The 57,671-nt window shown below is 38.0% G+C and carries 51 protein-coding genes and 1 CRISPR repeat array (2 of these 52 only partly in view); of the genes, 37 read left to right on the top strand and 14 right to left on the bottom strand.

What is annotated here, in order from left to right; translation table 11 throughout:
* Together BBI00_RS07925 and BBI00_RS07920 are read left to right on the top strand one after the other, a co-directional pair.
* Positions 1-694, top strand: partial view of an SDR family oxidoreductase gene (locus BBI00_RS07925; protein WP_065398256.1) — the end only. 740 nt of this gene lie to the left of the window's left edge; 694 of the gene's 1,434 nt are visible here — the last part of the coding sequence; its start codon lies off the left edge, out of view; it ends in the stop codon at positions 692-694.
* Between the two features lie 176 nt (positions 695-870).
* On the top strand, positions 871-1,170 hold the full coding sequence (locus BBI00_RS07920) for a hypothetical protein (protein ID WP_083988453.1): 300 nt from the start codon (positions 871-873) through the stop codon (positions 1,168-1,170).
* Between the two features lie 132 nt (positions 1,171-1,302).
* On the opposite strand, the gene BBI00_RS07915 is transcribed toward BBI00_RS07920, so the two are convergent.
* A complete protein-coding gene (locus BBI00_RS07915; RefSeq protein WP_228394735.1) occupies positions 1,303-1,920 on the bottom strand; it encodes a Crp/Fnr family transcriptional regulator in 618 nt (205 codons plus the stop codon).
* A gap of 202 nt (positions 1,921-2,122) precedes the next feature.
* Between BBI00_RS07915 and BBI00_RS07910 the strand changes: the two genes are divergently transcribed.
* Genes BBI00_RS07910 through BBI00_RS07885 form a run of 6 tightly spaced genes read left to right on the top strand, consistent with a single transcriptional unit; the run spans position 2,123 to position 9,400 of the window.
* Complete coding sequence (locus BBI00_RS07910; protein ID WP_065398255.1) at positions 2,123-3,595, top strand: hybrid sensor histidine kinase/response regulator; 1,473 nt, start codon at positions 2,123-2,125, stop codon at positions 3,593-3,595.
* A gap of 5 nt (positions 3,596-3,600) precedes the next feature.
* Complete coding sequence (locus BBI00_RS07905; RefSeq protein WP_065398254.1) at positions 3,601-7,203, top strand: response regulator; 3,603 nt, start codon at positions 3,601-3,603, stop codon at positions 7,201-7,203.
* A gap of 15 nt (positions 7,204-7,218) precedes the next feature.
* Positions 7,219-7,584 carry a response regulator gene (locus BBI00_RS07900; RefSeq protein ID WP_065398253.1) on the top strand — a complete coding sequence of 122 codons (366 nt, stop codon included), beginning with the start codon at positions 7,219-7,221 and terminating at the stop codon, positions 7,582-7,584.
* Positions 7,585-8,415, top strand: coding sequence for a CheR family methyltransferase (locus BBI00_RS07895; protein ID WP_065398252.1), 831 nt, complete (start codon positions 7,585-7,587; stop codon positions 8,413-8,415).
* A gap of 15 nt (positions 8,416-8,430) precedes the next feature.
* A complete protein-coding gene (locus tag BBI00_RS07890; protein ID WP_123902237.1) occupies positions 8,431-9,000 on the top strand; it encodes a chemotaxis protein CheB in 570 nt (189 codons plus the stop codon).
* A gap of 28 nt (positions 9,001-9,028) precedes the next feature.
* Positions 9,029-9,400 (top strand): response regulator, encoded by a 372-nt coding sequence (locus BBI00_RS07885; protein ID WP_065398251.1) that lies wholly within the window; start codon positions 9,029-9,031, stop codon positions 9,398-9,400.
* Positions 9,401-9,456: 56 nt separating this feature from the next.
* On the opposite strand, the gene BBI00_RS07880 is transcribed toward BBI00_RS07885, so the two are convergent.
* Complete coding sequence (locus BBI00_RS07880) at positions 9,457-9,741, bottom strand: hypothetical protein (protein WP_065398250.1); 285 nt, start codon at positions 9,739-9,741, stop codon at positions 9,457-9,459.
* A 121-nt stretch (positions 9,742-9,862) separates the two neighbouring features.
* Here BBI00_RS07880 and BBI00_RS07875 point away from each other — a divergent pair, with 121 nt between their 5' ends.
* The 7 genes from BBI00_RS07875 (at position 9,863) to BBI00_RS07845 (ending at position 16,204) form a co-directional block, all read left to right on the top strand.
* Positions 9,863-11,146, top strand: coding sequence for a cryptochrome/photolyase family protein (locus BBI00_RS07875; protein ID WP_065398249.1), 1,284 nt, complete (start codon positions 9,863-9,865; stop codon positions 11,144-11,146).
* A gap of 36 nt (positions 11,147-11,182) precedes the next feature.
* A complete protein-coding gene (hemH, locus tag BBI00_RS07870) occupies positions 11,183-12,211 on the top strand; it encodes a ferrochelatase (protein WP_065398248.1) in 1,029 nt (342 codons plus the stop codon).
* 60 nt (positions 12,212-12,271) lie between these two features.
* A complete protein-coding gene (locus BBI00_RS07865) occupies positions 12,272-12,940 on the top strand; it encodes a MarR family winged helix-turn-helix transcriptional regulator (RefSeq protein WP_065398247.1) in 669 nt (222 codons plus the stop codon).
* Positions 12,941-13,051: 111 nt separating this feature from the next.
* Positions 13,052-13,657, top strand: a complete 606-nt coding sequence (locus tag BBI00_RS07860) for an alpha-ketoglutarate-dependent dioxygenase AlkB family protein (RefSeq protein WP_065398246.1) — start codon at positions 13,052-13,054, stop codon at positions 13,655-13,657.
* 148 nt (positions 13,658-13,805) lie between these two features.
* Positions 13,806-14,414, top strand: a complete 609-nt coding sequence (locus BBI00_RS07855) for a DUF4142 domain-containing protein (protein WP_065398245.1) — start codon at positions 13,806-13,808, stop codon at positions 14,412-14,414.
* Between the two features lie 376 nt (positions 14,415-14,790).
* On the top strand, positions 14,791-15,324 hold the full coding sequence (locus BBI00_RS07850; protein ID WP_165602502.1) for a hypothetical protein: 534 nt from the start codon (positions 14,791-14,793) through the stop codon (positions 15,322-15,324).
* Positions 15,325-15,340: 16 nt separating this feature from the next.
* Entirely contained in the window at positions 15,341-16,204 is an 864-nt protein-coding gene (locus BBI00_RS07845; protein ID WP_065398243.1) for a heparin lyase I family protein, read from the top strand.
* A 90-nt stretch (positions 16,205-16,294) separates the two neighbouring features.
* On the opposite strand, the gene BBI00_RS07840 is transcribed toward BBI00_RS07845, so the two are convergent.
* Positions 16,295-17,923, bottom strand: a complete 1,629-nt coding sequence (locus BBI00_RS07840) for a T9SS type A sorting domain-containing protein (protein ID WP_065398242.1) — start codon at positions 17,921-17,923, stop codon at positions 16,295-16,297.
* A gap of 384 nt (positions 17,924-18,307) precedes the next feature.
* Entirely contained in the window at positions 18,308-18,667 is a 360-nt protein-coding gene (locus BBI00_RS07835) for a prevent-host-death protein (protein WP_065398241.1), read from the bottom strand.
* A gap of 881 nt (positions 18,668-19,548) precedes the next feature.
* On the opposite strand from BBI00_RS07835, the gene BBI00_RS07830 reads away from it, so the two are divergent.
* The 4 genes from BBI00_RS07830 (at position 19,549) to BBI00_RS07815 (ending at position 22,827) form a co-directional block, all read left to right on the top strand.
* A complete protein-coding gene (locus tag BBI00_RS07830) occupies positions 19,549-20,187 on the top strand; it encodes a TetR/AcrR family transcriptional regulator (RefSeq protein ID WP_065398240.1) in 639 nt (212 codons plus the stop codon).
* 298 nt (positions 20,188-20,485) lie between these two features.
* Positions 20,486-21,124 (top strand): TetR/AcrR family transcriptional regulator, encoded by a 639-nt coding sequence (locus BBI00_RS07825; RefSeq protein WP_065398239.1) that lies wholly within the window; start codon positions 20,486-20,488, stop codon positions 21,122-21,124.
* 289 nt (positions 21,125-21,413) lie between these two features.
* Positions 21,414-22,049, top strand: coding sequence for a TetR/AcrR family transcriptional regulator (locus BBI00_RS07820; protein ID WP_065398238.1), 636 nt, complete (start codon positions 21,414-21,416; stop codon positions 22,047-22,049).
* Between the two features lie 181 nt (positions 22,050-22,230).
* Positions 22,231-22,827 carry a Crp/Fnr family transcriptional regulator gene (locus tag BBI00_RS07815; RefSeq protein WP_065398237.1) on the top strand — a complete coding sequence of 199 codons (597 nt, stop codon included), beginning with the start codon at positions 22,231-22,233 and terminating at the stop codon, positions 22,825-22,827.
* Positions 22,828-22,843: 16 nt separating this feature from the next.
* Here the strand turns inward: BBI00_RS07815 and BBI00_RS07810 are convergent, their stop codons facing one another.
* Positions 22,844-23,692, bottom strand: a complete 849-nt coding sequence (locus BBI00_RS07810) for a universal stress protein (protein WP_123902236.1) — start codon at positions 23,690-23,692, stop codon at positions 22,844-22,846.
* A gap of 24 nt (positions 23,693-23,716) precedes the next feature.
* Positions 23,717-24,166: a MarR family winged helix-turn-helix transcriptional regulator gene (locus BBI00_RS07805; protein ID WP_065399662.1), complete on the bottom strand. Its 450-nt coding sequence runs from the start codon at positions 24,164-24,166 to the stop codon at positions 23,717-23,719.
* Between the two features lie 265 nt (positions 24,167-24,431).
* Here BBI00_RS07805 and BBI00_RS23650 point away from each other — a divergent pair, with 265 nt between their 5' ends.
* The 3 genes from BBI00_RS23650 (at position 24,432) to BBI00_RS07795 (ending at position 25,933) form a co-directional block, all read left to right on the top strand.
* On the top strand, positions 24,432-25,004 hold the full coding sequence (locus BBI00_RS23650; protein WP_262487242.1) for a lactonase family protein: 573 nt from the start codon (positions 24,432-24,434) through the stop codon (positions 25,002-25,004).
* Positions 24,931-25,554 carry a lactonase family protein gene (locus tag BBI00_RS23645; RefSeq protein WP_262487241.1) on the top strand — a complete coding sequence of 208 codons (624 nt, stop codon included), beginning with the start codon at positions 24,931-24,933 and terminating at the stop codon, positions 25,552-25,554. The genes BBI00_RS23650 and BBI00_RS23645 overlap by 74 nt, the downstream gene beginning before the upstream one ends.
* Before the next feature lie 139 nt (positions 25,555-25,693).
* Positions 25,694-25,933 carry a hypothetical protein gene (locus BBI00_RS07795; RefSeq protein WP_065398235.1) on the top strand — a complete coding sequence of 80 codons (240 nt, stop codon included), beginning with the start codon at positions 25,694-25,696 and terminating at the stop codon, positions 25,931-25,933.
* 37 nt (positions 25,934-25,970) lie between these two features.
* Here the strand turns inward: BBI00_RS07795 and BBI00_RS07790 are convergent, their stop codons facing one another.
* The 3 genes from BBI00_RS07790 to BBI00_RS07780 form a co-directional block, all read right to left on the bottom strand.
* Entirely contained in the window at positions 25,971-27,176 is a 1,206-nt protein-coding gene (locus BBI00_RS07790) for an MFS transporter (RefSeq protein ID WP_065398234.1), read from the bottom strand.
* An 89-nt stretch (positions 27,177-27,265) separates the two neighbouring features.
* Positions 27,266-28,177, bottom strand: coding sequence for a helix-turn-helix domain-containing protein (locus tag BBI00_RS07785; RefSeq protein ID WP_065398233.1), 912 nt, complete (start codon positions 28,175-28,177; stop codon positions 27,266-27,268).
* A 96-nt stretch (positions 28,178-28,273) separates the two neighbouring features.
* A complete protein-coding gene (locus BBI00_RS07780; RefSeq protein WP_065398232.1) occupies positions 28,274-28,786 on the bottom strand; it encodes a hypothetical protein in 513 nt (170 codons plus the stop codon).
* Positions 28,787-28,993: 207 nt separating this feature from the next.
* Between BBI00_RS07780 and BBI00_RS07775 the strand changes: the two genes are divergently transcribed.
* Positions 28,994-30,406, top strand: a complete 1,413-nt coding sequence (locus tag BBI00_RS07775; RefSeq protein ID WP_065398231.1) for an aminotransferase-like domain-containing protein — start codon at positions 28,994-28,996, stop codon at positions 30,404-30,406.
* Positions 30,407-30,425: 19 nt separating this feature from the next.
* Here the strand turns inward: BBI00_RS07775 and BBI00_RS07770 are convergent, their stop codons facing one another.
* Positions 30,426-31,919 carry a M1 family aminopeptidase gene (locus BBI00_RS07770; RefSeq protein ID WP_065398230.1) on the bottom strand — a complete coding sequence of 498 codons (1,494 nt, stop codon included), beginning with the start codon at positions 31,917-31,919 and terminating at the stop codon, positions 30,426-30,428.
* Positions 31,920-32,199: 280 nt separating this feature from the next.
* Between BBI00_RS07770 and BBI00_RS07765 the strand changes: the two genes are divergently transcribed.
* From BBI00_RS07765 to BBI00_RS07735, 7 genes are all read left to right on the top strand, one after another.
* Positions 32,200-32,376, top strand: a complete 177-nt coding sequence (locus BBI00_RS07765) for a histone H1 (protein WP_002978882.1) — start codon at positions 32,200-32,202, stop codon at positions 32,374-32,376.
* A gap of 205 nt (positions 32,377-32,581) precedes the next feature.
* Complete coding sequence (locus tag BBI00_RS07760) at positions 32,582-33,730, top strand: carboxypeptidase-like regulatory domain-containing protein (RefSeq protein ID WP_065398229.1); 1,149 nt, start codon at positions 32,582-32,584, stop codon at positions 33,728-33,730.
* 480 nt (positions 33,731-34,210) lie between these two features.
* Complete coding sequence (locus tag BBI00_RS07755) at positions 34,211-35,782, top strand: M20/M25/M40 family metallo-hydrolase (RefSeq protein WP_065398228.1); 1,572 nt, start codon at positions 34,211-34,213, stop codon at positions 35,780-35,782.
* Positions 35,783-36,394: 612 nt separating this feature from the next.
* The gene (locus BBI00_RS07750) at positions 36,395-37,531 is read left to right on the top strand and encodes a hypothetical protein (protein WP_065398227.1); all 1,137 of its coding nucleotides are present in this window, start codon (positions 36,395-36,397) and stop codon (positions 37,529-37,531) included.
* A 28-nt stretch (positions 37,532-37,559) separates the two neighbouring features.
* Positions 37,560-38,063 (top strand): DUF4280 domain-containing protein, encoded by a 504-nt coding sequence (locus tag BBI00_RS07745; RefSeq protein ID WP_065398226.1) that lies wholly within the window; start codon positions 37,560-37,562, stop codon positions 38,061-38,063.
* Positions 38,064-38,081: 18 nt separating this feature from the next.
* The gene (locus BBI00_RS07740) at positions 38,082-40,475 is read left to right on the top strand and encodes a glycoside hydrolase family 24 protein (RefSeq protein ID WP_065398225.1); all 2,394 of its coding nucleotides are present in this window, start codon (positions 38,082-38,084) and stop codon (positions 40,473-40,475) included.
* Positions 40,475-41,485, top strand: a complete 1,011-nt coding sequence (locus tag BBI00_RS07735; protein ID WP_065398224.1) for an ankyrin repeat domain-containing protein — start codon at positions 40,475-40,477, stop codon at positions 41,483-41,485. The genes BBI00_RS07740 and BBI00_RS07735 overlap by 1 nt, the downstream gene beginning before the upstream one ends.
* A gap of 109 nt (positions 41,486-41,594) precedes the next feature.
* On the opposite strand, the gene BBI00_RS07730 is transcribed toward BBI00_RS07735, so the two are convergent.
* Both BBI00_RS07730 and BBI00_RS07725 read right to left on the bottom strand, forming a co-directional pair.
* Positions 41,595-42,230 carry an HAD family hydrolase gene (locus BBI00_RS07730; RefSeq protein WP_065398223.1) on the bottom strand — a complete coding sequence of 212 codons (636 nt, stop codon included), beginning with the start codon at positions 42,228-42,230 and terminating at the stop codon, positions 41,595-41,597.
* A 206-nt stretch (positions 42,231-42,436) separates the two neighbouring features.
* Entirely contained in the window at positions 42,437-44,560 is a 2,124-nt protein-coding gene (locus BBI00_RS07725; RefSeq protein ID WP_065398222.1) for a Tex family protein, read from the bottom strand.
* A gap of 215 nt (positions 44,561-44,775) precedes the next feature.
* Between BBI00_RS07725 and cas9 the strand changes: the two genes are divergently transcribed.
* Genes cas9 through cas2 form a run of 3 tightly spaced genes read left to right on the top strand, consistent with a single transcriptional unit; the run spans position 44,776 to position 50,367 of the window.
* The gene (gene cas9, locus BBI00_RS07720; RefSeq protein WP_228394734.1) at positions 44,776-49,098 is read left to right on the top strand and encodes a type II CRISPR RNA-guided endonuclease Cas9; all 4,323 of its coding nucleotides are present in this window, start codon (positions 44,776-44,778) and stop codon (positions 49,096-49,098) included.
* 40 nt (positions 49,099-49,138) lie between these two features.
* The gene (cas1, locus tag BBI00_RS07715) at positions 49,139-50,032 is read left to right on the top strand and encodes a type II CRISPR-associated endonuclease Cas1 (RefSeq protein WP_065398221.1); all 894 of its coding nucleotides are present in this window, start codon (positions 49,139-49,141) and stop codon (positions 50,030-50,032) included.
* Positions 50,029-50,367 (top strand): CRISPR-associated endonuclease Cas2, encoded by a 339-nt coding sequence (cas2, locus tag BBI00_RS07710; RefSeq protein WP_065398220.1) that lies wholly within the window; start codon positions 50,029-50,031, stop codon positions 50,365-50,367. The genes cas1 and cas2 overlap by 4 nt, the downstream gene beginning before the upstream one ends.
* A 57-nt stretch (positions 50,368-50,424) precedes the next feature.
* Positions 50,425-51,857: direct repeats of the CRISPR family, unit length 47 nt; unit sequence GCTGTGACTAATCACGAAGATAATAATTTTTGAAAGCAATTCACAAC.
* A 76-nt stretch (positions 51,858-51,933) separates the two neighbouring features.
* Here cas2 and BBI00_RS07705 read toward each other — a convergent pair.
* Together BBI00_RS07705 and BBI00_RS23760 are read right to left on the bottom strand one after the other, a co-directional pair.
* Entirely contained in the window at positions 51,934-52,713 is a 780-nt protein-coding gene (locus BBI00_RS07705; protein ID WP_065398219.1) for a nucleoside phosphorylase, read from the bottom strand.
* Positions 52,714-53,186: 473 nt separating this feature from the next.
* Complete coding sequence (locus BBI00_RS23760) at positions 53,187-53,330, bottom strand: DUF1737 domain-containing protein (protein ID WP_083988451.1); 144 nt, start codon at positions 53,328-53,330, stop codon at positions 53,187-53,189.
* A 646-nt stretch (positions 53,331-53,976) separates the two neighbouring features.
* On the opposite strand from BBI00_RS23760, the gene BBI00_RS07700 reads away from it, so the two are divergent.
* The 4 genes from BBI00_RS07700 to BBI00_RS23715 all read left to right on the top strand — a co-directional run.
* Positions 53,977-54,237 carry a hypothetical protein gene (locus BBI00_RS07700; RefSeq protein ID WP_065398218.1) on the top strand — a complete coding sequence of 87 codons (261 nt, stop codon included), beginning with the start codon at positions 53,977-53,979 and terminating at the stop codon, positions 54,235-54,237.
* A 107-nt stretch (positions 54,238-54,344) separates the two neighbouring features.
* Complete coding sequence (locus BBI00_RS07695; protein WP_065399660.1) at positions 54,345-55,022, top strand: YceI family protein; 678 nt, start codon at positions 54,345-54,347, stop codon at positions 55,020-55,022.
* A 423-nt stretch (positions 55,023-55,445) separates the two neighbouring features.
* On the top strand, positions 55,446-55,712 hold the full coding sequence (locus tag BBI00_RS07690; RefSeq protein ID WP_228394733.1) for a helix-turn-helix domain-containing protein: 267 nt from the start codon (positions 55,446-55,448) through the stop codon (positions 55,710-55,712).
* A gap of 587 nt (positions 55,713-56,299) precedes the next feature.
* Positions 56,300-57,671, top strand: the 5' portion of a protein-coding gene (locus BBI00_RS23715; protein ID WP_065398216.1) for a DUF6266 family protein. 665 nt of this gene lie beyond the right edge of the window; 1,372 of the gene's 2,037 nt are visible here — the first part of the coding sequence; it begins with the start codon at positions 56,300-56,302; its stop codon lies off the right edge, out of view.

Here is a 57,671-nt window from a genome sequence, read left to right as displayed (position 1 = left end):
GCTGTATTTTATTACGTCCACCTCTTATCATCTGGCAAAGGCTCTGGTGGGCAGCATGAAAGTAGAAGTTGTCTGCAGGCCTGAAAGTCTGGCTCAGATCAAATCAATTACGCAGATACAGCCGTTCTCTTATGAAACAGCCGTTAAAAGGACCTTAGCGAAAATTCAGGCCAATGAAATTGTTTCAAGCTGGAAAGACAGTTTTATCAGCAGCCGGAATGATTCAACTTTAAAAATATACCAGGATGTACCTAAATACGGCTGTTTTACAGATCTCAGAAGTGAAGAGTATGATAACAGGGAAGCCTGTGTGAACAGAATCTTTCAGCTGGGAGGTAAGAATGGATGGTATGGTCAGGAGCTTTGGAAAATAAGAGGATTTATGGATAAGGTTTTCGGCGGCCCCGGACTCAGAAGAGGCAGAAGGCATCCTTCAGATCTTAAAGAAGGAGATGCTCTGGACTTCTGGAGGGTACTGTATGCCGACCGTAAAGAAGGCAGACTTATCTTACTGGCCGAAATGAAACTTCCCGGTGAAGCATGGCTTATGTTTAAAGTATATAAAAATAAGATATGGCAGAAAGCAGTATTCCGGCCAAAAGGGTTGTGGGGAAGAATATACTGGTTGATGGTCCTTCCGTTTCATGGGATTATTTTTAAAGGAATGATTAGAAAACTTGGCGGAAATAAATAATGTATTTTTCATTTTGCATTAAGAAATCGCTATAGTTTTGAATATGAGCAGGGTAGCTGGAAATACATTACAGGCCTTCAGTTCCGATTTGAGACTTTAAGAAATTTTAACATTGCAATTCCTCTTTTAGGCACAAACATTGTTTATTTATATACCAATTACTAAAATATTATATTATGAATAATTCAGATTACAACAAAGCGGAAAATGCAGTAGACCAAACAGAAAACTCTTTAAAAAATGCAGCTGATAATGCAAAATGGAAGATCAGTGAACTGGCAGATAAAGCGAAAGATTATATCAACGAAAAAAGAGATAATGATCAGGAAGCTACCCAGGAAGACTGGCTGGAAAGAGTAAAGTCAAACGTTTCCGATGCGTGGGAGGACATTAAGGATAAAGCAGATGAAGCATGGGAGAAAACCAAAGATGCTGCCGAAGATGTGAAAGCGGAATGGAGAAAGAAGACCAATTAAGTTAGTTAAAAAAATGACCGGAGCCGTAAAGGTTCCGGTCATTTTTTTTTGTTTTTATAGTGTATTTATGTTCTAATTTTTTGAAATTTATACCCTCTCTTATATACAATACAGAAAAAAGAAATCGAAATTTTAGTATAAAATTCTGCGGCCTTCCAGTTTTATGATTTCATTACTGACCATCTTTTTTATGGTTCTGATCACAGTTTCAACCCTCAGTCCGGTAAGATCAGCAATTTGCTGGCGGGTAAGTTCTATAGGGAAACACTGCTGGCAGTCACCGTCATGGTAACTCTTCAGATAATCCAACAACCCTTTAAGACGCTGGATAGGATCTGCTGATGCCATATTACGAACCATTAAACTGTTATAATATAACCTCTGCGATAAACACATATTCATTTCCAGGGAAAGATCCGGATGGCTTTTAAGCATTTCTATAAAATTATTTTTAGGCATTCTGATCACTTCTGTAGCCTGTAAACTTACGGCATTGGTAGGATAAAGCTTTTCGATAAACAGCAGCGGATCTCCAAAACTCTGGTTTTTACCCAGGATATTATGAATAAATTCTTTCCCGTTTTCAGTAAATGTGTTCAGCTTTACTTTGCCGCTGATAATCTGGAAATAATATTGAGAATGTTCACCTTCTTTGAAAATGAACTCCTTAGGCTTATACACCACAGTTTCACCTCCGAATGAATAAAGAATTTGTACATCAATATTCATACAGCTTATTGTTTTTTTCATAGTTTGTTTATATTTAGCTGAAAATTAGAGAGTTTTTTCTAAAATATGATAAACAATTCCAATCCTTATGCCATTGTTGTTTTCCTGCTGAAATGTGGTATCAAATCCTCAGATATAATCGTATAAAAATTGCTGTTTTCTCAGATATTGTCAGTATTTTTGAAGCTAAAGTATCTGTAACCAATTATTGATTTTTACTTCTATGATTTTAATTGTTGATGACAACCAGAATAATCTTTATTCACTTCAAAAATTACTTGAATCTAAAGATTTCCAGGTTGAAACGGCCAGCTCCGGTGAAGAGGCTCTGGGTAAAGCATTGAAAAATGACTATGCCTTAATTATTTTAGATGTTCAGATGCCTGATATGGATGGCTTTGAAGTTGCAGAAACACTTGCAGATTACAGCAAAACCAAAGATGTACCCATTATATTTTTATCCGCTGTTAATACAGATAAAAAATTCATCACCCAAGGCTATGCTTCCGGTGCGAAAGATTATGTAACCAAGCCTGTAGATCCTGAAATCCTGTTGCTCAAAGTGAAAACCTTCTATAACCTCCAGGAGCAGAATATTGCAATGAAAAAAACACAGCAGAATCTGGAACTGGAAGTGAAAGGAAGACGGGAATCCCAGGTAACGATGAAGTCGCAGATTGACCATTTCCACCTCATGCTGGAGTCTCTGCCTCAGATTGCATTTACCCTGAATGAAGACGGGATCGTTGATTTTGTGAACGGTAAATGGTATCAGTATTCTGATGCAGAACAGAATTTCCCTGAAACCCATCCTGATGATTACAATATAAGGGAAGAACTGGAGAGGTGCAGGAGAAAAGGAAAAGCCCTGGAATTAGAAATCAGAATCAAAAATATGATCTCAGGCAATTACCGTTATCATTTACTGAGAATAACACCTGTATATGATGAAGACCGCATCAAAAACTGGGTAGGAACATTTACGGATATTGACGATCAGAAAAAAGTGGAAAAAGAAAAAGACGAGTTTTTAAGCATTGCCAGCCATGAGTTAAAGACCCCTCTTACCAGTATTAAAGCATATGTTCAGCTATTGGAAAGAAAGCTGAAATTAGATAAAGAAAGTCCCGAAGCAGGATTTGTTACAAAAGTGCAGGGCCAGATTGAAAAGCTGAATACCCTTATCACAGACCTGCTCGATGTTTCGAAAATAGAAAATGGAAAACTGAAAATAAATAAAAAACCAGTAAATCTGGAAAATGTAATCAGCAATGCCATTGAAACCATTTTGCAGACCCATGAGCAGCAGGTGAAAATTGAACGCCACGGAACAAAACCTGATATTTTAATCCCTCTGGATGAGATCCGTATTGAACAGGTACTGATCAATTTTCTTACGAATGCCATTAAATATTCTCCCAACAACAACCAGGTGATTGTGACTACTTTTGTAGACCATGAAGCTCAGGAAGTAAGAGTGAATGTGACTGATTTTGGTATCGGAATTCCTGATTTCAAACAGGATGCGGTATTCAAAAAATTCTACCGTGTAGAAGAATCTTCATTGCAGTTCCAGGGAATGGGAATCGGGCTGTTCATATGTGCAGAGATCATCAAACAGCATCATGGAAGCGTTGGCGTTTCCAGTATCGTAGATGAAGGCTCTACCTTTTATTTTACCCTACCTTTAAATTAACTTTCATGCCGAAAAAAATTATACGAAATCTTCAGGTTGGGATAGGTCTTTCCCTTCTGATTTTAATAACGAGTTCAGTGGCTTCATACTGGAGTATCCAGAATCAGATGAACCACCGTGAAAGCCTTTCCCAAAGCAGACGCTCTGTAACGGCCGTCAAAGATATTCTGGTGGCCCTCCTGGATGCAGAAACAGGAAACAGAGGTTACCAGCTTACCGGAAGGGAAGACTTCCTGGAACCTTACAAACGGGGCGTAAGAGAATATTCTAAAGCTTTGGTGACGGCAGAAGCATTGGGAGTGCATGATAAAAACCAGCAGGAAAGACTGGCCGGATTAAAAACTGCGGTCAGCCAGGTCATGAATCATCTGAAAAACCTGGTGGAAAACAGACGGAGAGGAATGGTGATGACCCAGCAGGAGATTATTACCGGCAAAGCTTATATGGATGAGTGCCGTAAAATTGTAAAAGATTTTGTACAATATGAAGAGAGCCAGGTTGAAATTAAAAACAAAGACTTAACACGTTCTTCACAAACAACCGTCCTCTTCATTGTATTTTCAGCATTGGCCGCAGTAGTAGTGACGGCATTTTTCTATTTTAAAATGCGGGCAGACCTCATCAGAAGAGATGAGCTGGAGAAAATGCTGAGGGATAAGGATCAGGAAATGACACGCCGTGTAAGTGCCATTCAGAAAATTGCCAACAGAGTAGCCAACGGTGATTACACTGAGAAAGCAGTGGACAATGCGGAGGATGATCTCGGGGACCTTGTAGAATCCCTGAATCATATGACTGAATCATTAAAAATATCTTTCGATAAAATTAATAAAAGCGACTGGCGCCAGAAAGGACTTGCTTTACTGAATGAATCCCTGGTAGGGAATAAATCGGTACAGGAAGTTTCCGATAAAGCTTTGCACCAGCTGATTGAATATGGAAAATGCATCAACGGTTCATTATATCTTTTTGACGAAGGCATTCTGAAGCTCAGTAAAGCATTTGGGCTTGAAGCCAATATGAAAAAATCTTTCGAACCGGGCGAAGGAATGGTAGGACAGGCATTTATGAATGCTAAAACACAGGTATACAATAATCTTCATGAAGATGATTTTGTGGTCACTTTTGCCAGCAGTACGATAAAAATCTATGGCATCATGCTGATTCCTGTTTTTGCAGACGGGCATGTCATAGGAGTGATAGAGTTAGGTTCCACCTCCAATTTTGAGGAAGACAGAATCAGCTATTTTGAAGAATGCAGCGTGAATATAGGAATAGCACTGAATGCAGCCAAAGGAAGAGAAAAAGAACAGCAGTTGCTCGAAGAAACCCAGGCACAGTCTGAAGAATTACAGGTGCAGCACTCTGAGCTTGAAAACCTCAATACAGAGCTGGAAGCACAGACCCAGAAGCTCCAGGCTTCAGAAGAAGAATTAAAAGTACAGCAGGAAGAGCTGATGCAGGCTAACGCAGAGCTGGAAGAACGTTCCCGATTGCTGGAAGAAAAAAATCATTTAATAGCAGAACGCAACAATGAAATTCAGAAAAAAGTAGAGGAACTGGCACTCAGCACCAAATATAAATCTGAATTTTTAGCCAATATGTCCCATGAATTGCGTACGCCACTCAATTCGATCCTTCTTTTATCCAGGTTAATGGCAGAAAATCCGGATGAGAACCTTAATGAAGACCAGGTAGAATCGGCTAAAGTTATTCAAAGCTCAGGAACAAGTTTATTAACATTAATAGATGAAATTCTTGACCTGGCAAAAATAGAATCAGGCAAAATGACCCTGGAGTATCAGGAGGTAGTCATTGAAGACATTATAAAAGATCTGAAAAGTCTTTTCAGTCCTGTATTCCAGGAGAAGGCCCTTCCATTCAATATCCAGGTGGATGCAGGCGTGCAGAAAGTTATTGAAAGTGACCGTCTCAGAATTGACCAGGTACTGAGAAACCTGCTGTCTAATGCTTTAAAATTTACAACAAAAGGAAGCATTGATTTACATATCAGAAAACATTCTGAAAAGCCTGACTTTATTATATTTTCAGTAAAAGATACCGGGATCGGAATTGCGGAAGATAAGCAGAAAATTATCTTTGAAGCATTTCAGCAGGCTGATGGCTCTACCAAAAGAAAATTTGGAGGCACAGGTCTTGGGCTTTCAATAAGCCGTGAAATTGCAAGACTTCTGGGAGGCGAGCTTGCCCTGAAAAGTGAAGTGAATAAAGGAAGCGAATTCAGTTTCATTATTCCTGTACACCCGGTCACTGAAGTTGCTCATTCCGAAACCGATCAGGACCTGGTGGAAATCATCCGTGAAGATGTTGAAGAAATCCAGAATATCCTGGATGAAGGAGATAAAGTTCAGGTAAACACTTTGAAAATACCTGAAGATGTGGAGGATGACAGAGAAAATATTCAGGAAGGAGATAAGGTGATACTGATTATTGAAGATGATACTAATTTTGCAAAAGCTTTATTGAAATATGCCCATCTGCAGAATTATAAAGGCATAGTGGTTGTAAGGGGAGATTATGCGCTTACGGCAGCTCAGCAATATCATCCGCATGCGATTTTACTGGATGTTCAGCTTCCTGTAAAAGATGGATGGGAAGTTATGGATGAATTGAAGTCGGATCCTTATGTGAAGCATATTCCGGTACATATGATGTCTTCCCTGCACGTGAAAAAAGAAAGTCTTATGAAAGGCGCCGTTGATTTTATCAATAAGCCCGTAGCTCTGGATAAAATGACCGATGTCTTCAGAAAAATTGAAGAAGCATTGCAGAAAGGAACCCAGAAAGTTCTGATCGTTGAAGAAAATGCCAAACATGCCAATGCATTGTCTTATTTCCTCAGCAATTTTAATATTTCATTATCGGTGGAACATAATGTTGAAGATAGTGTGAAGGCACTTACTTCAGACCTTGTGGACTGTGTTATCCTGGATGTCGGAAGCACAAAAGGAAATGACTACCATGTCATAGAGTCTATTAAAAGCTATGAAGGACTGGAAAACCTTCCGATCATTATTTTTACGGAGCACCATCTGTCTAAAGAAGAAGAGCTCAAAATAAAACAATACGCAGATTCTATTGTGGTAAAAACAGCCCATTCCTATCAGAGGGTTTTAGATGAAGTAGGCTTATTTTTGCATTTGGTGGAAGAAAAGAACGGTTCCCCTGAAAATAACAGAGGGAGAATGCTGGGCTCTTTGACCGAAGTGCTGAGTGGTAAAAAAATACTCATTACAGATGATGATGTACGCAACATTTTTTCTTTAACCAAAGCGCTGGAAAAATATAAGGTTGAAGTCATTGTGGCCATGGATGGTAAACATGCCCTTGAACAAATTGACCAGAATCCTGATGTGGATGTCATCCTGATGGATATGATGATGCCCGAAATGGATGGCTATGAAACCATTAAGCAGATAAGGAAAATGCCGGCGTTTAAAAAACTTCCGGTTATAGCCATTACCGCCAAATCTATGATTGGAGAACGTGAAAAATGTATTACCGCAGGAGCTTCAGACTATATCTCGAAACCGGTAGATATAGATCAGTTGTTATCACTCCTCCGGGTTTGGTTATATGAAAGTTAAACAGATAAAATTCTGATGAATAAGAAAATCTTAATTGTGGATGATGATCCACGCAATATATTTGCATTGAAATTAACTCTTAAAGCACGTGGATATGCAGTTGAATCCTGCACAATGGCCCAGGATGCTTTAGAAATGCTGAAGACCCGCCCTGAGTTTTCTGTTGTTCTGATGGATATGATGATGCCGGGAATAGACGGCTATGAAGCGGTAAGAATGATAAGAAGCACTCAGGAAATCAAACATACCCCTATAATAGCTGTCACTGCACAGGCCATGCCGGAAGACCGCCAGAAATGCATGGAAGCAGGAGCAGATGATTATGTGTCAAAACCAATTGATGTAGACCTTTTAATAATGGCAATAGAAAAAATTTCATAGATGCTGGAACCAAGTATCGTAAAAGATGAAGAAATAGAATATCTCATCAGAGATGTTTATGATTTGTATGGCTATGACTTTTCCGGTTATAGCAGGGCTTCATTTAAAAGAAGAGTAAACCGTATATGCCTTTTGGACAGGTTTACCAGTTTTGCAGAACTGAGGTATACCATTATCAATGATGCAGAATATCTGAAACGCTTTGTAGAAGAAGTTACGGTGAATGTTACGGAAATGTTCAGAGATCCTTCTTTTTTTAAAGCACTGCGGGAGAAAATATTACCCCAGCTCGGTACTTACCCTTTGATCAGGATCTGGATTGCAGGCTGCTCAACAGGGGAAGAAGCTTATTCTGTAGCTATTCTTCTGAAAGAAGCCGGTCTCTATAATAAATCCCTGATTTATGGTACAGACTTAAACCCTGCCGTACTGGAAACAGCCAGAGCAGGGATCTTTCCTCTGCAGCAGATGAAACTGTATTCTGAAAACTATATGCTTTCCGGTGGAGTAAAAGATTTCTCTGATTATTATACCGCCAATTATGACAGCGTACGGTTTGATAAAAGCTTACAGGAAAAACTGATTTTATCCACTCACAACCTGGTTTCAGACAGCTCCTTTAACAGTTTTCAGCTGATTGTATGCAGGAATGTGCTGATTTATTTTGACAGGGAACTCCAGGAAAGAGTATTCAGGCTTTTTGATAACAGCCTGGAGAATCTGGGCTTTCTCGCATTGGGAGCAAAAGAGACCCTTCGCTTTTCTGCTATTGATAAAAATTATCATCAGGTTGAAGATCAGAAGATCTGGAAAAAAATTGATCATCATTAATTAATAGTTGCTGCAATGAAGTTACCAACCAATATGGAATTAATTGTTATCGGAGGATCTGCAGGAAGCCTGCAGGTCATCATTGAAATGATTAAAAATCTGGACAGTAAAATCCATATTCCCATTTTACTTGTGATCCATCGTAAAGCGCAATCCGGAGATGTCCTGAAAACTTTACTGCAGCAGTTTACAAAAATACCCGTTGTAGAGGTGGAGGACAAAACGGATATCGAAAAGAACGCAATATATATCGTTCCGGCTGATTATCATTTATTGTTTGAGAATAATGCCATGATGTCTTTAGACAGTTCTGAGAAAATGAATTATTCCCGTCCTTCCATAGATGTTACATTCAGATCTGCAGCAGAGGTGTATGGTGAAAACGTAACCGGTATTCTTTTATCGGGAGCTAATGCTGACGGAGTGGAGGGACTGAGCTATATAAAAAAATATAACGGGAAAATCTGGATTCAGGATCCGGAAACAGCGGAAGTGGATTATATGCCCAGACATGCCATAGAAGAAATTGATTATGATTTAATTATCACCCCTCACAACTTAGCCCATTATATAAAACAATTATAAAATTTCAGGAAAAAAATAGAGAAACAATATGAGTAAAAAGAGAATTTTAATTTTTGATGATGATACGGCCATTTTAGAAGTCATTACCATCATATTTGAAGAAAACGGATATGAGGTCAGAATCTCAGAAACGTCACATGATATCCTTGAGAAAGTGGCAGACTATCAGCCGGATATTATTTTAATGGATAACTGGATTCCGAAAATCGGTGGTGTGGAAGCAACGAAACTTCTTAAAAGTACGGAAGCATTCAGACATATTCCGGTTATTTACGTTACTGCTAATAATGATATTGTAGCTTTGGCATCAGAGGCTCAGGCGGATGACTATGTTTCAAAGCCTTTTAATCTGGATGATCTGGAAATGATGGTTGATAAATATATAAAAGCACAGGCATAAAACGTCTGGAATATACATGCATAAAAAAACTCTCAGTTTCAGTTTACTGGGAGTTTTTATTTTTTAAGAAGATAGTGGATCCGGCTTTTGGTTAATGATCCGGTATTAATATCCTGAATCAGGGAAGATAATAATAAATAAAGGTCAGGATTTTCCAGAATAATATCCGAAAAAGTCTTGACAAGAATTAATTTTTGTGAAACAATATTATGGGCGGCAACATATTCATTGCTGACATTTATGTCGATATTCAAATCCTTCTTTATAACCCAGCTGAGGTATTCATCAATGAGTTTCTGATCTTTCAGCAGATCTAATCGTTCGGTTTCTAAATAGTCCATAACAATTATTTTATCCTGTTTTAAATTTTGCAAACTTTATGCCGTATTATATAAATAGTATATTAATACACTTTTTAAAATATTTATTAGTATATTTGTGTTTTAATATCGAAGACAGATCATGGATAAAGTGAATATTTTTTGGTTCCGGAGAGATCTCAGGCTGGAAGACAATACAGGGCTTCATCATGCCCTTAATACAGGGCTGAAGGTTGTTCCTGTCTTTATTTTTGATGCTGATATTCTGGACCGGCTTCAGAATAAGAAGGACAGGAGGGTAGACTATATTCATCAGGCTTTACAGCGTATTCATAAAGAGCTTAAAAAACATCATAGCGGACTTTATGTTTATTACGGCACTCCAATGGAAGCCTTTAAAAAAATAATCAGGGATTTTACTATAGACAGTGTTTTCTGTAACACCGATTACGAACCGCAGGCTATACAACGGGACCGGCAGGTCGCCGATTTTCTTCTGAAACATCATATCCAGCTGAAAGATTTTAAAGATCAGGTGATATTTGAAAAAAATGATATCCTGAAAAATGATCTTTCTCCCTACACTGTCTTTACCCCATATTCAAAAAAATGGAAGGAAAATCTGAAAAAGGTAGAATCCTTTACTGCAGACTTTAGCCATTTCGCCGGTTATAACGGATCTTCAGAGATCATTTCACTGAAAGAAATCGGATTTGAGAAAACAGATCTTGACTTCATAGAACCGGAGCTTGATAAAAAAATAATAGACACCTACGGAAGTTACCGGGATTTCCCCGCAATGGATCGTACTACCCATCTTGGGATTGCCCTTCGCTTTGGGACCCTCTCCATCAGAAAATGTGTACAGTATGCTGCCCAGCACAATGAAACCTGGCTTAATGAACTGATCTGGAGAGAATTTTTTATGCAGATTCTCTATCATTTTCCGGATGTTGTTCATCATTGTTTTAAAAAGAAATATGAAAATATTGCCTGGCGAAATAACGAGAAAGAATTTAAGGCCTGGTGCGAAGGGAAAACTGGATATCCCATTGTAGATGCAGGAATGAGACAGCTGAATGAAACCGGATTCATGCACAACAGGGTAAGAATGATCACGGCAAGTTTCCTTACCAAGCACCTGCTCATCGACTGGCGGTGGGGAGAAGCTTATTTTGCTGAAAAACTGTTGGATTATGATCTGGCAGCCAATAACGGAAACTGGCAGTGGGCGGCAGGCTGCGGTTGTGATGCAGCTCCGTATTTCAGGATCTTCAATCCTTATGAACAGACAAAAAAGTTTGATAAAGATCATCAGTATATCAGAAAATGGCTTCCTGAAGATTATCATGAAGAACCCATCGTAGAACATACAAAAGCCAGAGAAAGAGCTTTGATGGCTTACAAAGAAGCATTGGCAGAATAACGCATGTATAACCATTCACTAATAAAATAAACAACATTGGCTAAAAAAGGAATCTTATTGATCAATCTTGGCTCTCCGAGATCTACTGCAGTAGAAGATGTAAAAGAATATCTGGATGAATTCCTGATGGATGAAAAAGTAATTGATTACCGCTGGATCTTCCGGGCACTTCTTGTTCAGGGAATTATTCTTAAAACAAGACCTGCAAAATCAGCAGAAGCTTATAAAACGGTATGGACAGACGAAGGTTCTCCGCTTATTGTCATAACCAAAAAGATACAGAAAAAACTGCAGAACAAAGTAGATATCCCTGTTGAGATCGGGATGAGGTATGCTGAGCCAAGTATTGAAACCGGGATCAGGAACCTGGTAGAAAAAGGAGTTACAGAAATTGTACTGTTTCCTCTTTACCCGCAATATGCAATGAGCACCACTGAAACCGTAATTGAAAAAGCGGAAGAAGTCAGAAAGAAAAAATTCCCGGGTGTTAGGATCAACTACGTACAGCCTTTTTACAACCGGGACCTTTATACAGATTGCCTGGCAGAAAGTATCCGGGAGAAGCTTCCTGAAAATTTTGATGCCTTATTATTTTCTTACCATGGTGTTCCGGAACGGCATATTTACAAAACAGACCCTACAAAGACATGTAATATGAATGATTGCTGTTCTAAAGATTCTCATCCAAGCCATGCCTTTTGCTACCGTCACCAGTGTTTTAATACCACCGATCGGGTGATCAGAAAACTCGGACTGCCCAAAAGTAAGGTCATCGTTTCTTTTCAGTCCAGATTGGGAAAAGATAAATGGATAGAACCATATACAGATCATACATTGGAAACCATTCCCGAAAAAGGAATTAAAAATCTTGCGGTAGTTTGTCCGGCATTTGTTTCGGATTGTCTTGAAACCCTGGAAGAAATTTCCGTTGAAGGGAAAGAACAGTTTATGGAAGCAGGAGGTGAAAACTTCACGTATATCCCTTGCCTGAATGATGAAGACCGTTGGATTGAAGTCATAAAGACCTTGTGTGAAGAACAACTTAAACAGTTCTATTTGATATAGTTTTTGTGATAATATGATATACTTTTAAAATGAGGTATATTTGTAAACTAGTTAAAAGATATGAATTATACGCTGATCAAAGATTGTGTAGATCTTCTGGAAGAATTTGAAGCTGAAATCAATGCTTCTCCTGATCTGTACCCGGGAACCATTCAGGGTTTTAAAGCATGGATTTCTGATAAAGAGTCTGCTGAAGAGAGCCATCCTGAAGAACCGTACTGGGAAGGTAAGGAAAATGGAAGGACTCCGGAAAGTGCCATAAGTACATTACTCGTTCATCTCAACAGATATGCAAAAACTTACTCCAAATCTGCCATCTCGGATTCTGAATTTTCTACCCAGGAAGATTTTATTTATTTAATCAATCTGAAAGCTTTCGGGGAAATGACCAAGATGGCGCTTATCAAAAAGAATATTCATGATAAGCCCGTAGGTATGCTTATTATTGCAAGACTTCTGCGTCTGGGACTTATTGAACAGACAGACTCTGACCTGGATAAACGCAGCAAATTGATCCGCATTACTGAAAGAGGACTGATGATCCTGGAAAAACAAATGGAAAAAATCCGGCAGGCCACGAATATCGTTGCCGGAAATCTTACTCATAACGAAAAGATGGAGCTTATCCGGATCCTTAATAAACTGGATCGTTTCCATTATCCTATTTTTTCACGGAACATCCATTCTGATCAGCTGATCAGTACCATATATGATGAGTATACATTTTAAGAGTTAGATCCTTAAGTTTTGTGAAAATCTTTGGTTTTCATCTTGTTTGAGCTTTCTAAAGACTTTGGTGATTTTGTAGCTTGCACATCTTTTAAAACGGTTTAAGAAAACATGGGACAGCTAAGTTTATTTGATTCAGAAGATTTATATGAATTTCCGAAAGACCTTTTGGAGTATAAAGAACATTTCCTGACCCGGAAAGAGGCTGATCAGCTTAAGGACATTCTTCTTGAAACGGCTCCATGGAAGCAGCGTACTCAGAAAATGTATGATAAAACGGTCCTTACACCCCGTTTAACAGCATGGTATGGTGATCCGGGAAAAACTTATCCTTTAAGGGAGGACGAATTGGATGTTACCTCCTGGACACCGGAGCTCCTTGCATTAAAACAAAAAATAGAAAAGGAATTCGGATATCAGTTCAATTCTGTCTTACTTAATCTGTACCGGAACCAAAATGATTCCGTTGCCTGGCACAGCGACAGGGAGAGCAGATACGGAAAACGCCCGGTCATTGCATCTGTAAGTCTGGGAGAAACCCGGAATTTTGATTTCCGGAAAAAAGATCATCATCAGAGTAAATACAGCCTGCCATTGCCTCATGGTTCGTTACTCATCATGAAAGGTGATCTTCAGGAGCACTGGGAACACCGCATTGCAAAATCTGTAACCCCGATGAAAGAGCGCATTAATCTTACGTTCAGATGGGTTCATTAAGCGTGTTTTAGACTTATTCAATATTTACTGATCATATTGTATCATTTGAAGTGGTATTGCTGTCATATGTCTTTGGCAGATAAATTGTTGCCTTATATACAGAAGTCACATTGACTTTTATTGATAACACCACTTTAAATTTATTATTATGAAAAATTTTGTTGTAACAATTTTTGCACTGGCTGCTTTGACTGCCTGCAAAAAAAATGAAACACCGTCTGATAAGACTGCGGAAAACACCACAATGTCTCCTCCGGCTGAATCAGGAATGACGGTAAGCGATTCTGCAAAAATGTCCAATACCACAGACACGGCCAATGCCCTTAGCGATCAGGATAAAAAGTTTGCAGATGCTGCAGCTAAAGGAGGACTTATGGAAGTGATGATGGGAAAACTGGCTGAAACCAATGCTGCAAACTCAACGGTAAAATCTTTAGGTGCTATGATGGTTACAGACCACACCAAAGCAAACGATGAACTGAAGAAGTGGGCTTCGGCAGCAGCTTATACCTTACCCACAGGCCTTGATGTAGAAAAACAGAAAATGTATGACGAGCTGAAAGCTAAAAAAGGGGCTGACTTTGATAAAAAATATACAGATCTGATGGTAAGCGACCATAAGGAAGATATAGAAGAATTTAAGAAAGAAGCTGCCGAAGGAAAGGATGCCGCTTTAAAATCTTTTGCAGGAAAAACGCTCCCAACGCTGGAACATCACCTGAAAGAATCGGAAAAAGCTAAAAGTGCCGTAAAATAATCTGGATCTGTTTTCTATGACTGTCATCATAAGACAGGAAAAACAGATTTGATAATTTTGAAATGATTAAACGTCATTTTTACTCGATTTTGTTAAGCTTCCCTTTGAAGGGGAGCTTTTTTACTGGCCAATCCGCTGCTGGTTTTGCAATTTTATTCTGACTGGATTTATTCTGCCTGGAAGCTTTTATGAAAAATTTTTAATTTTCATCTTATGTGAACTTTTCTCCGGCATCAGTCTCAATGTACTGAATTGAACAAAAGGCCTTTATAATTTTTGTGGCTATCATAAAGTTTTATTTGTTAATTTCACATTGCCTATTGCTTACTTTTAAACTCAATAAATTATCCTGATGAATCCATATTATAATTTTTCAATGGAAGACTTCCTAAAGTATTTAAAATCTTTGGATATCAATAAACAAAAAAGGATGCTGTTTATGGTGGAGGCAGATTTTTATCTTTACGAAAGCATAGAATACAATACCGATTTTGGGACCTACCCGGACTATCAGAATAGAGGTTTTGATAAGCATATCCGGACGCCGTTTTATGTACATTACACCCGGTTTATTTTTTCAATACCGGAAGATGTGTTCAATAAACCTGATGATAAAGCTAAAGATCATTGGGAAGAACTGAAAAAAATGCTCCTTGAGGAATTAAATTTAAAGCAGGATATTTTTGATTATGAGTATCAGTCTTTTATTATTGGTTTAAAACTGAAAGAAATGCGCCTGTGTTCAAAAAAAGAATTTGTTGTCAGATCCGGTTTAAGCTTGCGTAAAATAAATCAAATTGAGGACTATTGTTTTCTGGCTAAGATACATGATATTCTGACCTATGCAGAAAAAGGATTAGGAAGAAAAATGAGTTTGAATTTTATTCGGGAAAATACTGATAAGAAATAATAAAATTGAAATATAAATGACTGGCAAAAACAGATTGAATCTTTTATTTATAGTAAATAAAAAAGATGTGGTCATCCTCTTCATGGTGCTTTTATCCGGGAAACTATTGGCACAATCGCCTGGAGAGGTATTGCTGAATGTAAATTATGAAAATAATACCCTGAATTCCGGTATTACAGGAGTGAATCTTACTAATGCCACTGCTTCGGATGCCGTTTATATGGTGCAGCCCGGCGCTACAGGAAGTCATGCTGTTGCCCATAAAGTAGTGTATGGGGATCAGGGATATTATTCCAATGATAACTGGAGAAGCGAGAGTGATGCGGACCGGTTCAAGGCTGCCCGTTTTTTACCGGGTGATGAACGCCGGTATGAATTTAGTGTCTTACTGAAAGACTGGACACCCTGGAAAGCAGGAGACCCAACTAATGAGACCAATATTTTCCAGTTGAAAATTTCCGGCGGGGCAGGAGTTCCGCTTCAGGTCAGAACCCAGCGAAATGCAATGCGGCTGAGATTTGCTGTAGAAAATAATGTTCCTGTTACCGATATTATTCCTGATATCAGACCATACATCAATCAATGGATTCATTTCAGGATAGATGTAAAATGGACAGATACGGCAACTGGATATATGAAAACATATATGAAGCTCCCTGCTCAGAATGATTATATTTTAGTGGACCATAAAGAGAATTACAGGACCTATTCCGGTACCGGACTTGGCGGTCAGCATGGATATATTAAATGGGGAATATATGTTACTCCACCAGATATTACCCGCGTGGCTTATCATGATGATATAAAGGTCATCTATCTGGGTGGCCCGGCTCCTGGGAATCTGTTGGGGGAAGTAATATATGCACATCGCCATCCATAATATTCAGATGGTATTTGGGTACAGCATTATAAAATAAATCTCCGGCTCGAAGAGCCGGAGATTTATTTTAATTGATAAAGAAGAGATCAGTTATTCCTTGATAATCTTCTTTGTAATCATATTTCCATTTTTCTGCACTCCTTTCAGGATATAAACGGAAGCAGGAAGGCCCTGCATATCTATATATTGACCGCCTGATTGAGTTAATACAATACTTCCTTCCAATGTTGAAACCTGAATATCATTAAGATTTTCAGAGAAAAAAGCCTTATCTCTTATCGGATTGGGATAGACTGAGATAGCCGTTGCGGCTTTGCTGTCTTGTGTGTTTAAAGTTCCGGCACCTAGTTTTACCAGCCAGAAATCTGTAGCGTCAACATTTTGGTGAAGGCCCACCACATCACCATCTCTTGAAGAAGTGGAACCTGCTACTACATATCCTCCGTCAGGCGTCAGATCTAAAGAAAAAGCAGTATCTCCATAGGTGCCTCCTAAAGATTTACTCCACATCAGATCTCCGGATGTATTTAATCTTACCACCCAATAATCATGACCTGTATCAGTTCCGTGATGATCTGTAACATTCCCGTCCGCAGAAAATGAATAGCCTGTAGCAACATAGCCTCCGTCAGGAGTCTGCTTGATAGAATAGGCCTTATCAGATTTGCTTCCTCCCAGGCTTTTTTGCCATACCAATGAGCCGTTTGCATTTATTTTCGTAATCCAGAAATCATGCTTTCCATGATTACCGGTAACATCGCCGTTAACAGAATCGGAAAATCCTGCCAGAATGTATCCGCCGTCTGTTGTCTGCTGAATTGAGCTGGCCACATCTTCTCCGCTTCCCCCCAGGCTCTTTTGCCATTGTATAGCCCCAGTTGAATTTAATTTGACTACCCAGGCATCTCGTGAGGGTTTATATGCCCAGTCATTAGCATCCCAGTAAGAATGATTTCCTGTAACATCACCATTGTTATTAGTTTGCGAAAAACCACCCACAATATAGCCACCGTCTGAGGTTTGCTGTATAGAGTAGGCTACTTCATTACCATCTCCTCCCAAACATTTTTGCCATTCGATATTTCCGGTTGAATTGGTTTTCACGATCCACATGTCATAGCTTGACCATATGCCATGATGGCCTGATACATCATAATTATTTCCACTGGTAGTACCTGCAATAATGAAACCTCCATCAGAGGTCTGTTGAACAGAATAGGCCATTTCAGTTCCGGTAGATCCCATGTTGTTAGTCCACATCTTATTTCCTGTGGCGTCTAATTTTGCGATCCAGACGTCTGTAGCGCCAAAATAATTAAGTACATCACCGTTGTCTATGGTAGAACTGCCGGCCAAAAGGTAACCTCCGTCACTGGTAAGTGTAATAGCTGCTGCTTCATCAAAGCCGCTTCCTCCCAATGCTTTCTGCCATTGGAAATTTCCGTTCTGATCCGTTTTCACGACCCACATATCCGGGTTGTTCCCATGCACACCGGTTACATATCCGCTGTTAGCATCTGTACTTCCTGCCACTACATATCCGCCATCGGGGGTACGCAGGACCTGTAAACCAAATTCGCCGGCATTATTGAAGTTGGTGGCTGCAGATTCAAATCCTATTCCTCCCAGGCAAACTGCCCATTCAATAGAAGGAGCCTGCTGTGCATTCAATACCTTGCCTGCTAAAATAAGTGATGAAATAAGAAAAATTCTTTTCATGAATAAGTTTTAGGTTATTGTTTTTTCATGACGAAAGTAATCAAAATTATAACAAGATAATCTAAAACATTTGGTGTGTAATCGGTAATGGATTTATGGAGTGAAGAATGATCACATTTTATACCAGCTAAAGGTATTGGATAAAGCTATGATCTAAATCTCTGTTCTTTATCTCACAGATAGAAAATCAGAGATAGTGCTGCTGTCATAAAGCGAACTTATTTCTTAGATAGATTATAGAGGTCTATCTAAGAAATAAGGTTTAATTTCAGTAAAGAATTGTTAAGTCTTTGAAGTATAATTTATTTCCAGCTGAATCTGTTTGTAGCGTCATCAGCTTGAAAACAATGCAGTAATACAACGGAATGAAATGATAATTCCGGATTAATTAAGATCATAATTAGAAATAACCAGGCTCAGAATAAAGTGTACATAATCCTGGTCAACTTCTTTTCTGTTGATCAGTTTATTCTTATACTCATAAGAACCCAGCTTTCTTGACAGTTCCTGATACGTATCAAACTGATCTCCTTTTATTTTTACTCTCATATTACCATCCCTTCTGGTAATAAGTTCATTGTCTAAAGTTCTTACTTTGAATAAAACCTCACATAATACCGGACGTGCTTTCATAGAGCCGATGTACCTTTCAATTATATTGATTTTAAATGAGTCAAATAGAATATTGTGAAAAACAATTTTAGAATTAGGCTCCTGAGTATTGAGCTCAAGCTTATAGTTCATTTAATTTTAAATTTTGGTAAATATAAGTTTAATTATATCAAATCACAGCTCATTTTTAATAGATTATTCCCATAATTTAATTATGTGGTATCATTCAATTATTATAATGCAGAATCATAAAGAATCTGTAAACATTGAAACAGATAGATAATCAATTCAATAGGTAATACGATTTTATATAATGTACTCGGATTTTATATATCAGTTTCAAATATACGGGATTAATTTATTTTTTTTAATAAAAAATGTGTGATAAAAAAATCTCAAATAGGGCAGTGCTCCTACAAATGAAATGAAATAAAAAACAGTACCATTAGAAAATCTAATGATACTGCTACATTTAGTGTTTTTACCTTAGTGATCGGTTTTCAAAATTGTTTTATTGCAGTTTTTTTACCGCTGCAATTACCTCATCATCAATAGTGTCAAATAATCACTTTGTTTTGCTTCATGATATTGCTGTCTGAAGCATTTTTAAACTGAGGGAAACCATCTTACGGAAGAACCATCCGGTCTTCACAGCTTTCAGGCTGTAAAGGCTTTCCGACTTCAACCCGAAATCTGGGATCCTGATTGGTGCATGTTTAGGCTCAGCATTCATCCTTCGGAATTGGAAAAGGGTCTATCTTTTTACAGAAACGGCCATTTTCCGGCGAACTAACTTTTATTCTTGAACAAGAATCTGATTTCCTTGTGTCCGAACGCTGTTTTTTATCCTTAATTACATACTAAACTATCAGAACCGGGCTTCATTTTTTCAACTTAAAGAGTGTTTTTAATATATAAAATGGTTTAGTTTGTGCAAATATACAAATTAAGACACTATGCAGTGTCTAAAATAATTAAAAATTTCTTAAACTTGTATCTTTGAATGTTTAATCATGGAAAGAAAATCAGCAGCAGGCAGTATCCGGAATAAGGAACGTAGTAAAAAGAAATTTCTGGATGCAGTTGGAAAAATTCTGAAAACAAAAGGTTATGCAGGATTAAAAGTAAATGATATTGCAGCTACGGCAGGTGTGGATAAAAAAATGATCTATACCTATTTTGGAGGTATGGATGGCCTGATAGACGAGTATATCCGTTCACAGGATTATTGGATCAAGGTTACCACCGACAAAATAGATAAAATTATTCCGGGTATCAATGATGGGGGCGTTGCATTCATCAAAGAAATGTTACTATCACAGTTTGATTATGTATACAATAGCAAAGAAGCACAGAAGCTGTTGCTCTGGAGTATATCCGAACCCCGCAAATCATTGAGGAAACTGATAGATACGCAGGAAGAAAACGGAGAGTATATTTTTGACAATATTTTCGATCCCCATTTTAAAGAACGTTCGGAAGATTTCCGGGCAGTCATGGCGATCATGGTTTCCGGGCTCTATTACCTGAATATTTTTTCATCGGTCAACGGAAGCATGTTTTGTGGTTTAGATATGAATTCCCCTGAAGGCCGGGAAAGAATCAAAAAAGCCATCTCTTTTTTAGTAGAGCAGACCTATGAGAATCTCTAGAATTTTACAGAATGCGTAATAATTTCAGGCAGCAACTTTACTGAGAGTATATTTTTCAGCCGTTGCCATTTTCATCATCAGAAAGTTGTTCATTAAAATATAAAACAGCATCATTGGATTTCCCGATGGTGCTGTTTGCTTTTTAGTGTTTTTACCTCAGTGTCCGGAATTTTTTCCCACCCTGGATAGTGTGATATGGAGAATGGTTTTTAGTTTGATGCAAATATATAAAAATAAGACACTAATTAGTGTCTAGTTTGAAAAAAAATTACAAACTTTGCAGTATCGAATTTGGATTATGGAAAGAAAGTCATCAGCAGGCCGTATCCGGAATAAGGAACGCAGTAAAAAGAGATTCTTGGATGCGGTGGGAAAAATTCTGAAAACGAAAGGATATGCAGGATTAAAAGTAAATGATATTGCAAAAGCGGCAGGTGTAGATAAGAAAATGATTTATACCTATTTTGGCGGTATGGATGGCCTCATAGACGAGTATATCCGCTCACAGGATTATTGGATCAAAGTGACAACAGAAAAGGTAGATAAGATCATTCCGGAGACCAGTGACGGAGGAGAACTATTTATCAAAGAAATGCTATTGTCACAGTTTGATTATGTATACAGTAATAAAGAAGCACAAAAGCTACTGCTCTGGAGTATTTCCGAACCCCGTAAATCATTGAGGAAACTTATTGACGCGCAGGAAGAGAACGGGGAATATATTTTTGACAATATTTTCAATCCGCACTTCAAAGAACGTTCCGCTGATTTTCGGGCAGTCATGGCGATCATGGTTTCAGGACTGTATTACCTGAACATCTTTTCTTCTGTAAACGGAAGTATTTTCTGCGGATTGGATGTGAACTCTGCTGATGGCCGGGAAAAAATCAAAAAAGCGATATCCTTTTTAGTAGGACAGACCTATAAAAATCTGTAACCTGCAGCAGGATCAGTAAAAGACAGGCTTTATCACCGGATTTTCTTCTCTTAAATTATTGATTCTGATAAAATCAGCAGTGTTTATCAATAAAACAGCATCATTAGAAAATCTGATGATGCTGTTGCTTTTAGTGTTTTTACCTTAGTGTTTTCGAAAAAATTTTCCCACCCTAGATAGTGTTTATATATAGAATGGTTTTTAGTTTGTGCAAATATATGAAATAAGACACTAATCAGTGTCTAGTATTAAGAAAAAATTCATAAACTTGTAATATTGAACGTTTATCATGGAAAGAAAATCATCAGCAGGCAGCATCCGGAATAAGGAAAGGAGTAAAAAAAGATTCCTGGGTGCCGTTGGAAAAATACTGAAAACAAAAGGCTTTACAGGATTAAAGGTAAATGACATCGCAGCGAAAGCAGGAGTAGACAAAAAAATGATTTACATGTATTTTGGCGGGATCGATGGCCTGATCGATGAATATATCCGTTCACAGGATTTTTGGATGAAGGCAACTCCTGAAGAATTTGAAAAATATAAGCCGCAAATACTTCACGACGGACAATTGTTTACGGTAAACATGCTGCTCTCACAACTGGATTATATTTACAATAATAAGGAAGCCCAGAAATTATTGGTCTGGGGGTTGTCTGAGCCCCGGAAATCATTAAAAAAACTGTCTGATATACGGGAAGAGAATGGAGAACGTATTTTCAGACTGCTGAAGGATACCTTCGGAGAACGGCTGGATGATTTTCGTGCAGTCATGGCCATTATGATTTCAGGGATGTATTATCTGAACCTGTATGCTTCCATGAACGGCAGTATTTTTTGCGGGCTGGACCTCAATACCCCGGAAGGTCGGGAACACATCAAAAGAGCCACCTCTTTTTTAGTAAAACAGTCCTATGAGCATCTGTAATATCAGAACAGATCATAAAAACGGTATTTTCTTACAATACAGCTTCAAGATTTTATAAAGATAAGGATCGTAAATAAATCTGTATTGGCTTTAATTCTTTCTCCTTTTGCAGCTGTGGTATCGAATAACTTGCAATATTCATTTTACTTTAAGTATTTTTACCCCAATTAATAATGGAAAGATGATTATATGCGAAGACTTATTATTTTCAAATGGGGCCAGACTGGAAAAATATAATGCTGCAGATACCGTTTTTGAGGAAGGAACAGCTGCCAAATATTACTTTCAGATAAAATTCGGAACAGTAAAGCTGAATACTTTTTTGGAAGACGGAAAAGAATTTGTGCACGGACTTCCTTTTGACGGTCATTGTATTGGAGAAAGCTATCTGTTTACCGGGCACAGTTATGCCGTTAATGCTATTGCAGTAACCAGTTGCGAAATTATTAAGATCCCTAAAGATCAGTTTCTGAAGATCCTGCTGGAGAAACCGGCATTAATGCTTGAAATAAGCAGGTATACCGCCGACAGGCTGCATTTCCGGTACATGATTTCCAGTTTTCTCGCCATTTCAGATCCGATCATAAAGCTGCAGAAACTTTTTGATCATCTTAAAAAGTACTTCGGATTTGAAGAAATGTACTCATTCCTGATCCCTTACACCAGACAGCAAATTGCTACCCTCACCGGAATGAGAGTGGAAACCGTAATCCGTTATGTAAAAAAAATGAATGAACAGAAGCTTGTAAGGCTTGACAGTACGAAGATTTATTATTAATGTTCCGCAGGTCCTGTTATTTTAAAATCAGAACAGGCTGGCTGGTATTTTGGTAAATGCCTTCTGAAATACTTCTGCTGGCCAGATAATACAGAAAGCTGTGCTCACCGGGCAACGCAATGATAAGATCTGTATCATGTCCGGAGGCAAAGTTCAGAATTCCGCTGATGACATCTTCATCATGAGAATAATACGTACTGCTTGGGATTTCCGTTAAGTGCTGCTGGATATATTCTTCAAGTTCCCTTTTCCTGTCATCATCAATATCATTCTTTTTATGGGTATTGATATTTAAAAACATCAGGCGGATATCCTGCCGGTGGATAATGTGTTTGTGATGAAACAGCCTTTCCAGTCTTTTGATTCCTTTGATATCGCACGGGATCAGTATATTTTTGATCGTACTGTAATGATAGCTGTTGGGTACGATCAGGGTTTTCACAGGGCTGGTTCTTGCAATGCTTATGATATGGCCGGAAACAAAGCTCTCATGAGATGAAGCAGCATCATCACTTCCCAAAACGATCAGTTCTACTGAAGGCTGGTCTTTTAAAAATTCATTGATGCTTCTGGTAAGAGCCCAGTCGCTTAATATTCTTGAAACCTTTACATCCGGTGCTATCTCTGTGATCATATGGCTCAGGTGATCAAACAGCATTTCTGTTTTTTTCAGCAGATTGTTGATGCTCTCTTCATTCACAAAAGAATGTCCTTCCGCAATGTGAAGGTAATCAAACTCAGATTCTCCTGCAGTTTTTAGAAGAACGATATGCTGATATTCGTATTGTCGGGCCCAGTCTGCTGCTGTTTTTGCTGCATTTTCAGTAGCTGAGGTAAAGTCTATGGGTACAAGGATTGTTTTCATAATCTGATTCATTTTTAAGCCTTATTATTCGAGATTTGCAGTCATTTTTTTTACCAGAAGCAGCGCATTGCTGATCTCTTCCGGATCAAGGTCGCCGGCAGCTTTTTTATAAAGGTCCAATGCCCACGGATAAACGGTTTCTACAATCTCTTTTCCTTTGGGAGTAAGAAAGATCTGCTTATTCCTCCGGTCGTTTTTGTAGGCTATCCGTTCAACGAGGTTACGCTGTACAAGGCTGTTGATCAGGTAAGTGATGCTTGATTTGTCTTTACTTACCTTATTCCCGATTTCCTGTTGGTTCATTCCGTCATTACGGGATAGAAGCCCCAGAATTTCAATCAGTTCAAAAGAAAGATCCGGGTCAAATGCATTGATGCTGGTCTGGATCTTCTGCCGCAAACGACTTTTCATTTCGCTCATTGCCAGCCCCAGTTCCAGGGCAAGTTCTGAAATACTGTATTGTTCTGCTGCCATACTTTTAACAATAAAATTAACAGGATAATATGAATGGGAGCTTTTAACCTCTCTCACAAATATACGTACAATTAGTTTTAATTAAAACTAATTGTGATGAAAATATTCTATGAAAGCGGTGAGGTTATCTTCAATGACCCGATCATTTGAAAAAGACCGGCCAATTCAGATTATTTATTAAATATTTAAGATTTTAAATGCTTATTATACTCTATATTTGCTGTTCAACTGCAGAATTTCCCCAACATTTCAAAAACTGATTACATTGAAGACTACTATAAGCATGATCCTCCTGATGGCATCAGGAGTAAAATTATTGGCTCAGGATACCTATGTATTTTTCGGATCATTTAACCGTGATAAAAACACCGAAGGAATTTATGTTTACCAGCTTGATACCATCAGGGGTAAGCTTTCGAAAGTAACCTCTTTCACAGGCATACTGAATCCGTCATTCCTCACCTTGTCTCCTGATGGGAAGTATATTTATGCCTGTACCGAAAGCAAAACAAAAAACGGCGGCAGTGTAAGCAGTTTTGAATTTAATCCCCGGAAAAAATCCCTTACATTCATCAACAGCCAGAAAAGTGGTGGTGAAAATCCGGTCTATGTATCAGCCCACAGCAATGGAAAATGGCTGATTGCCGGGAACTATACGGAGGGAAGTACTTCTGTGTATCCACTTTCAGAAAACGGAAAAATAGAACCTTACACTCAGAATTTCCAGTTTTCAGAGGGAAGTATAGACCCGGACAGGCAGGATCGTGCTCATATCCATTCCACTGTTTTTTTCACCCGATTTCAACTATGTTTTTCTACCCGACCTGGGAGCGGATAAGATCAGAGCCTACCGGTTTAATGCTGAAAAAAACGAACCGTTACAGCCTGCAGAAATCCCTTTTATACAGGCTGCCTTAGGAAGCGGCCCGAGGCACCTCACTTTTCATCCTAACGGTAAGTTTGCCTATTGTATTGAAGAAATGGGAGGAGCCGTGAGTGCTTATGCCTATGGGAACGGCACCCTGGAGAATATTCAGAGAATAAGTACCCATTCTGATGACCATAAAGAAAATTTTGAAAGCTCAGATGTCCATATTTCTCCTGACGGACGCTTTTTGTATGCATCAAACCGGGGTGATGAAAACAATATTGCGATTTTTGCCATTCAGAACAACGGTACCCTGAAAACGGTTGGCTACCAGCCGACAGGCGGAAAACATCCACGGGTCTTTGCCATAGACAGTACCGGAAAATTTGTGATCACAACCAATGCAGTGAGCGGTACTGCTACTGTATTCAGGAGAAATGCCGAAAACGGACTGTTGAAAAGAGCAGGAGGTAAGGTCAGAATGGTAGGAGTGTCTTCTGTACAAATCAGGAAGTATTAAATTTTACTGAATATATTGTATAAATTTTGAAACAGAAAAACCGAAGAAATAGGAAAAGAATAATAAAATAGAGAAATTAAAAGCAATAAAATATTTTTTATTTGCTTAATTTAACAGCCGAAAAAAACACTTTTTTACTATGGATGGCAAAGGATATTATTTCTATGACAGAAATCAAAGCGTCAGCATTTCAGAACATGATCTGGTAGGGAAAGAGATTGATGAGATTGAAGGCTTTTTTACCAGATATCAGGTAGATAAATTACACACTAGTGAGCGTATTTATGTATTGAAGAAATATCTTTTCGGTATGTTTAAACTGAAGTTGCACCTGTATCTTAATGATGACACAGTTTATGATTATTCTATTAAAATGTAATTCTGAAAAGAACAGGCAACATTAAAAAAAGCAGAGATCAATTCTCTGCTTTTTCTTTTTTTACGGCCTGGTTCATAATAAGGATGATCCCCAGAAGTAGACTCGCTATGATCAGATAACGCCAGGACAGCCCTTTCTGTTCCGTTACCGTTCCGCTTACAGAAATAATAAAACTGGTCACTGAAGTGATCACATACACCAATCCTCCCATCAGTCCTCCTGCAGTTCCTGCATTTTTAGGGAAATACAGCATACTGGTTGTGAAGAATGAGGTAAACAGAATCCCTGAGCAGATATGAATGAAAAAGGCAAAAGGAATCATAATGAAAAGACTTTCCGCAAAATAGCTGATGCCGATCAGGCTTATGATCAGAAACAGCTGCAGGATAATAGGCTGCAGAATTCTCGGCTTAAACTCCAGCGTCAGTCTTTTTTTCCCTATAAAACCTCCGATCATCCATGAGAATCCTAAGATCAGGGTACAGTATCCAATGACTACAGGGGTAAAGTGAAACGTATTTTCAATAATAAAAGGTCCCGTAATATTGAATAGCATGACAATAGAATAGCTTAATCCCAGGATAAAAATGCCCAGCATGAAAATCTTATTTCTGAGCATCATCTTATACAGACCGATGTTTTCCGAGAGATTCAGCTTCTTTTTCTCGGGAAGGCTTTCTTCACTGAAGAACCATTCAAACAGGAAAAGAAATCCGGCATAGAAGGCAAGGAAATAAAAATTCGCATGCCAGTTAAAAAGCTTTTCCAGATATCCGCCCAGAAAGGGAGCCAGGATAGGACCACAGGACCATACGATGGTGAAATAGCTCAAATAATGTTTCACCCGCTCAGAATCATAAATATCCACAAAAATAGCCCGGGTAGCGACTACAAGTACCGATACTGCAGCTCCCTGAAGAATCCGCAGAAGGCAGATCAGCAGGATACTGTTGGTCATGGTAATCAGGATACTGCTGATCACCAGCAGGAAAAGGGCCAGTAACTTCGGACGGTAGCGCCCGATGCTGTCCAGAATTGCCCCTACAAACAGCTGGGAAATTCCGTAACTCAGCAGGTAAGAGGTCAAAGTAATCTGGACGTCCTTCTCTGAAACAGAAAGCTCTCTGGCCATAGAAGGGAAAGACGGCAGGTAAATATCTGTCACAAACCCGGAAAGCGGGATAGACACAAATGCCATAATCGTTATTAATCTGATGCGTTGCTCAGATGCTTCTCTCAACATACTCATTCATTTTTTACCTTGCAAAAATAAGACAAGAAATGACTGAATCAATTTTAAAAGACAAAGTAAAAATTACAAAATTCAAATATTTAAAATGAATTCTTAAATTTTAAAGGCGAAGTCCGGGCGTGCTTCTTAAAAAAGTTGTTGAAGTGAGAGGGCTGGTCAAAACCTAAAGTATACCCAATTTGAGAAATATCCCAGTTGGTATACTTCAGCAGATTTTTAGACTCTTCAAACATTCTCTCTTTGATGATCTGCGTGGTAGTGAGGTTGGTAACGGATTTTACCGATGAATTCAAATGATTCACATGCACGTTAAGATGGCTGGCAAAATCAGACGGAGTTCGTAAAGCTAAAGGGTAGGCCGGAGAATCCAGCGGAAACTGTTTGTTAAGAAGTTCGTCGAATAAACGGTACAGCCTTACGTTAGCCGGAAGTTCACTGGGATGTACGTCGTCCACCCGGTTTTCCAGTGCCAGATGCAGAACAGAGGCCAGATGATTCTTGATGCTGCTGCAACGGTAAGGATAAGGAGAATTGTTAAGTTTATACATCTGCTCAAAATACAGGGTGGCCAGCAAAGTCTGCTCCTCAGTAAGGAAGACGATAGGTTGGCTCCATTCCTTAAAAAGTGAAGTCTTTTTGAACAGGTTGAACTCTGGATTTCCATGAAAAAACTCCTGGTTAAACAGGCAGAAATACCCTTCCTGCTCACCTTCACATTCCCATGAATAAGGAATATTGGGAGAGGGGAAGAAAAGAACCGGACGGTCAATATACAACTGGTGAGGGCCGTACTGAAATGTTCCTTTTCCTATAATAAAACTGACCTTATAATAATCTCTGCGGTTGTACGGGCTCCTGAAGCTGCAATACTTCCGCATGGAGATGTTGAAATGCGATTTACCCGTTTCAAAATCATCCGTATCAAATACTTTTATCTGGTTTTTGCGGATGCGGTTGTAATAATCCTCTATGGTTTCCAGCTGGTCACTCATGATCTGTAAATTATAAAAATCAAAGATAAGTAAATCTTTTGTATTGTGATTTACTTACCTTGTTTTGTATCAGATCTGTAATGATGGGAAATTGCTTTAATTGTTATGAAGCTGCATTTCCATAATGAAAGACGGAAGTTGGAAAGGTCCTGCTTTAGCTTCAGCCACCGAAGTAAATCCTGTCTCTTTTAAAAATTCCAGAAGTGGGTCGTGAGCCAGCATATTGATCCAGATGACCTCTGTGAAACTGATTGCTGATCTGCATTTTTTCCAGTGTGACTGCCTTATTTCCGGAATATTGAATTCCGGGAGCACCACAAAACTGATTTCTGTAGCCCGTTTTCCTTCAGCCAGACCCGGATATACAGACCCGCTTTTGATAATGCTGTAACCTACCGGTTGCTGGTCTGCATAGGTCATGATCAGCTGATTGGAAAGATCATTCAGGTCATTGATCATTTTTCTGGGATCTATTTCATTGCTGTATTTTCTGATGGCTTCTTCAGAAACAAAATCCTTGTGAAGTGTATAAACCGAAGCGTCGATGATGGCTATAAGATCAGAAATTCCCTCTTCAGAACCAACTGTAAATTTTGAAATGATCTCCATAAGTTTTTTTTATTCAAAATTAGAAGATTATTCCATTTTAAAAGGGTACAGTTCATTAAAATGTAACCGGTACAGATTTAAGATCAATTCTCTTGACTTAATATGAATCCGGGCTTTCTGGCATCATCAAACCACAATTGTTTATGCCGGATTCTCCATACTTATAAAAATACATGTAAATTTGTTTGATACAGTTGACGGGTGCGTATGAAGCCTTATAAATATGAAATTTTTACATCGGTTATAGAAGAACAGATCCGTAATGGAGCTGTAAAGGAAAACGACCGTCTTCCATCTGTCCGGGAAATCAGGAAAACATACCGGCTGAGCACAAGTTCCGTTCAGAGCGGTTTTGAATACTTGCTGATCAGAGGACTCATTAAAAGCAGCCCACGGTCCGGTTATTTTGTGGCAGCCCAAACCCAAAACGGGGAACACAGGAAAACAGACCGGCTCCCACCGGTTGTCAGGAATGAGGCATTTATGAAAAATATGATGCTGACCTCCAAAAGGATTTCCGAAGCCGGTTTCTTTAATGCTGCAGCTCCCGGTGACCTGCTCATTCCCCAGAAATTAATTCTGAGAACCATGCAGGAAGTGATCCGTGAAAAAGGCGCATCTCTTCTCAGATATTATCCTTCCAACGGGCTTGAGCCTTTAAGATATCAGATCGCAAAACAGATGAACAGGTATGGCTGTCTGCTGAATCCTGATGAGCTGATCATAACCGATGGTGCCTTACAGGCCCTCACCATTGCATTGAAATCTGTGACCAAACCAGGAGATATAGTGGCTGTAGACAGCCCGTGTGTATTTTCTGTCCTGGAAGTTATCACTAATCTGGAACTGAAGGTCGTTGAAATCCCGGTCTCCTGCGACAGTGGTTTTGATCTGGAATCCTTCCGTACAGCTTGTGAAGAAAATGATATCCGTGCTCTGGTCGTCACTCCGAATTTTCATAATCCTACAGGAACCCTCATGAGCGATAGTACCAAGAAAGATCTGCTGGGCATTGCTGAAAACTACCGGGTAAGCATTATAGAAAATGATATGTATTCCGACCTCTATTTTGGAGAGAAAAGACCCTGCAGCATCAAAAGTTTTGATACTAAAGGGCTGGTCATGATGTATTCTTCATTTTCAAAGACACTGGCACCCGGTATCCGTTTAGGATGGCTGTATGCCGGAGATCTTTATTCAAAAGCAGAAAGGGTGAAATTCAGTTTGGGAAGATCGGTTTCGCCCGTTTACCAGGAACTGATTCTTAAACTTTTGCAAGGCAGCAGCTATGAAAGGCATCTGCGGACATTCAGGAGAAAACTGAATGATCAGGCTGTTCAGTTATCCGGTGTACTGAAAAAATATTTTCCCTACGGTTCATGTTTTTATAAGCCGGAAGGAGGGTATAGTATCTGGGCACAACTAACGGAAAAGACAGATATGGAGCTGTTTTATCAGTATTGCGAAAAACATGGCATCATGTTTACTCCCGGGGAGACCTTCTCTTTTTCTGGCTCATACAGTCATTATTTCCGGATTGTTTTTTCAGAAAGAATTACGGCAGAAAGTATATCCCTATTGGAAAGTGCAGGCAGAAAAGCAAAAGAACTGCTCTTGTGAGGCATTCTTTAAAAATGTTTTATTTTACTTCACTTATTGCATATTTCAGATTTTTGGTCCTGTCAATTTCCAGCTGCGGTATAGCTTCCATGTTTTTAAACTCAAAGCCGTCAATCCATTTTTCTCTGGTAAGATCAATATCTTCCCCGGAAATGATATGCTTCTGAAAGAAATAGGTAATGTCTCTATCCAGATATTGCTGTACTAGATCCAGAAACAGTTCATCCGTAAATTTCAGTTTCTTTTCCGTACATTTCTTCAGCAATTCACGCATCAGGTCGTCCAGGGATTTTCTGTAGCGGGATTTCAGCAGGATCTGATTATCCAGCCAGAAAGCAAAAATGGCCCCCCGCCGGTACGGTACCTTTTCTACATCACGGCTTTTCCAGAAATCATCTTTTATCTTATAATTCGGAATGTCCCGCTGCGGATTTTTCCAGTGGTTCCTGATCACCTCACTGTTGAATAACCTGAGCCATTCGTCAGCAGAAATATCTTTGATGCGTAACCTGTTTTTATAGGTGTAATAGTCGGTAAAGCCTTCACTGAACCAATAATTGAGCTCTTCATTTTTATTCTGGATCTTATTTCCGATCCATTCATGCATCAGCTCATGGTGAAGAAGATAAAGGTAAGAATTCTTATCATTAAAAGGATTATTGGTGCCCTGGATCATAAAAGCATTTTTAATGGCAGACCCTGTTGTACTGTATCCTTTGAAAAGGCTGTCTTTCTGTGAAACGGTAGGCGTCATGGTAACGGTGAAGTAATTCTGGTCATAATCTTTCCAGAAATCCCTTTGGGACTGTACTGCTTTTTTTAGGTTTGAAAATAAGAAATCATCTGTAAATCCGTTGTGCCACTGATCTCTTAAGGCAAAATAAACCGGCTTGTTCTGTACTTTAAAAGAGTAAAACCTATAGTCACCTCCTGTAAACAGTGAGTTGTAGAACCCATCCCAAAGCGTAGTTTTGATATTCTGGGCCCTGGCCTGGGTGGCAAAATTATTATGAAGCCTGAATTTTGCCGGGAATTCCAGCCATTCAACTGAAAATTCAAATTCCCTGTCTTCCGGATTTTTGGTAAATGACAGGGGGACCATGAAAAGGTTTTTACCCAATACATGAAAGAACGTATTATTGATTCTTGGGCGGTTGAATATGGTATAGCTCGGATCTTTAAAATCCTGTCTGATATGATAAATAAAGGAAACTTTATTTCCCTCTTTCATATTGATTTTTATTCTGCTCTTTTCCGGCTGGGTTTCAAAACCGATGTCCGGGTTCTCCTCTTTTAACAGGGTAAGAGTATTGAAAAGATTTTTCTCGCCCCAGTTTTCATTGGCAAAATAAAAGGAAAGGGTATCAGATGGTTTTTTAAGAGTATAATCAACCTGTACTTTCAGTCCGTTTCGCTCAAGGTCATCATTATAAAATATTTTATAGCGGATGCTATTCTGAGAATAGGCGAGCAGGGGCAGCAGCAAGGCCAGGATGAATAATTTTTTTACCATGGATAAAGTCGTTTTTTCCAAATTTAAAATAAAAACTAAGAAAATGAAGATTTCTCCTGTGTTTTTTAGCCTTTTTATTTTAGTTGTCAGAGGCTGAGTTTTTCAGCCGGCAATGCCTGAACAGCGGCAAAAACAAGATTTTTAAAGGCTCAATAGTATCAGAAACGTACTTTTATGCTGATTAAAGTGAAAATTTTAGCCATTTTAGCCAAACTTTTTTCGCTCCAGTTAGGCTGGAATCACCATAAAACCTATATTTGCAGCCTAAATTTTTAAATAAATGAAAGAACTAATTGAAAAAATCAACGCAGAATTTGAAGCGTTCACAACTGAAGCTAACCAGCAAGCAGAAAAAGGAAACAAAGCAGCAGGTACAAGAGCTCGTAAAGCAGCTTTAGAGCTAAGCAAACTGTTCAAAGAATTTAGAAAAGTTTCTGTAGAAGAAGCTAAAAAATAATTCGTTCGCTGAACCGGTTCATTTTGAGCCGGTTTTTTTATCCCCTGCCTTGTCAGCAGGCTCAGATTGCAGTGTTAAAATTTTCCTTTTGTGCTCTCTGTTTCCCAAAATTAAATTCCAAAAGTTAAAAACTATTAATTTGTACTCTGTTTTGTGTTCAACGTATATATTTGTGCCGTTAATTTAAAACTGATATACCCGATACATGAAACACTCTTATCTATTATTCATCCTGTTTTTTGGAGTATTCCACAGCCAGCAGCTCAAAGTGGTGGATGCGGAAAGCGGAAGCCCGGTACCCAATGCAAGGATCCTTCTGAAGGATCAGATTGTATATACCAATGAAGATGGCATAGCCCCTGTCAGCAGTGATGCACCGGCTTTTGAAGTTTCCGCTTCAGGTTACCAGAAGGCGGAGGTCCGGAATTTCAGCCCGCAGATAAAGCTTAAACCTCTGTATAAAGATATCGGAGAAATAAAGATTGTAAATGTAGATGTTAAAAAGATCTTTGAAGATGTTGCTAAAAATTATCATAAGCGGTATTATAATGCCCCTTCTCTCTATGATGTAGTCTATAAGGAGAAAAGTTTTGACAACAGCAAACTGTTTTTCCTGGTCATTGCTGAAGCAAAATTATGGGCCAGTGACAATATGTATAATTTCAAACAGGGTTTACGTAAAGATTATGATGAGATTCTCCAGATGCAGCTGAACAATGTGAAATATTTAAAAAACATAAAGTCAGACAGTATTTTCACCGGTAAAACCAACGAATTTTCTCATGAATATCTTGGGAATTTTTTCCTGAATTTCGAACTGTACAGGGAACTTCAGCATCTGAAAATGAAAGAGACCAAATGTACCGGAAGACTGATCTTTGAAGAAGGAAACGAACAGCTGATCACTTTCAAAATTAGTTCTGCAAACGGAGTGCACATGAATGGGGAATTTAAATACAATACTGCAGACAAGGCTATTACTTATTTCGAAACCCATTATTTCCAGGAAAACTATCCGGTAGTCCAAAGGAAAACCACTGATGGGAAAACGTTCGATTATAAACTGGGGGATGCTTCGCTGATCTTTGATTTCTATAAGAAAAACGGTTCTTATATTCCTGCCATGACCAGGCTTGAGGGAGATAAGTTTACCTCTTATTATAACGATGAAACCCATGTGAGAAAGTTCAGCCGTGAGATGGTCTACAACACCTTTACCCCGTCTGATAAAAAGGGACTGGATCCGAAAGTAGACTTTAAGATCAGCATCTGGAATAATGATACGGTGAAAGAAAATAAAGTGAATACTACATTGCTTTCAGAAGAGGAAAAGGCTTTTGTGAACGGGAAGTAATTCACTTGTAATGATGCATCAGTTTACCAGGAATCAGTATATTCTATGTCTCTATGGGGTTTATCTTTTAACAGCATAGGGACATAGTTTTTTATGCTCTTTACGTCTTCAATATTCAATTTAATTTTAAGCTCTCGCAGATTGTGCAGATAACGCAGATCTGATTGGAAAATCTGCGCAATCCACGAGCTATTATTGATCGAATTAAAAAAGAATTGGAGAATCAAAACATTCAAAATATTGAAGAAATCCTGTAATAGATATAGCAGAGTTCTTTATAAAAATCTGCGCCATCTGCGAGATGTTCTATCCACTAATCCATGGACGAAAAAAGAATCCGTACATCAGCAGTTGAAAAAATATGAATTCACTCCATAAACAGCAAAAACATTCACAATATCGTTGAACAGGAACTTTTTTGTATTCATTCCTTCATCATCTCCTTAATTTCCTTTATCTTTAAACCAATCAATATATATTATGAGGATAAATAGATTTTTTGCAGTGCCCGCAGTAATGCTGGCTGCCCAGTTTTCATGGGCTCAGGTAAAAGTAGACCCGAAAGAGAGGCTTAACCCTATCGTAAAAAGTTTTGTAGATGAGGTAAATAACAATTCACAGCTGGAAAATATGGCGTATGAACTGTTGGATGGTATCGGGCCACGCCTTGTGGGAACACCGGAAATGCTTGCCGCCAACGAATGGAGTGCCGGAAAGCTTCGTTCATGGGGAATAGAGGCCAATCTTCAGCAGTTCGGAACGTGGAAAGGGTGGCAGAGAGGAACGACGCATGTAGACATGACCTATCCACGGGTAAAGTCACTATCCGCTACCCAGCTGGCATGGAGCCCGGCTACTAAAAAAGCCATTGAAGCTGAAGTGATCATCCTTCCTAAAGTATCTTCCAAAGCAGAATTCGACAGCTGGCTTCCTTCTGCAAAAGGAAAGATCGTACTGATGGCACAATATCAGAAAATAGGACGTTCTGATGAGCAGATCAAAGAATTTGCAACACCTGAGCTGTATGAAAAGCTGAAAGCAGAAAAAGAGCAGGCTGCAAAGGATTTCACGGCGTATGTGAAAAATATCGGCTATGACAACAATACGCTTCCTGAAGCATTGGAAAAAGCAGGTGCAGTGGGAATTGCCATTTCAAACTGGACCGGAATTATGGGAGCCAACAGAATATTCGGAGCAAAAACATCAAAGATTCCGATGGTCGATATTGATGTGGAAGACTATGGAATGCTTTACAGAATGGCAGAGAAAGGAGCACAGCCTAAAATTAAGATCGATGCCCAGTCTAAAATACTTCCTGAAGCGAAAAGCTTCAATACCATCGGGATGATCAAAGGGAAGGAAAAACCGGATGAATATGTAATTCTTTCTGCCCACCTTGATTCATGGGACGGAGCTCAGGGCGCTACAGACAACGGAACGGGTACCCTTACCATGCTGGAAACCATGAGAATCCTTAAAAAGTATTATCCGAACAACAAAAGAACCATCGTAATCGGACTTTGGGGAAGCGAAGAGCAGGGGCTGAACGGTTCCAGAGGCTTTGTGGCAGATAATCCCCAGATCATCAAAGGAGTACAGGCTGCTTTCAACCAGGATAACGGAACCGGTCGTGTGGTCAATATCAGCGGCCAGGGGTTTGTAAAAGCCTATGACTATGTAGGAAGATGGCTTGAAGGTGTTCCGAAGTCGGTAAGAAGCCATATCAAAACGGATTTTCCGGGAATGCCCGGTGGAGGTGGTTCTGACCATGCTTCATTTGTAGCTGCCGGAGTACCGGGAATTTCTCTGGGATCCCTGAACTGGGGGTATTTCGGATATACCTGGCATACCACCAAAGATACCTATGACAAGATCGTTTTTGATGAGGTAAAAAATAATGTGGTTCTCACCGCAGCATTAGCCTATATGGCCTCTGAAGATCCGGAATTCTCTGACAGGGAGAAAAGGGTAATGCCACAGGATGAAAAAGGAGAAACCGTAAAATGGCCTGAAGCCAAAGAACCGAGAAGAAGTTCAAAGGATTATAAATAAAGATTTAATTTAATTGGACTTTATACAGAAAAGGCTGTCTTATGGCAGCCTTTTACTATTGATATTTAATATATTAAATTTTTGGAATTTATTGATGTGAATAGATATTATGTAAAATAAATCACTATATTTGGATAAATAATAAAATTAAAACAAATCTTATAGATTTCAATAAAAAGCAGCTGTTATCAGTTAAGTTTCTTTTTATGCCATACTTCTTTTTCAGGCCATAGGTGCACATCTAAAAAATCTGTGTATTCGTGGCAAACCCATAAGAGACCACTCAAAAATGAGCGGTCTCTTTTTAATGCATTACATGCCAGTATCGTTTCATTGGCCGGAGTATTATTGAGAATATTATTTTTTAGATTTAATCATATATCGAAGCATTGTGCTAACTCCCTTTATTGTTTACATTATCTGTTTTATTCAACATTCCGGTTTATATTTTTATACGGTTTTACGACTCCTGCGTTTGATTTTCTATTGTACATATAGCTGTTGTATTGTATGAAAATAATTGCAATAAAAATGCAAATGATTACAAAATAATGTAGCGGCCGGATTTTTAATTTTAAAAACCTTTTAGAATTAAAAAACACAAAATACATTATGAAAAAGAATATTTCGAATCGGGGAAACTCCGTTCAGGAAAGTGATTCTGCTGTGAACCTCTATTTTGTAAAACAGGGAGAAACACTGGAAAGCATATCCTGGGATCTGAACCTTGAAAATTATGAATACCTCCGGGAATACCACAATGTGCGCTGTAGCCCGTTGGATCTTATTCCCGGAGATGGAACATTAAGACTCCTGCAAAAGCTTTGTATTCCGTCATCAGATGAAATACAGGCCATCAACAGGACGATAAGGGAGAACGGTGAAAGCCTGCGTTATCTTCTTCCTGAGGGGAGTATCCCATTTGATATCAGCCTGGTCAACGGCGATTATGCTGTAAGACAGACTGAAAGTGATGACGGAGTGCAAAAATCCGAATATGCCTATGAATTGCATTTCACCTATGTAAAAGAAGAGGAAGGAAGGTATTATGTGCAGTTTTCAATGGGTGGTTTTAAAAAAGACGGTGAAGAACCCGGGCAGAAAATCAGTAGCCTTGCCGCTGATTTTGTGAAAATAATTTATCCGGTAACCCTGATCACAGATCATTCGGGAAACTTTGTAGCGGCAGAATCTCATAAAGAGATTACAGAAATTATCCGTGAAATTGAAAAACTGAAAAATTACCATACAGGGCCCTATGCTGCATCTCATATTGACCAGATGAAACAGACAATGGCAGATCCGCAGAATATGTATAATAGTTTAAAGAAAATGTTAGCCATACAATTCATTTTTAACCGCTTTTATCAGGCACATTATCACTCAAAGGATACCACATTTCCTTATAAGGATGAGTTGTCATGGCTGGCTCCGGCTTTACCTGTCAGGATGGAAATGATACATCAGATTTTGCCGCAGACAGATTCCGGGTTCATAGAGCTCTTACAGAAAGGAAGATCGGCAGATTACCGTACTGTTCAGGAATTGTATTTTACTCATCAGGATTATGATGAGCATATCAGGCCGCATCCGGCATCTGTAGGAGCCCGTCATAAGGCTTTATATACTTTGGACGGTAAAGATTTTTCTATTCTGAAGATCAATGCTGCAACGGAACTTCAGATGCCCGGTTATGAGAAAAAAATAACTTTTGAACTGGAAAAATTAATAGGCCACAATTACCATTGATACCCACCATACTTACATCACTATTATAATGACAGAAAGTTTATCTGCCCATGACGGCAAGCACTTTATCGTCCGGAAAGGCAAAGCCTGCTGTAACCAGGGAGATCAGTTTCCCCGGTTCATGGTTACATCCCATCAGAAACATTACTGGAATCATAAAGACGCAACAGCAGATTATCTTGCGGTAACAGAAGATGATGTACAGTTTGATCCACCCGGACCAAGTTTTGGAAAATGTAAATTAAAACCCACCTCTGCCGGGTATCTTCCCTGCGCTTTTGCTCCTGCCGGAAAATGGAAGAAAACATATGAAAAGACCAAGGTGATGGGTAAAAGCTGCCTTTCGGAAATTTCTGAGCTGATGTGCTGTACCGGCGGAAAGATTACCGTAAAGGAACACGGCCAGACGTCTGTTATGAACCGGCAGAATATAACGTTTGCTGATTCCGGGGCCTATCATATGATCAATCCGTTTATAGATTTAAAAGAATTTCAGAAAGAACTGGAAGATCCGGATCCCGTGTATGAATAATCTTCAAAATGAACAGATATGGCAAAATTGACTATTACAGGAAACACCAGGCCTACAGTGGGAGAAACGGAAATGTATTCGCTTTCTTTATCCGATCCCTTTACACTGCTGAATCCCGTTGCTTTTCCACTTACGAAGATAGAATGGAATATTCATGTCCAGGATAGGAAAGGGTGGCGCATAACCAATGGAAATCTGAAGGAAGGGACACTGGTGACCTATAAATTTACAGATAAAAGCCTCCAATATAAAGCCCTTAAAATTGAAGTGATCAGAGGGAAAGACAAAGGAGATCTGTATATAAAACCTCAGCCTGCTGAGAATCCCGGAATAACCCATGTGGAATTGCTGGATATTCATTCTAAAAGGATTCCAAAGGGAAAGCTCATGCATTATACCGATACGATAATTGTCAAAGCCTATTGTGTCGGGATGTTCGGGCAAAAGGTTGCTTTTACCCTTTGGGAAGACGATGCAACAGGTAAAGGGCACGATCCTGTCGTGAATATGATGAATAAGATCAATAGAATTCCTCTTACCGGTGAGGTAGATCATGAAGGAGTTGCCAGGGTGGTCTTCCTGCTTCCTGCTTATACGCTGGCAGTTCAGATCGCCAATGCAGGAGTTGCCAAAGGAGATAAGAACGAAGGAAAAACACATGAATATTATGTAACTGCAGAAGTGATTTCAAAACATATTCTCAAAGCCAGCCCGAATGTGAATGTAGCCAATCCGGGATATATCCCTCCGGTGTCTGATCAACGTAAATCAAAGGAAATTTCTTTATCCGGAAATGGATCAGCACAGAATAACCCGAAGCCGAAGGAAAATACAGCCAAATTTCCACAAACCCCGGCGGCAAAGAAACAGGCAGATCCGGAAGGAAGAATTCTGAGTGCAGAGTTTACAGATGGTACAGGAAAAACTTTGAAAAATGCCGGAACAGGAGATATCGTTTCCATTAAAATAACCTCTCAGAATATGAAAGGGAAGAGTGTAAAGGTAAAGATCTGGGAAGAAGACCTGATACGCTACAGCAATGATCTTTTATACGAAATCCCGGTAGTGTTGGCCTATGATACGTATAATTTTATCAATGGAATCCCGCTTACCAGAAAGATGTATGCCAAAGGGAATGAATGGGGCGAAGGATCTTCACAGGAGTACTTCATAGAAGTGGAGCATCTCAATACCTCCGTCACTTCCTGGGTAATTCCGGTAAATCCGGATGCTGAACCTGTGAAAGTGGAGGATAATGATTCTGTAGTGATTATTAAAGAGAAAAAACAAGAACGTATTGAAAAAGCAAAGATATGTGAATGTGAAGCCAGACTGAGAGCTTTTATGAGAATGATAAGGATTGGTGAAGGTACTGAAGATGAAGCCGGTTATACCAGAATAGTTGGAGGAAGCAGTTTTAAAGATCATGGAAAAGACATGAGCACACATCCTAAAGTTTATATTGAAAAATATGATTCTACGGCAGCAGGGGCTTATCAGATTACTAAAACAAATTGGAATAGTGAAGCTTTTGCAAAGTGGAGAATTGATAATAATGTCAGTGATTTCTCTAAAGAAAGCCAGGATATTTATTGTGCTTATCTTATTATTAAAAAGAAAAAAGCATTTGAAAATATTAATTCTAATGATATTGACGGGGCTATTGATAAGTGCAGTAAAGAATGGGCAAGTCTTCCAGGCGCAGGTTATGGCCAAAGAGAGGAGAGCAGAGAAAAAATTAAAACAAAATATAAAGCATTTTTACATCAAGAACTGTCTGATAGCAGTAACCTGCATTTAAAAAAAGGATTCTTAAAAAGATACTTTGGAATCCATTGCTGTGATACCATTCTAAAAACGGAACAAGATAAATCTGATGATATTATGATCATTTTTGATAAAAATATTGAAGTTGAAAGACAAAAAATTGTTTCTGAGAAGACAAAAAATATTCTGAAAAAGGCAGCCAGGTCATCTGGAAATAAAAAGATAATCATAACAAGTACTATAAGATCTCCGAGAAAACAAGCGGAAGCAATGTATAATAATGAAAGTAACGGAAGACATATTAAGTATGCTTCTCCCGGGAGACAAGTACTAAATGTTTATAATTTAATGAAAAATCAAGGAAAAGAGAGAACGATTAATGCAATGGTTGAGAAAATCAATGAGCTATCCAGACAGGGTAAAAGAGTGTCATTGCACTGTGTTGCAGAATCAGAATATGCAAAATTAAACATTCTGGATGTTTCCTATACCAACGGATTAGTTAATTATCAGCAATTTATATTGGATTTGGCAAAAGATATTTCGGTGATAAAGATCATTCATCCTATAGTAAGTGTTGGAACTAAAGGAAAAATAAATTACGATAATGGAGAACCTGCAATTCACATAGAAATTCAACAGTAATGATGAAATTATACCTGATATGTATTCTCCTGATGTTTTCATGCAGTGGGAACAGTAAAAAAGCAGAGAAAGAACCCCTTATTCATGAAAATTCTTTATTCTCTTCAAAAGCCGGTAATCTTTCTGGCTGTAATCTGAAATATAATGAACTTGGTTTAGCCGTAAAATCAAATAATTTAAAAAGAGTTCAACAGCTTTTACAAAATGGAGCCGATATTGAAACAGCAGGAGAAGATGATTTCAATGCGTATGGAGCGTTATATGTTGCTGTAGTGGCTGGAAACGGGGAAATGATTAAACTCATTATTAAAAATAAGGCCAATGTTAATCCGATGATAAATGATGAAGGCTATACCTTAATGATTGCCGCTATACAATCCGGTAAAATAAGTACTGTCAGAACATTAATACATTCAGGCACAAAAATAAATGCGGTAAATGATATTGAAGGAAATAAAAAATTTGTTCCGCTTCTGGTAGCCATCATCAATGAGCAATCTGATATTTTTAAATTATTGATTGATTCAGGAGCAGATCCTTTTGAAAAGAATTTCGAAAATATTTCTGCATATGATTATGCTAAAGAGCATAATGTGAGATTTTTATCATTATTTAACGACAGGAAATATGACAACAAAGAGGACACGGTTATTGTTGAAGGGATATATAAAAATGATTGTAAATCTGAAACAGGGCTGATAATCCTGGATGCTGAAAATGCATATCTGGACTTAATGACCCATGATGGCTATGTAAGATTGGTGATGGCTATTAAGAATAATGATATTTTTTTCAATTCCCTGGCAGCAATTACACGTTTAAACAAAACATTAGACTGGAAATCCATTTCCTTAGAAAAGCCGGTTCTGAGAATAGAGCCGGTCTCTGAAGATAAAATTTCAGTACATTGGACAGGGTTTTATGATTCAAGGATAAAAACAGTAGAAATTCCGGAAAACCCATTTATTATTGAAGGAAAGAAAGACCGTATTATTGAAAGATGTAAATAAAATAACCGAGGCAAACGATACGCTTGCACCGGCAAAAGCAAAAACTCCAATACTGTTTATTAAACAGTATTGGAGTTTTCAGTTAAAAAATATTCCTGCTACCAAAAGGTTATACATACAGTTCCAGGTCCGGAAAAGCTGCAATAGCTGGCTGGTAATCATCAGTGTTCAGATGCCCGAATCCGTATTTACAGAAAATAAATGATAGGGTATTCGATTGTGAAGCATCATAATCTGTCTGGGTATCACCAATATATACCGTGTCTTCAGGAGATAAGTGATTTCTCTTCATTATGAGCTGTATATTCTCTGATTTTGGTTTTTGGGTCCGGCCATGGGACTCAAAATCGGTGAACAGGTCATTGAACTGATAATATTCTAAAAATGCTTCGATATACCCATCCTGGCAGTTGCTGACAATAAACAGGCGGTGATCTTCAGAAAGCTTTTTCAGGGTTTCTTCAACACCCCTGTACAAGATGCCGCCACGGGCACGCAGGACCTCTTTTTCCTTCGCTATGATGTTGGAAAGAACTTCCTGTACCTTCTGGTCAGAAATACCGGATACAATATCTTTGATGATATCTTTAGCCAAAAGTCCCATATAAGGGTTCATATCTTCAGGTTTCAGCTCCCTTTCGATCAGTTGATGTTCATACAAAACATCGTTCCATATTCCGATGATCGTCGACCGGGGATCCCAAAGTGTTCCGTCCAGATCGAAAATTAAATGTTTATACTTCAAAATAGGTATTTAATAGTGTTGGTTAATTAGGCAGTAAGCAGGAGGCAGGAGGCAGTAAGCGATAGGCGGGAGGCGGAAGTCACTGTCTGCTTTTTATATTTGATCATGAATAAAACTGATCAAAACAAAATGAAAAGTCAGAAAGCTGTTATTGATGACTTAAAAAAGTACTTCTCTCTTCCAGTTTCCGGCTTCCCGCTCCGTCACTATAAAATCATACTCAGCTGAACCCTTTTTCTCGCTTCATCTACTTCCGTTACTTTTACCCTTACGTGCTGGTGAAGTTTTACCACTTCATTCACATCAGATACAAAGCCGTCTTTCAGTTGGGAGATGTGTACAAGCCCGCTTTCTTTGATGCCCAGGTCTACAAAACATCCGAATGCGGTAATATTGTTGACGATTCCCGGAAGGATCATCCCTGCTTTGAGATCTTTAATGCTTTTTACATTAGGGTCAAACTCAAAAACTTTAGCCGCTTTTCTAGGATCCAGACCAGGCTTTTCAAGCTCTTTAAGGATATCTCTGATCCCCAGGATTCCGATTTCCTCCGTGATATACGATTCAGGTTTTACCAGAGCTATTTTTTCTTTATTGGCGATCAGTTCATTTGTTTTAATGCCCAGGTCTTTAGCCATTTTTTCTATAATTCCGTAAGCTTCGGGGTGCACTGCAGAATTATCCAGTGGATTTTTGCCATTGGAGATCCTTACAAAAGCTGCCGCCTGCTGGAAGGCTTTTTCTCCAAGCCTTGGTACTTTCTTCAACTGCTTCCTGTCTTCAAAAGCCCCGTTTTCAGCCCGGTAATTAACGATATTTTCAGCCATTTTCTCTCCGATTCCGGAAACATAGCTCAACAAAGATTTACTCGCTGTATTTACATTGATGCCCACTGAGTTCACACATTTCATCACCGTAGCATCAAGCTCGTTTTTCAATTGCGTCTGGTCTACATCATGCTGGTATTGCCCCACGCCGATAGATTTCGGATCAATCTTTACCAGTTCTGCCAACGGATCAGAAAGTCTCCTTCCGATCGAAACCGCTCCACGTACAGTCACGTCATACGTCGGAAACTCCTCCCTTGCAATCTTGCTTGCGGAATATACAGAGGCTCCGGCTTCAGAAACCACAAAAACCTGTAACGGCTTGTCAAAAGCAATCTTTTTAATAAAAAACTCCGTTTCACGGCTCGCTGTTCCGTTTCCGATAGAGATGGCTTCAATATTATAGGCGTTTACCATAGAACGGATCTTTTTCATCGCCATTCCGCTTTCATTCTGGGGGGCGTGAGGGTAGAGGGTTTCGTTGTGCAGCAGGTCGCCTTTCTCGTCCAGGCAAACCACTTTACAGCCGCTTCTGTATCCCGGATCTATCGCAAGGATCCTTTTTTCTCCCAAAGGCGGGGCTAAAAGCAGCTGGCTCAGGTTTTCAGAGAAGATCTCAATAGCTTTCCGGTCCGCTTTTTCCTTAGCTTCCTGCAGGGCCTCATTGGAAATGGCGGGCTCCAGAAGTCTTTTATAACTGTCTTTAATGGCCAGGGCGATGTGCTCTGCGCTTTCATTATCCGATTTAATGATGGCTTTTTCTATGAAGTCAATCGCTTCTTCCTTATCAATTCCTACATGGGTTTTCACAAACCCTTCAGATTCTGCTCTCAACATAGCGAGAAGCCTGTGTGAAGGTGTTCTGCTGAGGTTCTCTTCCCATTCAAAATACTGGGCGAACTTTTGGGCTTCTTCCTCATCTTTTCTGGCTTTCACTACTTTAGAAGTCACTACAGCCTTACGCTGGAATATACGGCGAAGGTTTTTACGCACATACATATTTTCATTGATCCATTCTGCCATGATATCCCTGGCTCCCTGAAGAGCCTCTTCCTCAGATCCTACCTCATTGTTTACGTATTTCGACGCCAACAATAGAACATCATTATTCTTCTGGCTCATGATGATCTTGGCTAAAGGTTCCAGTCCTTTTTCTTTAGCGGCATCAGCCTTGGTTTTCTTGCGTTTTTTAAAAGGCAGGTATAGATCTTCCAGTTCCTGAAGGTCAAAACTGTCTTCAATCCTCTGTCTGAGTTCAGGAGTCAAAGCATCCTGTTCTTCTATAGACTTGAGAATAGATTCCTTTCTTTTGATGATCTCTTCAAACTGCCTGCTGATCCTGGCAATCTGCTCAATCTGGGTTTCATCAAGGTTGCCGGTTTTATCCTTCCGGTAACGGGCAATAAAAGGAATGGTGCAGTCTTCTGCCAGTAATTGTAAAGTATTGTTGATGCTCTTCTCAGAAATATTGAGCTGCTTCTGTATAAATGCTACGGTCGTCATTGTTTGTTTTCGAATAGCTAAAATAGGGTTTTAAAACGAAAAAAGGCGAGTTGCCCCGCCTTGAATGTTTTCACAACGGAATAATCCTTATTGTGAATTGCTTTTCAAAATTATTGATACAAATATAGATGAAAAACTCTTAAGTTGATTTACGGGAAACCTCAATTTTAATAATTTTTTTATTTCTATTTTTATGTGGTATCTAAAAATTAATAATGATGATTAAAACTATACTTGGATTAGACTTGGGAACGAATTCTATTGGCTGGGCATTGATAAAGCAAAACTTTGAAAATAAGTATGGTGAAATCCTTGGGATGGGAAGCCGTATTATTCCAATGTCACAGGATATTTTAGGAGAATTCGGAAAAGGGAATTCTGTTTCACAAACTGCTGCAAGAACTGATTACAGAGCAACAAGAAGACTTCGTGAAAGATTTTTATTAAGAAGAGAAAGACTTCACAGAGTTTTAAACGTATTGAACTTCCTTCCGGAACATTATGCTTCGCAAATTGATTTTGACAAACGATTCGGAAAGTTTAAAGTTGAAACCGAACCGAAACTTGCATGGAAAAATATTGATGGAAAATTTTCATTTTTATTTCAAACTTCTTTCAATGAGATGCTGGAAGATTTTAAGGCACATGGGCAGGATTTAAAAGTTCCTTATGACTGGACAATTTATTATCTCCGCAAAAAGGCACTCTCACAAAAAATAGAAAAAGAAGAATTGGTCTGGATTCTTTTAAACTTTAACCAAAAACGTGGATATTATCAACTGCGTGGTGAAGAAGAGGAAGAGAACCCTAATAAACTGATAGAGTTTTATTCTTTAAAAATTATAGATGTTTTGGCAGACGAACCTCAAAAAGGAAAATCGGATATTTGGTATTCTTTGGTCTTGGAAAATGGTTGGATTTACAGACGATCCAGCAAAACATCTTTGCTGGATTGGAAAGATAAAATAAGAGACTTTATTGTTACTACTGATTTAAATGATGATGGAAGCGTCAAAACTGATAAAGAAGGAAATGAGAAAAGAAGTTTCCGTGCTCCTGGTGAAAATGACTGGACGCTTGTAAAAACAAAAACAGAGCAGGAGATAGACAGATCCCGAAAAACTGTAGGGAACTATATTTACGAAACGCTTCTTCAAAACCCTAAACAGAAAATCAAAGGGAAACTCGTTCGCACCATAGAAAGGAAGTTTTATAAAGAAGAACTTAAGCGGATTTTAGAAAAACAGAAAGAATTCCACCGTGAATTGGAGAGTAACGATCTCTATAACGATTGTATCCGGGAATTATACAGGAATAATGAAGCTCATCAATTGACTTTAAGCAAAAAAGATTTTGTTCATCTTTTTATGGAGGATATTATTTTTTACCAAAGACCTTTGAAAAGTCAGAAATCATCTATCTCCAACTGTACTTTGGAATTCAGAAAGTATAAAGATGAAAATGGAATAGAACATACACAATTTTTAAAAGCCATTCCGAAGTCCAATCCTTATTATCAGGAATTTAGAATCTGGCAGTGGATTTTTAATCTGAATATTTATAAAAAAGATAATGATGATAACGTTACAAAAGAATTTCTAAACACTACCAGGGATTTCGAAAATTTGTTTGAGTTTTTAAACAACAGAAAAGAAATTGAGCAGAAGCCATTACTTAAATTTTTGCTGGAGCAAAAGGAATTTAAAGGAAAATTACTAAATGCCGAAACCGAAAAGTTTCGCTGGAATTATGTTGAAGACAAAAAATATCCTTGTAATGAAACCAGAACAATGATTTCTGAAAGGTTGAAAAAAGTAGAAAATATTTCTGACGACTTTCTGACCAGAGAAATGGAACAGAAGATCTGGCATATCATCTATTCTGTAAATGATAAAACAGAATACGAAAAAGCATTGAAATCTTTTGCAGAAAAAAATAATCTGGATGAAAATTCTTTATTTGAAGCATTCAAAAAGTTGCCTCCTTTTAAAAGTGAATACGGTTCTTTTTCTGAAAAAGCGATTAAAAAATTGTTGCCTTTAATGCGGCTGGGCAAATATTGGAGTTATGCCAAAATCGATCTGTATTCAAAAAATAGGATTCAGAAAATTATTACGGGTGAATTTGATGAAAATATCAAAGATAGGGTGAGAGAAAAGGCAATTCGTCTCACAGCTGAAAATGATTTCCAGGGTTTACAATTGTGGTTAGCACAATATATTGTTTACGGAAGGCATTCAGAGGCATCAATGATCGGAAAATGGAACTCTGCAGATGATCTGGAAGAATTCCTGAAAGAATTTAAACAGCATTCGCTTCGTAATCCAATTGTAGAACAGGTGATTACAGAAACGCTTCGTATAGTAAAAGATATCTGGTTGAAATATGGAAATGGAGCTAAAGATTTCTTCAATGAAATTCATATTGAGCTAGGAAGGGAAATGAAACAAACTAAAGATGAAAGAGCAAATGCCACAAAAACAATAACGGAAAACGAAAATACCAACCTTCGTATTAAAGCTTTATTGGCCGAAATGATGAATGACCATTCTGTTGAAAATGTTCGCCCTTATTCTCCAATGCAGCAAGAGATTTTGAAAATTTATGAAGATGGGATTTTAAAATCAGATATAGAAATTGACGATGATATTCTGAAAATAAGTAAAACAGCACAGCCTTCTTCATCTGATTTAAAACGATATAAACTTTGGCTTGAACAGAAGTATAAATCACCTTACACAGGACAGATTATTCCATTAAATAAATTGTTTACACCGGAATATGAAATTGAACATATCATTCCACAAAGCAGATACTTTGATGATAGTTTTAGCAATAAAATTATTTGCGAATCAGCGGTTAATAAATTGAAGGATAATTATATCGGTTTAGGATTTATTAAGCAATTTGGAGGTACCATTATTGAGTGTGGTTTTGGAAAAAGGGTGAAAGTGTTTGAAGTTGGAGAATATGAAGAATTTGTCAAAAAGCATTATGCCAATAATAGAGGGAAAAGAAATAAACTCCTTTTAGAAGAAATTCCTGAAAAAATGATTGAACGTCAGATGAATGATACCCGTCATATCAGTAAATATATATCAGGGATTCTTTCCCATATTGTGAGAGTGGAGGATGGAACAGATGAAGGGGTGAATTCCAAAAATGTTATTCCCGGAAATGGAAAAATCACCACACAACTCAGACAGGACTGGGGATTGAATGATGTTTGGAATGAATTGATTCTGCCACGTTTTGAACGGATGAATCAATTGACGAATTCAACAGATTTTACTTCCTGGAATGAAAACCATCAGAAATATTTACCAACGGTTCCGGTAGAGTTTTCAAAAGGATTTTCAAAGAAAAGAATCGACCATCGCCATCACGCTTTAGATGCTTTGGTTATTGCCTGTGCCACAAAAGACCACGTAAATTTACTCAACAATCAATCGGCTAAATCGGCTACAAAACGGTATGATTTGAAGAAGAAACTGATGAAGTTTGAGAAAACAGTGTATAAAGATCCTCAAACGGAGAAAAGAATAGAGCGGGAAGTGCCCAAACATTTTTTGAAACCTTGGGAAACCTTTACGGTTGATGCCAAAAATAGATTGGAAACAATAATCGTGAGCTTTAAGCAAAACCTTCGTGTCATCAATAAAGCTACTAATTATTATGAAAAATATGTAGAAAAAGATGGTGTGATGATGAAAGAAAGAGTAGAGCAGACGGGTACAAACTGGGCAATAAGAAAACCGATGCATAAAGAAACAGTTTCCGGGAAAATTGATTTACCCTGGGTAAAAGTTCCGAAAGGAAAAATTTTGACAGCAACCAGGAAAAGTCTGGATACCTCTTTTGATTTAAAAGCAATTGCGTCAATTACAGATACCGGAATTCAGAAAATTCTTAAAAATTACCTGGAATTTAAAGAAAGTCCGGAGTTAGCATTTTCGCCTGAAGGAATTGAGGATATGAATAAAAATATCGAAAAATATAACGGTGGAAGACCTCATCAACCTATCAGTAAGGTAAGAGTTTTTGAATTAGGAAGTAAATTTCAAGTTGGCCAAACCGGAAATAAAAAAGATAAATATGTGGAAGCAGCCAAAGGAACTAATTTGTTTTTTGCAATTTATGAAGATAAAAAGGGAAAAAGAAGCTATGAAACTATTCCGTTGAATGAAGTTATTGAAAGACAAAAACAAGGATTATCTGTTGTTGATTTAAAAAACGTAAATGATTTTTTCCTCTGCCCGAATGATTTAGTATATATTCCTTCAGGTGATGAATTTGAAAACAGAGGCAGTATTGAAATTGAAAATATAACAAAAGAGAAAAGTGAAAGATTTTATAAGGTCGTAAGTTTTTCAGGAAGTCAGATATTTTTTGTAAGGCATGATATTGCTGTATCAATTGTTAATAAAGGAGAATTTTCAACATTGAATAAAATGGAACGGGCAATTGATGGCTCAATGGTTAAAGAAATTTGTATCAAGCTGAAAATAGACCGTTTAGGAGATGTTTTAAAAGCATAAGATATATCAAAAGAATAAATTCTTTCAAAAAGCTTAAACCATGATCACCCGCTCCATCTACATCGGAAATCCCGCTTATCTTAAACTCAAAGATGAACAAATGTATATTTTAGATCCTTCTACTAAGGAAATGAAAGGCAAGGTTCCTGTGGAAGATTTGGGATTACTGATGCTGGATCATTTTCAGATCACTATTTCACATCAGCTAATTCAGAAAATGATGGGAAACAATGTGGTTGTGGTTAGTTGTGATGGGCAGCATTTACCACACGGAATGATGCTTCCGTTGTATGGGCATACTGAACATTCTGACAGGATCAAAGACCAGTTAGAAGCCAGTGAACCTCTTAAAAAACAACTTTGGAAACAGACGGTTGAATGTAAAATTGAAAACCAGAAAAAAGTTTTAAAACGATTAGGAAATTATTATGAACCGATGGCTGACTATCAGAATAATGTGAAAAGCGGCGATATTACGAATATGGAAGGTATTGCAGCACAACATTACTGGAAGTATCTCATCAGTCTGGATTTTTTGAGACAGCGTTTTGGAGATTCACCCAATCAGTTTTTCAATTTTGGCTATTCGGTGCTCAGAAGTATTGTAGCAAGAGCAATTGTTGAAACCGGATTACTTCCAGTTCTGGGTATTTTCCACAAGAATAAATACAATCCTTACTGTCTGGCTGACGATCTGATGGAACCTTATCGCCCATTCATTGATTTGCTTGTGATGCAGTGGCTGGAAATTCATTCTGATACAGAAGAATTGACAAAAGAGTTTAAAGCTCATATTCTGCAGATTGCTACCAAAGATGTTCGTATTGACGACAAAACGAGACCTCTGTTGGTTGCCGTTAAAATAACTGCTTCGTCACTGTACAAATGCTATACAGGCGAAAAACGTCTGATCTCTTATCCTGAATTATTATGAATTCCGAAAGGTTTAATGCATATAGAATTATGTGGGTTTTAGTATTATATGATTTACCGACAGAGACTAAGGCCAATATGAAAGATGCTAACCGCTTTCGTAAATCTTTGCTTGATGATGGTTTTACATTGTTTCAGTTTTCAATGTATGTAAGACATTGCCCGAGCCGTGAAAATGCTGAAGTTCATATTAAAAGAGTGAAATTTATGCTTCCAAAAGCAGGGAAAGTTGCCATTATGTGCATCACTGATAAGCAATTTGGAGATATTGAAATATTCTTTGCCAGAAATAAAGAAGAACCGCCACCAACCTTTCAACAGCTTGAATTATTCTAAATTTTAAATTCTAAAAACAAAAATAATCTACTGAAAACCAGTAGATTATTTTTTGAGGCTGTGACTAATCACGAAGATAATAATTTTTGAAAGCAATTCACAACTAAACAAAGCAACAGGTCAAAAGGATGCTGGCTGTGACTAATCACGAAGATAATAATTTTTGAAAGCAATTCACAACACTTAACTGCTGCTTTCTTATAGCCCTTGAGCTGTGACTAATCACGAAGATAATAATTTTTGAAAGCAATTCACAACATGAAGGCTATAATGTTGTTGAGTATCAACGCTGTGACTAATCACGAAGATAATAATTTTTGAAAGCAATTCACAACCACATGCGATAACTACTATCGCGCGGGTTCGCTGTGACTAATCACGAAGATAATAATTTTTGAAAGCAATTCACAACGCTCGGTAAAAACAGTTTTTAGCATTTACAGCTGTGACTAATCACGAAGATAATAATTTTTGAAAGCAATTCACAACCCCCCGGATTATATACCCTGGCTACAGAAGGCTGTGACTAATCACGAAGATAATAATTTTTGAAAGCAATTCACAACCTAAGCTTTGAATCAAATGTAAACATTTTTGCTGTGACTAATCACGAAGATAATAATTTTTGAAAGCAATTCACAACACAGTACAAAAATAATTGTACATTAGCGGAGCTGTGACTAATCACGAAGATAATAATTTTTGAAAGCAATTCACAACAGCCCGAACATTTGAGTAAAATGAGTAAAAGCTGTGACTAATCACGAAGATAATAATTTTTGAAAGCAATTCACAACAAGTTCAGCAATTGCATCTTGAACAGCTTTGCTGTGACTAATCACGAAGATAATAATTTTTGAAAGCAATTCACAACTTATTTTCCTAAAGATCGTTTCTGTGGTTGGCTGTGACTAATCACGAAGATAATAATTTTTGAAAGCAATTCACAACAGAGATACATAAAACATAAAGCACCAAATAGCTGTGACTAATCACGAAGATAATAATTTTTGAAAGCAATTCACAACCCCAATTGATCTGCAGAATATAACCGAAGAGCTGTGACTAATCACGAAGATAATAATTTTTGAAAGCAATTCACAACAGAAGACTGGAAGGGATTATTAATCGAATTGCTGTGACTAATCACGAAGATAATAATTTTTGAAAGCAATTCACAACACATTCTTTGATATTGACGCCAATAAGAACGCTGTGACTAATCACGAAGATAATAATTTTTGAAAGCAATTCACAACACGAGCCCGCCTCAGTTCTTCTGCCCTTTGGCTGTGACTAATCACGAAGATAATAATTTTTGAAAGCAATTCACAACAATTGCGTTTGCTATTGTTCCTGTACCGTTGCTGTGACTAATCACGAAGATAATAATTTTTGAAAGCAATTCACAACAGCTGTCATAACAGCAAAAACTTACGATGAGCTGTGACTAATCACGAAGATAATAATTTTTGAAAGCAATTCACAACTACCAACCAAATTACTTTTTAACTCGTTTTGCTGTGACTAATCACAAAGCTATTAAATTTCTAATCTTCCATTAATTTATTCTGTCTGCAGGTTTTTCAACGTCCTCGCCGAAACTGTAAACGCATCTTTTAAAGCTGTTTGTGTATCAACGGAATTGATATGTGCGTCCCATTCTTCGAAAGCAACAATATCACTGACTACGAAAATAGCGCCAACGGAGACATTCCGAAATTGACCTACTGCGAACATTGAAGCAGCTTCCATTTCTACTGTGTCTATGCCTAACTTGCTATAATAAGCAATTTCATCTGCGGTTTCACGATACATTGAATCTATAGTCCAGGAACTTCCTGTTTTATAGGTTGCTTTTATCGAGTTTAATGTGCGGTCAATTGCGGCAGTCATCGATGTTGACGCATAGGCAAACATTTCATCAGGAAGATAATGATAGGATAATCCCTCGTCTCTGACAGCTTTTTCACAGAGAATCATAGAGCCTATTGGCAAGTCTTTTTGTAAGCAGCCCGCATGTCCGATCATAATATGATTTTTTATTCCCTGCGATATAAGGATCTCGAGTAAATGAGTGCTCGCTGGTCCACCAATACCAAAGTTTCCAACCACTGCTATGCCTTGAAATTCCCCCTGAAGAATATGTATATCCGCGGTCCAAAATCTACCCGATTCATTTTTGTAATTAGCTTTTATGAACTCCATAAGATATTCTTCATAACAAAAAATAACTGAATGAATGGGTTTATGTTGTAAAAATGAATCAATATCAGCGCTAAAGTGATCTTTCGGAGTCAATGCAACCTTCTGGAGATATTTTTTCGGGAAAACAGGTACAGCCATAATTATAGGTATTGAATTGTTGGAAATCTAAGATACAAATAATGATCCTTAATTTTAAATATAAAAAATGAAGAAATCTTTAATGACTTGTGAATTAAATCTATATAATATTCCAGTGATATTGGCAGATTCACAGATGGGAATAACAGACTTAATACTACATGACCTTTTTTAAAATAGGTTATGGTAAACCGTATTTTAGTTATGACATGATAGTATATTTTTGGACCAATTAAATAATATACCATGAAAAAAATAATTTTACTTACTGTGTTTTTTGTAGTGGCAATATCTTGTAGTGGTGGTGGATCTGACTCCGGAGGCTGTTCTTACAATGGACATGCTCTGCATGTTGGTGAAAAAGGAGGTTGCTATTATGTGAATTCTTCCGGCAATAAAGAATATGTAGATAAAAAGCACTGTAGTAGTTGTTACTGAATAAACAATTCCCCACTCTTGAGTGGGGGATTTTATTACTTTGCTTTTGTCATAGCTTGGAAAAAGTGAGATTCCTTATATAATATGCCACCATGTAGCTGCCACCCCAGTACAAGATGGTCATTAACTTGTTTTTCTAAGTCATATGTTCCTTGACCGACAATGATTTTGTATTGCATAATATCACTAATTTAAGCTGGCAATGTACAAACAATTCAAACTCAGTCATTACGGTTTCCCGTAGAGCTATTACTACAGTCTATCAGTATATTTACGGAAAAGGCCAAAATATATTATTGCGTGATGTATTGTTCTTAAATTTACTAGCTTTAATAAATAGAAAACTCTTATTCCTCCTGGGGTATCCGGGGAATTTTTTTGTTTTTTTAAATCCAATTTTTAATTCTCATCGTATATCAAAATACAACTGATTGACTGAAACGATTGCAAAATAGTTTCTGATCATTTAAATTTGCCCCCGATTCTCATGTTTATTTGAGTTTTCATGGTTATTAGTTTTTTTATCCCCGGCGAAGTCCGGGGATTTTTTTGGATAATTTTTTTTAACACGTCAGGTATGTATAAAAGGCGGCGGAGACAGGAGAGTTGTATCCCTGATGGTGTCGACTTTTGCTGTGACTTATCACGAAGATGATAATTTTATTATCAATGTATATATTAATCAATTATAAATTAATCTTTAAGTTTTTACTTTCTTTCAATATATCTTACATATTTTATTTACCTATGTTCTCAAAAATCAAAACTAATAGTATGAGAACAATATTGCCCCTATTCATATGTTTTTACTGCATGATATCCTGTATGAATACCAATCCTGAAGAATCAAAAATATGTAAATGCAACGTACAGGAATACGAACGGATTATTGTATTTAAAAATGAAAATGATGGTACTTATACAGGATATTCTGATACTGGATGGGCTGCCAAAGGAGATCTTAAGCAAGATAGTGCTGTAGATTGCTTTAAAAATCAAATGGTGAAGAATGAGGAATTTTCAAGCAATTATGATTCGCAATACAGAAGGGAGATACACCGTAAATGGATTTACACTTGCAAATAACAGAAATTTGTATTTCTTGATATATGTTAAGATATCGTAAGGGAGGTTTTTCTACTTTTGTACCCGGAAATAAAAATTTCAATAAACATTTTAAACATTTTAACAATATGAAAAAAATTAGCGTAATTGCATTGGCAGCAGTAGGATTACTTTTAGCATCATGTAACAAAGAAAAATCAGCAGAGTCTGCAGCTACAGCCCAGGAGCAAACCGTAGCTGAGAGCAAAGGTGAAACACTGGCAGTAGATACGGTAGCTTCAGTAGTAAACTGGAAAGCCTACCATAAAGGGGGGATGGCTCCTCGTTGGGGAACACTTACGGTAAAGTCCGGAGACATCAGTGTTGATGCAGGCCAGGTTACTGCAGGAAACTTTGTGATTGACATGAACTCTATAAAAGTAGATCCGGCTTCAGTAACAGAAAAAGACAAAAAACCGGCTGATCTTGAAGGTCACCTGAAAAGCCCTGACTTCTTTGATGTAGCGAAAAACCCTACCTCAGATTTCAAAATTACAAGCGTTACAGATTTGAAAGAAGCACCAAAAGATGCCATAGCAGGCGCTAATAAAACCGTAAGCGGAAACCTTACCCTATCAGGAAAAACAATGAACGTTACTTTCCCTGCTAAAGTAGATGTAGCAGAAGGTACAGCAGCTGTTCAGGCTAAGTTTACAGTAAACAGAGCAGATTGGGGGATCAAATTCGGTACTTCGGAAGCCGATCCTGCAGAATGGATGATCAGCAAAGATATCGAGATTGCGATCGATGTAAAAGCTAAAAAATAATTTTCAGACGTATCAACAGTCTGCAAGCTGCTTTCTTTGGGAAGCAGCTTTTTTGTTTTTTGAGGTAAAACTTTTATTGTAGCCGGGAAAGGATTTAAAAGGCAATCAACATTATTTTCCGGAAGATTTTGAAAAATTCATAGGGGGAAGGAGTAATCATGAAGAATATTCAGCATGGAAAGTAAATTCAGATTTTAATCGCTTTACATCATTTAACGAATAATTTTTATTAATCCCAGTATGATTTTCAAAAAGAGGTGAAGAAAATGTTTTTTATATTAAAAGGTGATTATTGTTTGATTTTCAGTTGTTTATTGGTATTATTTTTGAAGAAAATTGATTAGTATCTGATAATGATTTCTGATATGACCGTAAGATTTTATGAAGATAAGATACAACCAAGTATAACACCAAAATACCAAAATGATGGAAAAGAATGTAAATCCTCAAAAAGAGGCAGACCCGTATCCGCATGATCTTTTGGCTCTTTTTGCTGAAATTTTAAATGTTCTTCAAAAGAAAGAGCCGGATCATTTTCCGTTTTATGACAGTGCCGATGTCAAACGTTTGCTGAATATCAGCGACAGCACTTTGCACCGCATCAGGAAATCAGAGAAGATTCCGTATGTTAAGATCGGAAACAAAATATTTTACCCGAAATCATTTTTCAACAACGCCTTCAAATCATGAAGGCTTTTTTTATGAAGTACTGTGCTATTCAGATCACCAAATCTTACACTTATCTTCGGACTTCCTTCGGACGTTCTTCGGATGAGCTTCGATAAAATGATTCTTTTTCCGAAGCTCATCCGAAGAACTATCGAAGAGCTATCGAAGAAATGGAGGATCAGATTCAAAAACCGGGGAGTATTACAAAACGTACACTATTTTCTGTTGAATGAAATAAACAATCAAACAAAATGCAATGAAAGATCATTTGAATGTTTGATTTTTAAGAGTAAGAATGAAAGGCTTCACCGTTGAAGGAGGTACATGACCATATCCGCTTTATAAGAATCAATTTCATCGATTCCATTCTTTGTATCCTTAAAAATCAGCAGTTTTAAAAATAGAATCTTTGCGTTCAAAAATCCTCACTATTCATCAATTCAAAGAACAACAATAGTGTCCCTCAACTTTTGTAGCCGGTCCTAAATGGTTCTGCAACCTGTCAAAACCTGTCAGAACAGATCAAAACCCGTCACTATTTCCACAGGTGATGAATTATTGGAAATTCCTTTATACATTCGTTATGCGAACCAAAAAAACACGTAAAAATGGCAAGAATAACAAAAGGAATCCTTGGCGGATTCTCAGGAAAAGTAGGCACCATTGTAGGGGCCAACTGGCGAGGAAAAGATATTATCAGAAGTATCCCAACCCCAAGCAACAGACCACCCAGTGAAAAGCAAATGCTTCAGCAGATGAAGTTTAAGCTTGTGGTAAGCTTTTTACGGCCCCTTGGTGCTATTCAGAAAAAGTATTTCGGATTGAACAGCGGCTCGAAATCCAGGATCAACCTGGCGGTATCTTATACCATTAATGAAGCTGTTCCCGAAGGTCTTGAAATCCCGAATGTTGATTTCCCTGAACTTAAAGTAAAACCTAAATTCAATGGTAATATTGCAGAGATAGACTGGAAAACCTCTACTGATCCCAACGATTACCTGAGAAGATATGGATATGTGTATGATGCTTTGAACAGATTATCGGCAGGCTTTTACCAGAAAAACAATAATCCGTCTGCCAAAGAATATTTTGAGAAGATGGACTATGATGCCAATGGTAATATTACCCAGCTAAAAAGATCTGCAGCATCAGAACAGGGTGTTTCTGCTCTTATTGATAATCTTACTTATGCTTATGAAGGAAACAGGTTGAAGACCGTCACCGATAGTTCAACAGATTACAGAGGGTACCCCGATACTTCCGGAAGCATCATAGGATATGATGATAACGGGAATATGACGGACCAGAAAGATAAAGGGATTTTGAATATTACCTACAACTATCTCAATCTGCCGGATTATATCCTTTTTAATAAATTTCTTTCAACCCGTACAGGACAGCTCAGAGAAAATACCCAATACCTTTACCGTGCAGATGGCATTAAACTGAGAAAGACCTATAAATATGCACCTTCTAACCCCTTAGGTACCGAGACCAGTCTATATATAAAAACAACTGAATACTTAGACGGCTTCCAATATGAAACTGGTACAGGTAAAAAAGAACTTATTTTCGGATTAAAGTTTGTTCCCACCCCTGAAGGGTATTATAATTTTGAAAATAATAAGTATATTTACAATTACACGGATCATTTAGGAAATATACGTTTAAGTTATTTCAAAAATGATACAGGAGTAGAAGTTCTTGAAGAGAATAATTACTATCCATTTGGTATGAAACATGAAGGATACAATACATTATCTGGAAATCCTAACTACAATTATAAATACAACGGCAAAGAGTTGCAAACTGAATCTGGGATGTATGATTATGGAGCAAGGATGTATATGCCGGAGTTGGGAAGATGGGGTGTGGTGGATCCGCTGGCGGAAACTTCCAGACGTTGGAGTCCTTTTGCATATGCATTTAATAACCCAATCAGGTTTATTGATCCTGATGGACGGCAGGCGGAAGATAAGA

It is taken from the genome of Chryseobacterium arthrosphaerae (genome assembly GCF_001684965.1).
Classification (GTDB): Bacteria; Bacteroidota; Bacteroidia; order Flavobacteriales; family Weeksellaceae; genus Chryseobacterium; species Chryseobacterium arthrosphaerae.
The sequence above is the reverse complement of the archived record's forward strand: the minus strand, read 5'-3'. Positions and strand labels throughout refer to the sequence as shown.

Bases quoted from the DNA above. Each gene is read 5' to 3' on its own strand.
- cas2 (WP_065398220.1), top strand. From the start codon at position 50,029: ATGAATTCCGAAAGGTTTAATGCATATAGAATTATGTGGGTTTTAGTA.
- BBI00_RS07890 (WP_123902237.1), top strand. From the start codon at position 8,431: ATGAAGTTACCAACCAATATGGAATTAATTGTTATCGGAGGATCTGCA.
- BBI00_RS07780 (WP_065398232.1), bottom strand. From the start codon at position 28,786: ATGGAGATCATTTCAAAATTTACAGTTGGTTCTGAAGAGGGAATTTCT.
- BBI00_RS07765 (WP_002978882.1), top strand. From the start codon at position 32,200: ATGAAAGAACTAATTGAAAAAATCAACGCAGAATTTGAAGCGTTCACA.
- BBI00_RS07880 (WP_065398250.1), bottom strand. From the start codon at position 9,741: ATGGACTATTTAGAAACCGAACGATTAGATCTGCTGAAAGATCAGAAA.
- BBI00_RS07865 (WP_065398247.1), top strand. From the start codon at position 12,272: ATGAATTATACGCTGATCAAAGATTGTGTAGATCTTCTGGAAGAATTT.
- BBI00_RS07845 (WP_065398243.1), top strand. From the start codon at position 15,341: ATGACTGGCAAAAACAGATTGAATCTTTTATTTATAGTAAATAAAAAA.
- BBI00_RS07750 (WP_065398227.1), top strand. From the start codon at position 36,395: ATGAAAAAGAATATTTCGAATCGGGGAAACTCCGTTCAGGAAAGTGAT.
- BBI00_RS07775 (WP_065398231.1), top strand. From the start codon at position 28,994: ATGAAGCCTTATAAATATGAAATTTTTACATCGGTTATAGAAGAACAG.
- BBI00_RS07700 (WP_065398218.1), top strand. From the start codon at position 53,977: ATGAATACCAATCCTGAAGAATCAAAAATATGTAAATGCAACGTACAG.
- BBI00_RS07875 (WP_065398249.1), top strand. From the start codon at position 9,863: ATGGATAAAGTGAATATTTTTTGGTTCCGGAGAGATCTCAGGCTGGAA.
- BBI00_RS07885 (WP_065398251.1), top strand. From the start codon at position 9,029: ATGAGTAAAAAGAGAATTTTAATTTTTGATGATGATACGGCCATTTTA.
- BBI00_RS07825 (WP_065398239.1), top strand. From the start codon at position 20,486: ATGGAAAGAAAGTCATCAGCAGGCCGTATCCGGAATAAGGAACGCAGT.
- BBI00_RS07835 (WP_065398241.1), bottom strand. From the start codon at position 18,667: ATGAACTATAAGCTTGAGCTCAATACTCAGGAGCCTAATTCTAAAATT.
- BBI00_RS07760 (WP_065398229.1), top strand. From the start codon at position 32,582: ATGAAACACTCTTATCTATTATTCATCCTGTTTTTTGGAGTATTCCAC.
- BBI00_RS07785 (WP_065398233.1), bottom strand. From the start codon at position 28,177: ATGAGTGACCAGCTGGAAACCATAGAGGATTATTACAACCGCATCCGC.
- BBI00_RS07895 (WP_065398252.1), top strand. From the start codon at position 7,585: ATGCTGGAACCAAGTATCGTAAAAGATGAAGAAATAGAATATCTCATC.
- BBI00_RS07860 (WP_065398246.1), top strand. From the start codon at position 13,052: ATGGGACAGCTAAGTTTATTTGATTCAGAAGATTTATATGAATTTCCG.
- BBI00_RS07745 (WP_065398226.1), top strand. From the start codon at position 37,560: ATGACAGAAAGTTTATCTGCCCATGACGGCAAGCACTTTATCGTCCGG.
- BBI00_RS07840 (WP_065398242.1), bottom strand. From the start codon at position 17,923: ATGAAAAGAATTTTTCTTATTTCATCACTTATTTTAGCAGGCAAGGTA.
- BBI00_RS07805 (WP_065399662.1), bottom strand. From the start codon at position 24,166: ATGGCAGCAGAACAATACAGTATTTCAGAACTTGCCCTGGAACTGGGG.
- BBI00_RS07900 (WP_065398253.1), top strand. From the start codon at position 7,219: ATGAATAAGAAAATCTTAATTGTGGATGATGATCCACGCAATATATTT.
- BBI00_RS07695 (WP_065399660.1), top strand. From the start codon at position 54,345: ATGAAAAAAATTAGCGTAATTGCATTGGCAGCAGTAGGATTACTTTTA.
- BBI00_RS07810 (WP_123902236.1), bottom strand. From the start codon at position 23,692: ATGAAAACAATCCTTGTACCCATAGACTTTACCTCAGCTACTGAAAAT.
- BBI00_RS07910 (WP_065398255.1), top strand. From the start codon at position 2,123: ATGATTTTAATTGTTGATGACAACCAGAATAATCTTTATTCACTTCAA.
- BBI00_RS07815 (WP_065398237.1), top strand. From the start codon at position 22,231: ATGATTATATGCGAAGACTTATTATTTTCAAATGGGGCCAGACTGGAA.
- BBI00_RS07740 (WP_065398225.1), top strand. From the start codon at position 38,082: ATGGCAAAATTGACTATTACAGGAAACACCAGGCCTACAGTGGGAGAA.
- BBI00_RS07755 (WP_065398228.1), top strand. From the start codon at position 34,211: ATGAGGATAAATAGATTTTTTGCAGTGCCCGCAGTAATGCTGGCTGCC.
- BBI00_RS07855 (WP_065398245.1), top strand. From the start codon at position 13,806: ATGAAAAATTTTGTTGTAACAATTTTTGCACTGGCTGCTTTGACTGCC.
- BBI00_RS07905 (WP_065398254.1), top strand. From the start codon at position 3,601: ATGCCGAAAAAAATTATACGAAATCTTCAGGTTGGGATAGGTCTTTCC.
- BBI00_RS07705 (WP_065398219.1), bottom strand. From the start codon at position 52,713: ATGGCTGTACCTGTTTTCCCGAAAAAATATCTCCAGAAGGTTGCATTG.
- BBI00_RS07725 (WP_065398222.1), bottom strand. From the start codon at position 44,560: ATGACGACCGTAGCATTTATACAGAAGCAGCTCAATATTTCTGAGAAG.
- BBI00_RS07790 (WP_065398234.1), bottom strand. From the start codon at position 27,176: ATGTTGAGAGAAGCATCTGAGCAACGCATCAGATTAATAACGATTATG.
- BBI00_RS07770 (WP_065398230.1), bottom strand. From the start codon at position 31,919: ATGGTAAAAAAATTATTCATCCTGGCCTTGCTGCTGCCCCTGCTCGCC.
- cas9 (WP_228394734.1), top strand. From the start codon at position 44,776: ATGATGATTAAAACTATACTTGGATTAGACTTGGGAACGAATTCTATT.
- BBI00_RS07920 (WP_083988453.1), top strand. From the start codon at position 871: ATGAATAATTCAGATTACAACAAAGCGGAAAATGCAGTAGACCAAACA.
- BBI00_RS07820 (WP_065398238.1), top strand. From the start codon at position 21,414: ATGGAAAGAAAATCATCAGCAGGCAGCATCCGGAATAAGGAAAGGAGT.
- cas1 (WP_065398221.1), top strand. From the start codon at position 49,139: ATGATCACCCGCTCCATCTACATCGGAAATCCCGCTTATCTTAAACTC.
- BBI00_RS07915 (WP_228394735.1), bottom strand. From the start codon at position 1,920: ATGAAAAAAACAATAAGCTGTATGAATATTGATGTACAAATTCTTTAT.
- BBI00_RS23760 (WP_083988451.1), bottom strand. From the start codon at position 53,330: ATGCAATACAAAATCATTGTCGGTCAAGGAACATATGACTTAGAAAAA.
- BBI00_RS07795 (WP_065398235.1), top strand. From the start codon at position 25,694: ATGGATGGCAAAGGATATTATTTCTATGACAGAAATCAAAGCGTCAGC.
- BBI00_RS07830 (WP_065398240.1), top strand. From the start codon at position 19,549: ATGGAAAGAAAATCAGCAGCAGGCAGTATCCGGAATAAGGAACGTAGT.
- BBI00_RS07690 (WP_228394733.1), top strand. From the start codon at position 55,446: ATGATGGAAAAGAATGTAAATCCTCAAAAAGAGGCAGACCCGTATCCG.
- BBI00_RS07850 (WP_165602502.1), top strand. From the start codon at position 14,791: ATGGAAGACTTCCTAAAGTATTTAAAATCTTTGGATATCAATAAACAA.
- BBI00_RS07735 (WP_065398224.1), top strand. From the start codon at position 40,475: ATGATGAAATTATACCTGATATGTATTCTCCTGATGTTTTCATGCAGT.